The organism is uncultured Bacteroides sp., from assembly GCF_910585845.1.
Classification (GTDB): domain Bacteria; phylum Bacteroidota; class Bacteroidia; order Bacteroidales; family Bacteroidaceae; genus Bacteroides.
This window is the reverse complement of record NZ_CAJUHF010000022.1, coordinates 1-57,087: the sequence shown is the minus strand read 5'-3', so window position 1 is coordinate 57,087 and position 57,087 is coordinate 1. Positions and strand designations below refer to the sequence as shown.

Below are 57,087 nucleotides of genomic sequence, written 5' to 3'. Positions count from 1 at the left end.
TACTGCCCCAAAAGTGACGAAGAACCTATTTATCTTTAATTGTTATTTTAGTTCGGAGGAATGCATCATAACATATGAATGAAATGCATCATAACATTACTTGTTATACTTCATAACATTATTTGTTATGCTCCATTACATTACTTGTTATGAGACATAAGATATGATGTAATTTCAGTTTAATTCCGCCAACGGTTTTTTGTTGTAAATCAGTAATAATGATTTGCTGAATAGTTACATGTTTTCTATATGTAGCAAAATAATGTTAAAAACCGAGTGGGGCTTGCAGTATTCAGGTCAATCTCCCATTTACTCTTAAAAACAATGAAAAAATGAGGAGAGTACTATGTTACTCGATTCTTTTATCTAATTTTGCGAACTCTAATATTTATAGAACAATGAAAATGACTAATTTTAAAAATTGGATGGTTGCCCTGATTTTGATGATGGGTGTTTCTTTAACTTCATGCTTTAATAATGAAATTGATCCTACAGTAACGGGTTGGGCGGTAGCGAAGTGCGTGAATTACTATCCTCCTACTTTTCAATTAGAAAGTGGACAGAAACTGATTTTGTCAACCACTTCTACAACGTCTTTTACTCTGGGAGAACTTTATATGGTCTATTATTCGTTTAACTCAGAAGAACAACCGGTTGACTCACCGGAGTTGAAAGTTATGCCTTGGAATAATTTGGAACCCGATCCCCTGAATGCTTCGTCTGACGAGCAGCCTACGTCCGATCAAGTGGAAGAAAACGCCGCTTTATATGCTTTCAGTGGTGAGGTATACACTCCGAATGGTCGTGTGAATGTGGATCCGGCCGTAATGTTTAGTGAAGAATACCTGCTTATGTCTCCTGTTTATTGGTTCAAGCAAATAACCGGTAACGAGCAGCAACAGGAGGAACTTAAGAAGCATTCATTCGTGATTACTTATGATTTTTCGGAACTTAAGGAAGGAGACAAGGAACTTGTTCTGAGAATCAAGCATGTGATTGACGGGAAAAGCGAAGAAGAAAAGAATGAACGCGTGACGCTTGCTACTACTACCAAAGCATATGATTTGAAAATCGTAAAGAGTAAATTTGAAATGAAGACAGGAAATAAACCGTCCAAGCTTAAATTGGTAGGATATGTCAACACTTCAGATGATTCTTTGGAGGAGGGTAAAGCTACCGAAGAAGTGTGGGACTATACATTTAAATAAATTGGATTACAAAGCATTATTTCATATTGCAATGTTACTGATTTCCTCCCCTGCCAAGGCGTGGGAGGAAATCAGTTTGGAAAAGGATAGGCAAAAAGTGTTCGTCACTTTTGTCTATCCTATGATTGGTTTATGTGGGTTGTCCGTCTTCGCTGGTTCTTTGCTGGCGAAAGGTTGGAGTGGCCCTGAGAGTTTTCAATATGCCATGACGCGTTGTTGTGCGGTGGCAGTTTCCCTTTTCGGAGGATATTTTCTGGCGGCATATCTCATTAATGCGATGAGAGTCCGGATGCTGCTGATGCCAGGTGACATACCCTTGGTACAGCAGTTTGCAGGCTATTCGTTAGTAGTACCTTTCCTGCTCCAAATCATTATTGGCGTGTTGCCGGATTTCAGCATCATCGGATTGCTGTTGCAGTTCTACATCGTATATGTGGTGTGGGAAGGAGCTTCCACATTGATGAAAGTGGAAGAAAAAGATCGGTTGCGCTTCACTATTATTTCCTCTGTGTTGCTGATCGTCTGTCCGACGTTTATCCAGTGGATATTCAATAAACTGACGGTAGCACTTAATTAACGTTTGAAATCATGAAACAAGCTCCTATTAATATAAAGAACAAGCGCGCTACATTCGATTACGAATTGATAGACACTTACACGGCAGGCATCGTGCTTACGGGCACTGAGATAAAGTCCATCCGCTTGGGAAAGGCAAGTCTTGTCGACACATTCTGCTACTTTGCCAACGGCGAACTGTGGGTGAAGAACATGCATATCGCCGAATATTTCTACGGTTCCTACAATAACCATTCTGCACGCCGGGAGCGCAAACTTTTGCTCAACAAAAAAGAGTTGGACAAGCTGGCACGTGGATCAAAGGATCCCGGCTTTACTATCGTCCCCGTACGTATGTTCATCAACGAAAAGGGACTTGCCAAAGTGGTGGTGGCTCTTGCCAAAGGTAAAAAGCAATACGACAAGCGTGAAGCCCTGAAAGAGAAAGACGACAAACGCGATATGGCGCGTATGTTTAAAAGATAATTTTCAGATGAATAAACTTAGCAGTGTGGTGCGCGAGCGCATCCTCATTTTAGATGGTGCGATGGGCACCATGATACAGCAATACAACTTAACGGAAGAAGACTTCAGGGGAGAACGCTTTGCCGACATCCCCGGACAGATGAAAGGAAACAACGACCTGCTCTGCCTGACACGCCCCGACGTGATACAGGATATACACCACAAATATCTTACGGCAGGTGCCGACATCATCGAAACCAATACATTCAGTTCCACTCGCGTAAGCATGGCAGACTATCACGTGCAGCAATATGTGCGCGAGATCAATCTTGCCGCCGTCCGCTTGGCACGCCAAGTGGCAGACGAGTTCTCCACACCGGACAAACCGCGTTTCGTGGCGGGTTCCGTGGGACCTACCAACAAGACCTGCTCCATGAGTCCCGACGTGAACAATCCCGCCCTGCGTGCACTGACCTACGACGACCTTGCCGAGGCCTATGGCGAACAGATGGAAGCCCTGTTCGAAGGCGGGGTAGACGCCTTGCTGATAGAGACCATCTTCGACACGCTGAATGCCAAGGCCGCTATCAGGGCTGCGGAGAAGGCAATGGAGGCAACGGGCATACGTGTGCCCATTATGCTCTCCGTCACGGTGTCCGATACGGGTGGACGTACCCTCTCGGGACAGACGTTGGAAGCGTTTCTTGCTTCCGTGCAGCATGCCGACATCTTTTCGGTGGGTTTGAACTGTTCGTTCGGTGCCCGCCAATTGAAGCCCTTCCTGGAGCAACTTGCCGCCCGTGCCCCCTATTATATCAGTGCATATCCCAATGCCGGCCTGCCCAACAGCCTTGGGCTTTACGACCAGACCCCTGCCGACATGGCTCATGAGGTGAAAGAATACATCCGCGAAGGCTTGGTGAACATCATCGGCGGTTGCTGCGGTACTACCGATGCCTATATAGCCGAATATCCGGCGTTGGTGGCGGGGGCTGTCCCCCATGTTCCGGCTCCGAAGCCCGACTGTCTTTGGCTTTCCGGTCTGGAGCTGCTGGAAGTGACTCCGGAGAAGAATTTTATCAATGTGGGTGAGCGCTGCAACGTGGCAGGCTCGCGCAAGTTCTTGCGCCTGATTAATGAAAAGAAATACGAAGAGGCACTCAGCATAGCCCGTCAGCAAGTGGAAGACGGTGCACAGGTCATCGACGTGAATATGGATGACGGTCTGCTGGACGCGCAGGCAGAGATGACCACCTTCCTCAACCTGATCGCTTCCGAACCCGAGATAGCCCGCGTGCCCGTCATGATTGATTCCTCGAAGTGGGAAGTCATCATTGCCGGATTGAAATGCTTGCAGGGAAAGGCGGTCGTGAACTCCATTTCTTTGAAAGAAGGCGAAGAAAAGTTTCTGGAACACGCCCGTGCAATCAAGCAGTATGGGGCGGCTACCGTAGTGATGGCTTTCGACGAAAAGGGGCAGGCGGACACGTATGAGCGCAAGATAGAAGTGTGTGACCGCGCTTACCGGCTGTTGGTTGAGAAAGTCGGTTTCAATCCGCACGATATTATTTTCGATCCCAACGTCCTTGCCGTAGCTACGGGTATGGATGAACACAATAACTACGCCGTCGATTTTATCCGGGCTACAGGCTGGATACGTAGAAACCTGCCCGGTGCCCATGTCAGTGGCGGGGTGAGCAACCTCTCCTTCTCCTTCCGCGGAAACAATTACATCCGGGAGGCCATGCATGCGGTGTTCCTTTATCACGCCATCCGCGAGGGTATGGATATGGGCATTGTCAATCCTGCTACCGCCGTGCTCTATACAGATATTCCTGCCGATGTGCTGGAGTGCATAGAAGATGTGGTGTTGAACCGCCGTCCGGACGCCTCGGAACGTTTGATAGAGCTTGCCGCCCGGCTGAAGCCGGACGCAGGAGGGACAGGAGCTGCTTCTTCCGTTGCCTTGTCGCACGGCTCTCCGCTCTCTTGGCGCACGGGGACAACTGTGGAAGAGCGTTTGAAATACGCTTTGACCAAGGGGATAGGCGATTATTTGGAGGAAGACCTTGCTGAGGCGCTGAAACTCTATCCGAAGGCAGTGGATATCATAGAAGGTCCTTTGATGGCGGGGATGAACTACGTAGGTGAGTTGTTCGGCGCCGGAAAGATGTTCTTGCCGCAGGTGGTAAAGACGGCACGTACCATGAAGAAAGCTGTGGCTATCCTTCAGCCGGTCATCGAATCGGAGAAACAGGTGGGTTCCGCCTCTGCCGGCAAAGTTCTGTTGGCTACGGTGAAGGGAGACGTGCATGACATCGGAAAGAATATAGTTTCCGTGGTGATGGCATGCAACGGTTACGAGATTATAGACCTTGGCGTGATGGTGCCGGCCGAAACCATCGTGCAGCGTGCACTGGAAGAAAAGGTAGACATGATTGGGCTTAGCGGTCTGATTACTCCTTCGCTGGAAGAGATGGTGCATGTGGCTGCGGAGTTGGAGAAGGCAGGTGCCGACATTCCGTTGCTGATAGGAGGTGCCACGACTTCCAGGCTGCATACGGCGCTGAAGATCGCTCCGGTCTATCACGCTCCTGTGGTCCATCTGAAAGATGCTTCCCAAAACGCTACAATCGCTGCCCGTCTGATGAATCCGAAGATGAAAGAAGAGTTAGCCGGAAGTCTGGCTTCCGAATATGGGCAACTGCGTGAGAAAAACGCAGCCCAGCCCCGGAAAACGGTTTCTTTGGAAGAGGCGAGGAAAAATCAGTTGAAGTTGTTTTAAGGGAAGGGGGTAAAGGGAGGTATTTACCTATTTCTTTATCTTACTTTTGTAGGTTTCATACCTCCCCATGATATCCCTCACGAAATTGTATGTCTCTATTCCACGGAAATATCCGTTCTTGCAGACAGGATCGGTGAAGTACTCCTCATTGCTTTTCAGGAGGATGTATTTTTCTACGTTGTCTTTCCACACGTATTTGTCTTTGCCATATTTCTCGGCCAGCGCCATAGCATCCTGCACGTGACCGATACCGGAATTGTAAGAGGCAAGTACAAAGTTAAGCCGCTCTTCAGGCGGTACGGAAGAAAAACTTCTTGCTGTAGTGTTGATGTATTTCACGGCAGCTTTTATGCTCTCTTCCGGATTCTGTTCTTTTCCTTCGGGCACTCCCATGGCGCGTGCGGTGGCAGGCATCAGTTGCATCAGCCCTCTGGCACCTGCCCATGACACGGCGGTGGTGTCAAAGTTCGATTCCGTATAAGCCAGTGAGGCAAGCAGTCGCCAGTCCCAACCTATCTCGGAAGCATACTTCTTGAAGAGTTCGTCAAAGTGGGAGATTTTTCCTTCCCTGAGCGAGAGGATAGGCGAGTGGGGGGGAGACTTGCTGATTTCAAAGTATTTCTTCATACTGGCAGTATAGGCGGGAGAAGTCATGTTCTCCTTGTGCCATTTGTTGGCTGCTTCTGCCAGCTCCGGACTATCTTTGTGGACTGCCCACGAAGCCCTTTGGTCGAAACTGATAGACAGCTTGATGTTCAGGTTCGGGAAATAAGTTTTATTAAGCCTTGCCACATCGTTATCGGCAACCGTATAAGGGATTTTCCCTTGTGCTACTTGGGTGATCAGGTCCTCTGCCGAAATGCTGTCGTTGGTGACCTTATGGATGCGGATACCTCCACCGAGTTCCTTGTCCAGATTGGCCAGACGGTTATAATACTTTCCGGGCTTCACGTAGACATCTTTACCTATCAGTTCCGTGACGTCTGTCAGCGGCTTGTTCTTCCCACCTGAACGTTGGACAATGACCTGGTGTGTGATGACTTCTTCTCCACAGTATATCAGCCGTTCTTTCAACTCTTTTGTGATGGGTACATTGTATGCGATGATGTCTCCCTCGCCCGCCAGCAATTTATTTATGAGCCCTTGTACATTTTTGGCTACGACTACACGCAACTTCACGCCAAGGCTTTGGGCGAATTGTTCGCTAAGTTCGTACTGGAATCCCATCTCTTGCCCACGATAGTTGAAGTAGGAGATGGAACTATATAGGGTGAGCACGACGAGTTCACCGCTGTCCTTTATCTGTTGCAGGTCTGCTGCACCTTCATTCTCCGTCGGAGTGTGGCGTCTGTTGCCGCACCCCGGCAGGCAGAATATCCATAGCAGGGCTATCAGAAGAATCTTGGCGGGTACCTTCATTTAAGTTCCGGTTTGCAGGTGCTTCTTTATGTACATGGTAAGGATTTCTATTGCCACCTGATTGTTTCCTCCTTCAGGTACGATTAAATCGGCATACCGTTTGCATGGTTCGATGAATTGCTGGTGCATCGGCTTCAAAACGCGGGTATAGCGTTCCATAACCGCCTCTGCAGTACGTCCGCGCTCGACAACGTCCCGTTGGATCACGCGGATAAGCCGTTCGTCGGGGTCGGCATCCACAAATATCTTCAGATCCATCATGTTGCGCAGTTTCTTGTCGCATAGGGCAAGTATACCTTCGATAATAATCACTTCCCGTGGTTCGATGTGGATCGTCTCAGGTTGCCGTGTGCAGGTCAGGTAGGAGTAAGTGGGCTGCTCAATACTTTTCCCTTCGCGCAGCATGGCTACGTGTTTGGACAGAAGGCTCCATTCGAAGGCGTCGGGGTGATCGAAATTGATGCTCTGCCGTTCCTCCGCCGGCACGTGACTGTTGTCTTTGTAGTAAGAATCTTGAGGTAACAATACTACTTCGCCTGCCGGCAAACTTTCTATAATTTTACGTACAACGGTGGTCTTACCAGAGCCAGTTCCACCTGCAATTCCTATTATTAACATCCGTTTATAGTGTATATTTAAAACAAAACGAGTACTTTTGCGCTTGCATTCAGTCGCTTCAGTTGACAAATATATGGAGAAATCATTAAAATAGCAAAGATATGGTCAAACACATTGTATTATTTAAACTAAAAAATGAAGTGCCGGTCGATGTGAAACTGGCAGCTATGAACGCTTTCAAGAACGCTATCGAAGCTCTTCCGGCTCAAATATCCGTTATCCGAAAAATAGAGGTGGGGCTGAATATGAACCCTGCCGAAACCTGGGACATTGCGCTCTACAGTGAGTTTGATACGTTGGAGGATGTGAAATCCTATGCCGTTCATCCCGCCCATGTAGCTGCCGGCAAGCTGATAGCCGAGGTTAAAGAAAGCCGTGCATGTGTGGATTATGAGATAGCTGATAATTGATAATGGAATTATTTTTGGATTAATAATTGATTGTATGAGGAAGATATTGTCTATTTGTCTGTTGCTTTTTGCCGTTATGGCTCAAGCACAAATACAGGATCCCGTAAGATTTAAGTCGGAATTTAAGCATCTTTCGGTGGATAAGGCGGAAATCGTGTTTACAGCTACTATTGATGAAGGCTGGCATGTGTATTCTACCGATCTTGGCGATGGAGGCCCTATTTCGGCTACGTTCAACATTGATAAAATATCCGGTGCCATAGCTGTCGGTAAGTTGCAGGCGAAGGGTAAAGAAATAGCATCTTATGATAAATTGTTTGAGATGAACGTGCGCTATTTTGAAAAGGCAGCGCAGTTTGTTCAGGAACTGAAACTGTCCGGTGGCGATTATCAGGTGCAAGGTTATCTGGAGTATGGAGCCTGCAATGATGAAAACTGCCTGCCGCCTACGCAAGTGGAGTTCGACTTCAAGGGTAAGGCAGAAACAAAGGGTACGGATGCTGCGGCATCTGCCGATAAACCGGCGGCTCCTTTGGCAGGAACGGCATCTGCCGAACAGGCAGAAGTATCGGCGGATGCAGTCGCTTCGGATGGGGCTGATGAAGGGATAATCGGTAAGGCTGACGCTTCCACCTCGATAGCGGTAGGAGAAAGTTCAGACCTTTGGAAGCCGGTTGTTTCGGAACTGCGTGCTTTCGGCGAAAATGTCTCACAGGAGGACATGTCGTGGATTTATATCTTTATCACTGGTTTCCTTGGCGGATTGCTGGCACTGTTCACACCTTGCGTCTGGCCTATCATTCCGATGACAGTGAGCTTCTTCCTGAAACGTTCCAAGGATAAGAAGAAAGGTATCCGCGATGCCTGGACTTACGGTGCTTCTATCGTGGTGATCTATGTGACTTTAGGACTGGCTGTAACGCTGATGTTTGGGGCAAGTGCGCTGAATGCCTTGTCTACGAATGCCGTGTTCAATATCCTTTTCTGTCTGATGCTGGTGGTGTTTGCCGCTTCCTTTTTCGGAGCGTTTGAGCTGACGTTGCCTTCCAAATGGAGTAATGCGGTCGATAGCAAGGCCGAGGCAACCAGTGGTTTGCTCAGCATCTTCCTGATGGCATTTACGCTTTCGCTGGTATCTTTCTCTTGTACGGGACCGATTATCGGCTTCCTGCTGGTACAAGTCTCCATAACCGGCAGCGTGGTGGCTCCGGCTATCGGTATGTTTGGTTTTGCTCTCGCTTTGGCACTTCCGTTTACGCTGTTTGCCCTGTTCCCGTCCTGGCTGAAATCTATGCCTAAGTCGGGAGGATGGATGAACGTCATCAAGGTCACTCTCGGTTTTCTGGAGTTGGCTTTTGCTTTGAAGTTCCTTTCCGTGGCCGACCTGGCGTATGGCTGGCGTATTCTTGACCGTGAGACATTCTTGGCGTTATGGATTGTGTTGTTTGCCTTGTTAGGCTTTTATCTGTTGGGTAAAATCAAGTTCCCCCACGACGATGAAGATACGAAAGTGGGAGTGCCCCGCTTCTTCATGGCACTCTTTTCGCTGGCTTTTGCCGTATATATGCTTCCCGGTTTATGGGGTGCTCCTTTGAAAGCGGTGAGTGCTTTTGCGCCTCCCATGTATACGCAGGATTTCAATCTCTATAATAATGAGGTACATGCTAAGTTCGATGACTATGACCTCGGAATGGAATATGCCCGTCAGCATGGTAAACCTGTGATGCTTGATTTCACGGGCTACGGTTGTGTGAATTGCCGTAAGATGGAGCTTGCCGTATGGACAGATACGAAGGTGGGCGACATCATTAACAATGATTATGTGCTTATCACGCTCTATGTAGACAATAAGACGCCGTTGACAGAACCTATAAAGGTAGTGGAGAATGGCAAAGAACGTACCTTGCGTACTGTGGGTGATAAGTGGAGCTATCTGCAACGGGTTAAGTTTGGCGCCAATGTGCAGCCGTTCTATGTGCTGGTCGACAATAAAGGTTATCCGCTGAATAAATCATATTCGTATGATGAAGACATTCCGGAGTACGTTGAATTCTTGCAGACCGGACTGAAGAATTATAAGAAGCGTTGATGAATGAAATGAGAAAATGACAGTAAAACGAAAGTTTTTGTGATAATCATTTGGTTGTATCAGATGAATGCTTTATTTTTGTCGTATTAAAACAGAAAAATGTATGAAAAGTAATATTGCACATCGTTTCCATCATCATTACCTGGCGAATAATCGGTAGGCAGATGGTTGTATGTGCATAATGAAAGATACAGTGAACGACGAGGCTTACCGAATGAAGGTAAGTCTCGTCGTTTGTTTTTTAGGCGAATGGAGAATAAATCATAAATTAAAAATTATAAATCTTATGTTATTAAGAATTGCAGTACAAGCTAAAGGACGTCTATACGATGAGACAATGTCATTTCTGAGTGAATCGGATATAAAACTAAATGTGATGAAACGCTCGTTGTTGGTGCAGTCGTCCAACTTTCCTATTGAAGTGTTGTTCCTCCGCGACGATGACATTCCGCAGTCGGTGGCTACGGGAGTGGCGGATATAGGTATTGTGGGTGAGAACGAGTATGTGGAGAAGAATGAGAATGCAGAGATTGTCAAGAGGTTGGGATTCAGCAAGTGCCGCTTGTCGTTGGCTATTCCTAAAGATGTGGAATATCCCGGTGTGCAATGGTTTGAGGGGCGGAAGATTGCAACGTCCTATCCGGGCATTCTTACTTCTTACCTCAAATCGAAGGGGGTAAATTCGGAGATACACGTCATAACAGGTTCGGTGGAAGTGGCTCCGGGCATTGGGTTGGCAGATGCGATTTTTGATATTGTAAGCTCCGGTTCTACGTTGGTAAGCAACCGTCTGAAAGAGGTGGAGGTAGTGATGAATTCGGAAGCATTGCTGATTGGCAATTGCAATATGTGTGCCGAGAAGAGAGAGATTCTGAAGGAGCTGCTTTTCCGTATGGATGCCGTGAAGACAGCGGAAGACAAGAAATATGTGCTGATGAATGCGCCGAAAGACCGGCTGGATAAGATTATTCAGGTACTTCCCGGTATGAAAAGCCCTACAGTGATGCCGTTGGCACAAGAGGGCTGGTGTTCGGTACATACGGTATTGGATGAGAAGTGCTTTTGGGAGATTATCGGAAAACTGAAATCACTGGGAGCGGAAGGCATCTTGGTTCTGCCGATTGAGAAAATGATAATTTAAGTTACGAGTTACGAGCTACGAGTTACAAGCTACGAGTTATAAGTTACAAGCTACGAGGTATAAGTTACAAGCTACGAGGTATGAACTGTAAGTTACGAGCTACGAGTTACAAGTAATAAGTAACAGGCTATAAGTTATAAGCTATATTTATTATAAATAGAATAGGACAATCATGAAGTTAATAAATAATCCGGATAGGGCACAATGGGCAGAGATTCTGCGACGTCCGGTGATGAATACTGAAAATCTGTTCGATACGGTTCGGGAAATAATAGACCGTGTGAGGGCAGAGGGAGACCGTGCGGTATTGGAGATGGAAGTCAAGTTCGACAAAGTGGAGCTTGCCTCGCTCGCCGTGACGGAAGAAGAACTGAAAGAAGCGGCGGAGCAGGTAGATGAGAAGCTGAAAAACGCTATCCGTCTGGCCAAACAGAACATAGAGACGTTTCATGCTGCCCAGCGTTTTGAAGGCAGAAAGGTGGAGACCATGCCGGGGGTGACGTGCTGGCAGAAGGCGGTTGCCATCGAGAAGGTGGGACTGTATATTCCCGGTGGGACGGCACCCTTGTTCTCAACCGTACTCATGTTGGCCGTACCGGCTAAGATTGCGGGATGCAAGGAGATAGTACTCTGTACGCCGCCGAATAAAGAGGGTAAAGTACATCCTGCCATTCTTTTTGCTGCACAAGTTGCCGGCGTGAACCGTATCTTCAAGATAGGTGGTGTGCAGGCAATCGCCTCGATGGCATACGGGACGGAGAGCGTGCCGAAGGTTTACAAGATATTCGGTCCCGGAAACCAATATGTGACAGCAGCGAAACAACTGGTCAGCCTGCGTGATGTAGCGATTGACATGCCTGCCGGACCATCGGAAGTGGAAGTCTTGGCGGACGAAACTGCGAATCCGGTGTTCGTGGCTGCCGACCTGCTGAGCCAGGCTGAGCATGGCGTAGATAGCCAAGCGATGCTGGTTACTACTTCCGAAGCCCTGCAACAGGCAGTGAAACTGGAAGTGGAACGTCAACTGGAACTTCTTCCCCGGAAGGAAATTGCCGAGAAGTCTCTTGCCAACAGCAAGCTGATTGTAGTGAAAGATATGGAAGAGGCCTTGGAACTGACCAATGAATATGCCCCCGAACACTTGATAATAGAAACTGCTGACTACATGCAGGTTGCAGAACAGGTAGTGAATGCCGGCTCTGTCTTCTTAGGTTCATTCTCACCGGAGAGTGCCGGAGACTATGCGTCAGGAACGAATCATACCCTGCCCACCAATGGATATGCAAAAGCATACAGCGGAGTAAGCCTCGACAGCTTCATCCGTAAGGTGACATTCCAGGAAATCCGTCCGGAAGGAATAATGAACATCGGTCCCGCTATTGAAGAGATGGCATCGAACGAACACCTGGATGCTCATAAGAATGCAGTGACCGTAAGAATTGAGAAGTGGAAAATGGAAAGGTGAAAATAGTAGAATTTTAATCAGTTGGGAGTTGAAGATAGAGAGTTGAGAGTGAATTATAATCCAAGATTCATAACTCATAATCTATAACTCATCATTCATAACTTACAAATCATAAATCTTAAAATGAAACCGTTAGAAGAACTGACCCGTCCGAACATCTGGAGGCTGAAGCCTTACTCTTCGGCGCGCGATGAATATAAAGGCTTGTCGGCATCGGTGTTTCTCGATGCCAATGAGAATCCCTATAATCTGCCACACAATCGTTACCCCGATCCGATGCAGTGGGAACTGAAGGCGGAACTATCGAAAATCAAGAAAGTCGCTCCTGAAAACATCTTCTTGGGAAATGGCAGTGACGAGGCAATCGACCTTGTGTTCCGTGCATTTTGCGAACCGGGGCGGGATAATGTCGTGGCTATAGACCCTACTTACGGCATGTATCAGGTATGTGCCGATGTGAATGACGTGGAATATCGCAAAGTACTGCTCGATGAACATTTCCAGTTCTCGGCAGATAAGTTGCTGGCAGCTGCGGATGAGCGGACGAAACTGATATTCCTCTGTTCTCCCAACAACCCTACGGGGAATGACCTGCTGCGTGGAGAAATAGAAAAAGTATTGAATGCTTTTGCAGGACTGGTCATCTTGGATGAGGCATACAATGACTTTTCCGATGCTCCTTCGTTCTTGCAGCAGTTGGAGCAATATCCGAATCTGATTGTACTTCAAACCTTCTCGAAAGCTTGGGGATGCGCAGCTATCCGTTTGGGAATGGCATTTGCCTCTACGGATATCATCAGCATTCTGAGCAAGATAAAATATCCCTATAATGTGAACCAACTCACCCAGAAGCAGGCGATGGAAATGCTGCATAAATACTACGAGATAGAGCGTTGGGTGAAAAATCTGAAAGAAGAGAGAGATGAACTGGTCGGCAGGTTCTCGGAGTTGCCGCTGACGATAAAGGTCTTCCCATCGGATGCGAACTTCTTTCTTGCACGGGTGACGGATGCGGTGAGGATCTACAATTATCTGGTAGGCGAAGGAATCATTGTCCGCAACCGTCATACCGTTTCGCTTTGCGGCAATTGCTTACGGGTGACGGTAGGGACACGTGTGGAGAATGACAAACTGATGGAGGCATTGGGCAAGTACGAGGAGAAATGCTTTCATTCGTAGGAGAAAGCTGTTTCTCTCACGGAGGAAAACCGTTTCAGTTAGGGAGAAAAAGGGAATGACTCGTATTGAAAACTTGATCTCGCGGCGCGAGATGTGCATCTCGCCTGCTGGGATATACATCTTGGCTGCTGAGATATACATCTCGCGCCGCGAGATTAAGTTTTCTCCCTGTATGAATCGGCTTTTCTTACCGAAGGAATGCCTTTAACTCCCTGACTTAATCGCTAAAGAAAAAGAACAGACTATAATATTGTGATATCATGAAGAAAGTATTATTTATAGACCGTGACGGAACGTTAGTGATAGAACCGCCCGTCGATTACCAACTGGATTCATTGGATAAGTTGGAGTTTTATCCTAAGGCGATGCGTAATCTGGGGTTCATCCGCAGCAAACTGGATTTTGAGTTTGCTATGGTGACCAATCAGGATGGATTAGGAACGGCTTCTTTTCCGGAGGAGACATTCTGGCCTGCGCATAACCTGATGATGAAGACGCTGGAAGGCGAAGGAGTTACTTTCGATGAAGTATTTATCGATCCCAGTATGCCGGAAGACAATGCGCCCACAAGGAAACCGAGAACGGGGATGTTGGGCAAATATCTGAATAACCCCGACTACGACTTGGCAGGCAGCTTCGTGATAGGTGACCGCCCTACGGATGTGGAACTGGCAAAGAACCTGGGATGTCGTGCCATCTTCCTGCAAGATGACAAGTCGTTGCTGAAACCTGCAAGTGAAGGCGGAGCGACCTCCTGCGAAGGTTTGGAGCAAGTATGTGTTTTGGCTACGAGGGATTGGGATAAGGTTGCCGAATTCCTTTTTGCCGGAGAACGGACGGCGGAAGTACGGCGCACGACAAAGGAGACGGATATTTTTGTTTCGATGAACCTCGACGGGAACGGACTTTGTGATATCCGTACCGGTTTGGGATTTTTCGATCACATGCTGGAGCAGATAGGCAAACATGGCGGTCTGGACCTTACCGTCCGCGTGCAGGGTGATCTGGAAGTAGACGAACATCATACCATCGAAGACACTGCAATTGCTTTGGGAGAGTGTATCTATCAGGCATTGGGCAATAAACGCGGCATTGAGCGCTATGGGTATGCCCTGACTATGGATGATTGCCTTTGCCAAGTCTGCCTGGACTTCGGTGGCCGGCCGTGGCTGGTTTGGGATGCCGAATTCTATCGCGAGAAGATAGGAGAAATGCCGACCGAAATGTTCTTGCATTTCTTTAAGTCCCTGAGCGATGCGGCCAAGATGAACCTGAATGTAAAAGCAGAAGGACAGAACGAACATCACAAGATAGAAGGTATCTTTAAAGCTCTGGCACGTGCAGTGAAGATGGCGGTAAAGCGGGATATCTATCATTTTGAGTTGCCCAGCTCGAAAGGCGTGCTTTGACTGGAGTTAAGAACCTGTTTAAATTTTGTTCAGCCTTTTTTGAGACTTTCTGGAGGAAATTTAAACAGGTTCTAAGGTGTGAGGCGTAAAAGTATAGCGTTCATAAACGAACATCCCTACTGTTCGGAAACGGACACTTTCCCCTTTCCGGAAGGGTTCTGCTGCTTTGGCACACTCTTTGCTTTTCTGTTGGCAACTATTTTTTTTGATAAACATGAAAAGGAATATTTTATTAGCAGCCTGGATGCTGTTTCCGTTCGTTGCTTTTGCGCAGGACGATACATCGGCAAACGAACGTGAACGTCTCATCACTTTAAGTGAAGCGATAGCTTTGGCACGTACACAGTCAGTGGATGCGGCCGTAGCACTGAACGAACTGAAAACTGCCTACTGGGAATACCGTACTTTCCGTGCGGATCTGTTGCCGGAAGTGAACCTGAATGGTACGTTGCCCAATTACAATAAATCGTATAGCCGCTATCAGAATTCGGACGGTTCCTACTCCTTTGTGCGCAACAATACACTGGGGTTGTCCGGTACTCTTTCTGTCGACCAGAACTTATGGTTCACGGGCGGTAAACTGTCGCTTGCCTCTTCGCTGGAATACATCAAACAGTTGGGCTCCGGAGGAGACAAGCAGTTCATGTCCGTTCCCGTCAGCCTGGAGTTGACGCAACCTATCTTCGGAGTGAATGCGTTGAAGTGGAACCGCCGCATAGAGCCTGTGCGGTATGCCGAAGCGAAAGCCGCCTTCATCACAGCTACCGAAGAGGTGACAATGCGGACCATATCCTACTATTTCAATCTGTTGATAGCCAAAGAAATCCTGAAGACCGCCTATCAGAATAAGGAGAATGCCGACCGGCTTTACGAAGTGGCCATTGCCAAGCGCAAGATGGGGCAGATCTCAGAGAATGACCTGTTGCAGCTGAAACTGAATGTCTTGCAGAGTAAGGCGGACGTGACCGAAGCCGAAAGCAGCCTGAATGCGAATATGTTTCAGTTGCGTTCTTTCTTGGGATTGTCGGAAGAGGTGAACCTGATTCCCACCATACCCGGCCAGGCTCCCGCCATAGACATGGAGTATAACTTCGTGCTGAACAAGGCATTGGAGCGTAACTCGTTTGCGCAGAATATCCGTCGTCGTCAGTTGGAGGCGGACTATGAAGTGGCTATCGCCCGCGGAAACTTGCGTAGCATCGACCTTTTTGCAAGTGTGGGATATACGGGGCAGAATCATACCCTTTCGACTGCATATCAGGATTTGCTGGATAATCAGATTGTCCAGGTGGGCGTGAAGGTGCCTATTCTGGATTGGGGAAAACGTCGCGGCAAAGTGCGTGTGGCAAAGAGCAATCGTGAAGTTGTTCTCTCCCGAATCCGTCAGGAACAGATGAATTTCAATCAGAATATCTTTTTGCTGGTGTCCAACTTTAATAATCAGGCACAACAGCTGAATATAGCTCAAGAAGCTGACGATATAGCCGAAAAACGTTATAAGACCAGTGTGGAGACCTTTATGATCGGTCAGATAAGTACACTGGACCTGAACGATGCGCAAAATTCGAAAGACGCGGCAAGGCAGAAACATATCAATGAATTATACCATTATTGGTATTATTTCTATCAGATCCGCAGCCTGACCCTTTGGGACTTTGAACGCAATTGCGAACTGGAGGCGGACTTTGAGGAGATTGTGAGGAAGTAGGGTATTGGTTTTTGACTCTTAACGGAGCGCGGCGAAGTGATAAGCTCCTTTAATTCTCGAATAATGCTTTTTATGTGATGAAATCATTATTTTTGCAAACTGTAAAAAGATAAAAGATAGTATGATACTGATAATTGACGATGATAGTGCAGTACGTTCTTCTCTTAGTTTCATGTTGAAGCGGGCAGGATATATGGCGCAGGCTGTTCCCGGTCCTCGCGAAGCGATGGAGATAGTCCGTATGGAAGCTCCTTCCCTTATCTTGATGGATATGAATTTCACTCTTTCCACGACAGGAGAAGAAGGGCTGACCTTGTTGAAGCAAGTCAAGCTCTTTCGTCCCGATGTGCCCGTTATACTGATGACGGCATGGGGGAGCATCCAACTGGCGGTGCAAGGCATGCAGGCGGGGGCTTTCGATTTTATTACGAAACCTTGGAATAATGCCGCCCTGCTGCAACGTATTGAGACGGCTCTCGAACTGACGGCTGCCCCGAAGGAAGTGCCGGAAGAACAAAGTGAGACGCTGAATCGCAGTCATATCATAGGTAAGTCGCAGGGACTGATGCAGGTATTGAATACCGTGGCACGCATTGCACGTACCAATGCATCCGTACTGATAACCGGCGAGAGTGGAACGGGTAAGGAATTGATTGCCGAAGCCATTCATATCAATAGTCAGCGGGCGAAACAGCCGTTTGTGAAAGTCAATCTGGGAGGAATATCGCAAAGTCTTTTTGAGAGCGAGATGTTCGGTCATAAGAAAGGTGCATTCACGGATGCCACTGCCGATAGGGTAGGACGTTTTGAATTGGCAAACAAGGGTACTATCTTCTTGGATGAGATTGGCGAGCTTGACCTCTCTTGTCAGGTGAAGTTGCTTCGTGTGCTTCAAGATCAGACTTTTGAAGTGCTGGGCGACAGCCGTCCGCGCAAGACGGATATTCGTGTGGTTTCTGCTACCAATGCCGACCTGCGGAAGATGGTATCGGAAGGTACTTTCCGCGAAGATTTGTTCTACCGCATCAATCTGATAACCGTGCAACTGCCTGCACTGCGTGAGCGTCGTGAAGACATCCCTTTGTTGGCGCGCCATTTTGCCGACCGCCAGGCGGAAGTGAACGGGTTGCCACGTACCGAATTCTCGGCAGATGCCATCAACTTTCTTTCCCGCCTGCCTTATCCGGGAAATATACGTGAACTGAAGAATCTGGTGGAACGCACCATACTTGTCAGCGGAAAGCAGACATTGGAAGCCTCGGATTTTGATGCGCAGTATCTGCGGTATGATGAACCGGCAAAGGCTTTAGGAACTTCTTCATTAGCCGGTATGACGCTGGATGAAATAGAACGCCAGACCATCATGCAGGCAGTGGAACACTATAAGGGAAATCTCAGTCAAGTGGCTGTGGCACTCGGCATCAGTCGGGCTGCGCTTTATCGCCGATTGGAGAAATTTAATATAACGGTTAGCGAGAAGTGAGGTATCAATAGTTGAAGATGTGCGAATAAAGTTCTATTTTTCCATACTCGTATTTTTCCTTTTGGGGTTAGGCGGAATGCTGATCTATTTGTCGAAAGGAATACAGCCATTGCATCTTTATATGGTGGAGGGGGGCATTGTTTTTATTCTGATGTTTCTGATTGTCTTCTACCGTAAGATCGTGAAACCGATGAACATCATTGGCAGTGGTATGGAGTTGTTGCGCGAACAGGATTTCAGTAGCCGACTCAGTAAAGTGGGACAATATGAGACGGACCGTATCGTAAATGTCTTCAACCGTATGATGGAGCAACTGAAGAATGAACGCTTGCGTCTGCGTGAGCAGAATCACTTTTTGGACCTGCTGATTCAGGCTTCCCCTATGGGAGTGGTCATCACTACATTGGATGGCGAAGTGTCGCAGCTCAATCCGATGGGATTGAAAATGATGGGGGTGCAACTGGAAGAGGTGATGGGCAAGAGGATTGAGGAGATTGATTCTCCCTTGGCAGAAGAACTTGCTGCCATTCCCAAAGACCATACGTCAGTCGTGCAACTGAATGATGCCAATATTTATAAGTGCACTCATTCTTCTTTTATCGATAGGGGATTCCATCATCCCTTCTACCTGATAGAGAAGATGACGGACGAAGTGATGCGTGCCGAGAAGAAAGCGTATGAGAAGGTGATCCGGATGATTGCGCATGAGGTGAATAATACGACGGCTGGCATTACGTCCACGCTCGACACTGTCGAACAGGCACTCTCTACGGACAACGATATGGAGGATATTTGCGAAGTGATGCGGGTTTGTATGGAACGTTGCTTCTCCATGAGCCGTTTCATTACCCGTTTTGCCGATGTGGTGAAAATTCCCGAACCCACTTTGGCGCTGGTGAAGGTGAATGACCTGGTCGCTATGTGTAAACGCTTTATGGAAGGGATGTGTGCCGACCGCGACATTCTGCTGGTGGAAGAGTATGATCCGGACATGGAAGATGCCCGTTTGGATGCCATACTTTTCGAGCAGGTGCTGGTGAATATCATAAAGAATGCAGTAGAGAGTATAGAACATGCTCCCGAAGGCACCGTTACTGCCCAAGGGCGGATTGTGGTGCGTACGATTGCACCGGGTACGATTGAAGTGGTGGACAACGGTCCTGGTATGACGAAGGAAACGGAAGCGAAGATCTTCAGTCCTTTCTTCTCTACGAAACCGAACGGGCAGGGGATAGGATTGGTGTTTATCCGCGAGGTACTGACGCGCCACGGGTGCTCGTTCTCATTACGCACATACAGTGACGGGTTGACCCGATTCCGTATTATCGTGAAATAAGAGGATCTATCTTCTTACAAAAGGAATTCTCAAAAGAAGAGTGAACAAAATTTAAACAGCCTCTTCGCTTCTCCCGAACAAGAACTTCTTTCTGAAAACAATCGTGTCCGCCAGGAAGTAATTGAATAATCCGGAAATGAGCAAAGCCGCCCAATTGCATACAATTACGTCCCATTCAAATATCCGTTGGAACACCAGTAGGAAGAACATCTTTACCAAGAAACCGACAACGGAAGAGAGATTGAAAATGGAGAAGCGGATCCAGAAGTCACGTTTGCATCTGCCGCTTATACGGTTTTTCCATATCCAATAGTACGAGCACAGAAAGTTACTCATTACTGCAAATTCAAACGAAATAACGGGGGAGACGACATAAACTCCCCAATATCCGCTGAATAAGAAGCTTGAGCATATCCACAAAATGAACGTATCCACACCTGTACCCAACAGGCGGCTTATTACAAATTCTAAATAAGTACGCAAGGCTGTCAGTCTTTGTTTTCGGGGTTATAAGGTTTCAATGGGTCACGTTCTGATAAGATGCGTCGGTCGGTAACGAACTGGCTGAGCCATGCCACGAAGAGAAATACGGCAATCAGCAGACCGGCAATGTCGAATATTCCCAATGTCTGTCCGGAGATGGTGTAAGTCAGTTCCGGCAAGGCAGTGTACATAAAGATGGTATTGATAAGGATGATGACCAATCGGAATTCAGTAGGACCGAAGCTACCGTAGGTCAGTCGGAATTCATCTTTGATGATGGTGGAGATATAGGTGTAAATGGATAGAACCAGATAACCGGCCAAAACCAACATGGCAACATCCAGTCTGAACATCGGAGAAAGTCCTGCACCAATGCACATGATACAAATGGTAATGGCATCCAGCGTATGGTCTATGAAGAACCCGTAAATAGGGCGTTGGGCATGACGTACACGAGCCAATGTGCCGTCTAAGCTATCACCATACCAATTGATTAACAGTCCTAAAGATGAAATCCACAGATAATTCCTGTCTATATGTGCCAATATGAAACCTAAAGCACAGACTATTGCGCCGAATACTCCTATATAAGTCAGGATATCTGAAGTCATCCATTTTGGTTGTCTTTCTGCCAGCCATATCAAAAGTTTCTTTTCTGCTGCGTTCAGCAATGAAGTTTGAATCCTGTTTGATAATTCTTTTCCCATTTTTATTTTTTTTGCAAAAGTATATTTTATATTTGCAAATGGATGTACCGGAGGACGTCTTTTGAAACTATTTAACGATTATAAAAGAATGTTTCGGTTGATTATGGGGATATAGGAAGAAGGTATGGGCGATTATTGGGACATTTCTTGGGTCGGGGAGTCAAACGAAAGATGATATGTTTTTATTTGTCAGTGATTCGTTGTTCCGAACAAATCACTATTTTTGTGATGGATATCTAAGAGTCTGTTTAAATTTTGTTCAGCTTTCTTTTGAGAGTTATTTTTGAGGATGAATAAAAAACTTTTTGAAGGAAATTTAAACAGGCTCTAAAAGCTGAATAAAATGATTTAATAAAATAGATGGGGCATGAATGATTTTGTTTTTTACAGCCCTACCGAATTTGTTTTTGGCAAAGGAACAGAGAGTCGGGTGGGAGTGTTGGCACATAAATATGGTGCACGGAAAGTGATGATCGTGTATGGTGGTGGTTCGGTAGTGCGTAGCGGACTGTTGGACAGGGTAAAACATTCTTTGCAAGAGGCGGATATACAGTATTGTGAGATGGGGGGCGTACAGCCTAATCCTGTGGATACGAAAGTGTATGAAGGTATTGAGATTTGCCGTCGTGAGCAGGTCGACCTGTTGCTTCCCGTAGGTGGTGGTTCGGTCATAGATACAGCAAAGGCGATTGCTGCCGGTGTGCCATACGAGGGTGACTTTTGGGATTTCTTTATAGGCAAGGCCAAAGTGGCGAAGGCATTGAAGGTGGCCGTCGTATTGACCATTCCTGCTGCGGGCAGCGAAGGTTCGGGCAATTCGGTCATTACGAAAGTAGATACGCTTCAGAAGCTGAGTCTGCGTGTGCCGGAGTTGTTGCGTCCTGTCTTCTCCATCATGAATCCTGAGCTGACTTATACACTTCCGCCTTTCCAGACCGCCTGTGGCATTGTCGACATGATGGTGCATATCATGGAACGTTACTTCACCAATACGCAGGATGTGGAGATTGCCGACCGAGTATGTGAAGGTACGCTGACGGCTATCATCAAAGAGGCTTATCGCATCAAGCAGAACCCGGAAAATTATGGTGCGCGTGCCAATATCATGTGGTGCGGAACGATTGCCCATAACGGTACCTGTGGGGTGGGGTGTGAAGAGGATTGGGCGTCACACTTCTTAGAGCATGAAGTAAGTGCCATCTATAATGTAACGCATGGGGCTGGATTGGCTGTCATCGTGCCGGCATGGATGACTTTCATGGCTGAACGTCATCCCAGGAAGATAGCTCAATTTGCCAACCGCGTCTTCGGCATTCCCGAATCGGAAGACTTGGAAGAGATGTCTTTGGCAGGAGTGGCTCGTTTGAAACACTTCTTCCGCTTTATGGGGTTGCCGGTCAGCTTTAAAGAGTTGGGCATTGAGCATCCGGATATCGACCGTCTGGCAGATAGCCTGCATCGCAATAAGGGGGAACTGGTAGGTAACTATGTGAAATTGACTAAGGAGGATAGTAAGGAGATTTATCGCCTGGCGTTGTAAGCTGTTTCCGCTAAGCTTTTCCAGCTGTGCTTTCTTAGCAACTTTATATAAAGGATAGTCCATATAGACATATTTGCCAAACAATTGAAAATGAAAAATTTCAATACATACATAGATGTTATAGATATGACTTACTGGCGTGAACTTTGTTCACGAAAGGGTACATTGACATATTATCGGAAAGGAGAACCTTTTGTTTTGTGCGGTGACCTCATCAAATATTTTGGCTTTATCCGGAAAGGGTACTTCAAATATACCCTGACAGATGCAAAAGGGGACGAATCTATCACAGGGTTTGTGTTCGAAGGTTGCATAGTCGGTGATTTTCTGAGCACTATGCACGAGAAACCGATAAAGACAAACATAATTGCAGCTACGGATGCGGAAGTCATGCAGTGTCCGGCTTCCGAATTGAAATGCCAGCTTGAAAACTCACCGGTACAGTATCGGATGTTGGCTGAAGGTTTATTTAACCAAGCCTATACACAATATCTGAGTTTGCATACTCTGTCGCCCAAAACACGCTATCTTGCCTTACTGAACAGCTGTCCGGAACTTCTACAGAATATCACGCTTAAAGAGCTTGCCTCCTTTTTGCGAATTACGCCCACGCATCTGAGCCGCATTCGGAAAGAATTGACCTTTGCAGATTCTACTTCCCTGTAGATTCTACTCTCAACCTATGTTGAAGATTATTTGGTTGCCATGCCCTAATTTTGGGGCATCAACCAAATTTAACTATTATGAAACAGTTTAAAACATCCAACCTTCTACTGGCTGCTATGGCTGTATGGAGCGCACTGACACTTCATTCCTGTCAAATCGTAGAACTTGTAATCGGTGGTACAACCTACTACGATACGGAAATTACAACGAAAGACAATCAACTGATTACCGGACGAATAGGCGGACAACGCTCTTCCAACCTCGTTTCCGGTTCCAAGACCATCAGCATCAAAACGGACGAAGGAAGGAAGAAGGTCAAGAGCGAGAATATTCAATACATGACACTGGCACGCAAAGGACATCCGGAGAAACAGCAGACGCTTGTGTATACGGATTGCAAGATGCCATACACTAAAAAAGGCGAACAGCGTTTCCGTACATTCAAGAACTGGCAGGTCTTGAACAGCGTGGGAGACCATCTTCTCATCACGGCGTATGGTCATTCATACAGTCTTGCCAAAGATGGGGCTTTACTCATCACATATAGTAGGGACGAGGGGATAAAATATTGCATCCGGCGCCAGAACGACGACTGTCCGATACTTTTCGGCAGAAGCATATCCAGCCGTTCGTATATGCGCAAACAGTGGCAGGCATATCTTTCCGACGATCCTGTATTGTGTCAAAAGATAGCAAATAAAGAGATTGATGCATTCGATTTTACTACCATTGCAGAGCAATATAATCCTACAGGGAAATGACACGATCTTGGGTTTGTAGAACATCTAAAGTCAAGTTTGCCACACACTTTTGCATACGATACCCATATAAGTTCATCCGCGAACGGTTGTTCTTGCTTGTTGCCATACTCTTTATGTCGCACTGGTGTCATGATGTGTCGGCCCAAGAGAGTGGTATCAAGGATGGGGCGGCGCTTTATAGCATCGGATTCGGTTATGAATGGATGTCGGATGCCTATTCTTCAAAAGGATTTGCGCTTGATGTGCGTGCCCGTTTCTATATGTCGGAGCAGCTTTTCGGTGAACTGATGGGACATTGGGGAACCCATGACGGCGGGAAAAGTGTGATGCAAAAGGGTGTTCCTTTCAGTATCCACGATGAACGGAACGTGCTGTTGGGAGCTATCGGACCCGGCTATGAGATATTTCAGAGCGAGAACAAACTGTTTGACGTATATGTCAAGGGACTTGTAGGTTATGGCGTCAGGTCTTCCCGTTACGGTGATTACTATCCGGTCAGCGCTGACGATGGGAAGGTTACACTGGGATGTAAGAAGGATAAGAAAGGGATAGCGGTAGTTGCCGGATTGGGGATAGACACTCGTTTCAGACGTTGGACGCTTACTCCGTCTGTTGATGTATTCTATATCGGAAATGAGTGGAATGTGGCTACTATGATATCTTTCGGCTTCTTTCTATGAGGATTCGGTCTTCATGTCATCTCTTCTCTTTGCGGGGCGTAGAAGGTCTATTTCAGGAGTACTAATATTGTTTGGCATGCAAGAGATAAGATACGGTAATCTGGATAAGCAAGAAACATCCTGTTAGGGACATTTACTGAATATCCCTATCTAAAGATACAAAAAAACAGCCAACTAATTCACAATGCTTTTAGTATGAATTAGTTGGCCGTTTTTTTGCCATTTACTGAATGTCCCTTTTTAATGCCATTTTAATTTTTAGAACATTTATAGCGTATCCCTAAATTATGTCTCTTAATTTGTCAAGTTATTGTTGGACATTGTTTATGCTACGGAAAGCACGTACGCGAAATACGGTGGTTTTGGGTGCACGACCGCTATAGTATTCACCGTGATTACCTCCTTTTATTTCATTTCCACCACCGGTGTAATTATGACTTGGCCCTTTTGAACCACTTTGAATCCATGGATTAGTTTGATCTGAGGGGATTCGTTCAGGTGGGCAATACATTGTGGCACGTGCATATTCTGGATTTTCATTTTCTTGGAGAGTTGGTATTCCTAGTATTCCTGTTGTGTTTGGATCTTTTGCTGTCGCAGAGGACCAATAATAGTTTTGTTGAAATTCCTCAAAAGTGCTGAAATATATTTCTATCGCTTGTTCTAATTCGCTAATACCCGGCATATACCAGTTCTCTTCATAAGTCCCGTCTGGATTACGTCGATTCTTTGCACGACAATAATGAAGTGCAGAAGGGGGAATGTCATCTGGATATGTTTTCATTACATTTATAGGTGTAATCCTGTTTTGTAAGTTCTTAAAGATGTGCTTAGTCATTTCTTGTCCATTGTTATAAACCTCGCAAGGACTAAAAGGATGCCAATTTCCGCTAAGATTTGATTGTCCTATTACTGCATTTGTAGCAAGCCATGCCCCTTCTCGTGCCCACGGTAAACCTTTATAATAAACATTATCCTGCTCATGGTTATCCAACGGGTCACGATGGTCAATGTATTCTTCGTAGTATTCTATATAGCAATCAATATTCTTGTTGTTTTTTATTCCTTGTACCCGCAGCAATCCTCTCTGATCCAATTCAAGTGTACGCTCGCGCTTGTCGTTCTCCTTATTATTATAAGTAATATATACTATGGCGGAACGGTCGCGTACAGAAGCATTCTCATCCACATAAAAATAAATGCGGGAACGAGAACCGTGGTCCGGTCCTGATACCCTGATTTTGGTATTGTCTTTTAATGTCTCAGTAACAAGATTTGTATAGAAATACTCTCGTGCTCCTGTCCCAGCTGCAAAATTACCTCCTTGGATGAAACCTTCTTCTTTTTTACCTTCTTGCATAGTCTTAGAGTCAATCATTTCCATTCGTATCCAGTCGGGTGCCTCTCCGGTAACAGGGTCTTCAAGGCTGACATCTACGTATGATTCAAGGTCGGTTATGCCGGCTTCGCGGCGCAGGAAGTAAAGGTCCATGGGTACAATATTCCAATGGGCGTCGAGTTTGCGTTCATTGACAATGGAGATGTAAATCGGGTTGTCTGTGATGACATTCACACGTCCGTCGAATGTATATTTCTCTTCGTCGCTATTTCGTACGTAGTCCAGACCGCAAATAGTGATGTTGTTCTTGTAACAGCGGTTGCGGCGCACTTCAAAGTTATTGTAAGTATTACTACCCATATAGATGTTGAAATCGGCCGTGTAGGTCAGTCCCTGATGCGTGGTGTAGATACCTTTCAGTACAACGGCAGATGCATTCTTATCGGCAATGGTACGTTTCCAGCGTTGGGTAACAGACTCGTCGTTCGGATCGACACCCGTGGGGTATTGGGGTTCCTTGGTAGGTTTCTGTACATTCTCGTAAGTATAATAGCTGAAAGTCTCAGTTGCTTGTTGGTCGTGCAGAATACGTCCTTCATATTTCACGGTACGTTTGCGGGCAATGTTAGGGTTCTGGCTTTCATCGCCTTCGTACTCAGGAATTTCTGTTGTTTCGTCCGGAGTACCGTCTGCGTTGACGGCAGGCGGAGTGAAGGGAACGAAGTAAGGCATATTACGTACACCATACTCTATCAATTGTAGTTTGGGGAGTGAACGGTCGTGATTGGTTTGGTTGGCATCCAGTCTAACGGTTATGTCCACACGTGCCATGAGTGCTTGCATTTTGATTTGGATGGTTTGATTCTTTTGGCTTAAATCTACGCCTGTGGTAAGTCCTACCATTGGCATTCCCGGTTCGGGTAGCTTACTGATGTCTTCACGCGGTGTGGGGCGGTAAAGCCAGTTTTGTAGGTCGGAAAGCCGGGTTATAATTATCTCTTTATCGGGATCATCTTTATCTCCTTTTACGATGTCTCCACCTTCTGTCCATTGGGTGCGGAACTGATGTCCGTAAATGTTGGCTACAGAATAGACTTGTACGTTGGTTAGGGCATTCTGTCCTACGAATGCATCTTCCGGGATGGTAAGTGAAGCCTGTTGTCCTTCTTCTACTTCTATTCTGTAATAGGCACCGGTGGTATTATTGTTGTTAGGTTTGAGAAATTGCCCTTGGCTGTCGAAGAAGAAGAGATGTAATGTTTTTATCTTTTTTTCTTCGGTATCTTTAGGGGTAAGTTCGTTGGCACGTGTCAATGTTGTTTGCGGCAACATCTTGTCGCAGATGGCTGTCAGGGTAACTCCGTCTTGTGGGAGTACAGTATGGATGTCGTCTATCTCCTGCACGCAGGATGTGATGCCTGTCGTGAGACAGAGTAACGAGGCCAGGAATGTTATGTGAGCTATTTTCATACGCATGTTGTTGTTTTTTGAGTGTCATTTAGTTGATAATAATATCATTGTCGGAACCGTTTTCCCAGTATTCAATATCATCGGCTGTGAACATAAGCAGTAGTTGGTCGCCAATGAAATTCAGGTTGATGGTGTAGCACGTTCCTTGTTCGGGGATACGCCCGAGAGAGAAATTGCTAATCGTTTTTGTTTGTTCCGCTTGTCCGTGATAAGAATAGGTGATATGGATGTTCTTATTGGTACCGAGATATGGCACTGCCGATGTGGAACCATCGGCCTGTGCGTCAAGTTTGGGGAGCAATAGTAGTGTAGTACCTTGCGGCTTGCTCTCGCTAACTCCTACAATTGCAGCAGAGTTGGGTGAAATGCTGAGTGGTTGCCCATCGTTTTTTATAAAAGGGAATGTTCCAGAGTACTTGTCGTCTGTCACCGTCAGTGTAGGGTCAGCAGGAGTGAAGTCTACATTGCCTACACGATAGAAATTTCCATCAATGGACAGTGAACGGATAGTGACGGTATTGGCATTCGGATTATTGGCTACTGTCGGGTTGTAGTTATTGATTTGCAGGCGTAAACCTGTAAGCAAATGTCTGAAATCCAGTTGTATGGCTCCTTGCGTGGGGACATGATCAAATACGGCGGCTATCATGACGTCTTGGGCATCTTCCGTGTTTAGTTCGGTACGGATATCGGTACTCGCCGGATATGGCATGGTATATGTTAGGTTAGGGATGCCACGTGTCTTTTCATCGGCAGGAGTCATACTGAAACCGGAACCGGCAGCTTCGGAGTTATTATAAGGATGGTAAGCAATAAAGGTGTACTGGAACAGGTCGGTATTTGTTACTTTTGCTTCGTCTGATGTATACCAATGTTTCGGTTCATTGAAGGTGATACCATCCTTGCTATACACGCACTTTGCACCATCATAGAATATGGGTTCCTTATACATTACATCAGCATGCGACAGGCTCTTCTTGACCAACCAGTCGGATGTCCCTCCTTGGTAGTTGTCGATGTCTGACTCCAATTGATAGGGTACGCAATATCCCAATACGCCGAATACTGTATTTTGCGTGATGTTGTTCATCAGTGTAGCGCGTGTTTCGGGGGTATTCATCATTATGGTAGGGCTGGCAAACGTGATATCGTTATGACTGTATTCCGACCATTCCTTCTTCTCGCCGATGTTCTCCGGTAAACATGCCGTGTGCAGGAATAGCAGTGGCAATGTGTATGCAAGGCATTTATAGATACGTATGTTCATAGTTATATGGTATTGTTTTTGATATTCAAATTTTATGTTTTTCTAATCGACGTCAACATTGAAATCCGACCCGTTGACAGGAGCGTACTTCCATTCTTCCACAGTGGGGGTCTGGAAGAATATATGATTACTTATGGTGAAGGGATAGCGGTAACTTTTGCCTGGTTCCCATGTCGCAGTATAGTCGGATAAGTTGAACGTAATGGTGCGTTGCTCGGGAGCACCAATATTATAATGATACTTGATTTCAAAGATGGCATCCGTTAGAGATTGCGGAATAAATAGTATGTTGTCTCCGAAGATGCTGATGCCTTCTGTGGGCAACGGTTCCTCCGAAGAAAAGTTATATTCATCCGACCCGTTGGTAAGTGGGTCTCCAATAAGTGTCCACGAGCCGGAAGGGGGGGTATCATTTATCGTTTCACTGTTCCAGTTACCGATAGTTTTGATGCCATATAGGCGTGCTGAATCGATAATGATACGTCGCTCTGTACCTAAATATTTCTCATCGGAGCGGCCGACGAAAGAAACACGCGACAGTAGGTGTTTGAATGCTAAAGATACTCCGTATTGTGGAATATCATTTTCAGTAGTTATGTCGATATCAGTATGGTTGGCGTACAGTAAATCAACCTTTTCTTCTAAAGTGTTTCCGGATAGGGCATTGAAATTATTGATGGACAATTGGCCTGAGGGGGCTTGGTTATAATCGTATGCAACGGTGCCGGATATAAGGGCTTGGGGATGTGGGTAGAGCGCATGAAAATGATAAGTATTACCGGTGTACCAAAAACGTTCTTCGGTGGTGTAATCCCACTTATCCGTTCCTGCATTGTATATAATGGATTCTTGGTTGAACAGTTGTGTTGCTTGTCCGTTTTCTGTATTCGATGTAAATTGTCCCCATACGGCGTATGCGTTTCCGTCTTTCTTCAGATCCGTCAGACCGTTTATGATCGTACGTGTAAGTGTGGGGAGAGAGAACCGTATGGCCTTTCCATCTTCTTCCCATCCGTTCTCTATCTCGCTGGAACATCCTGTTAGCAGGAAGAGCAACATACATACCGGTAAGACCGGAAGTCTTCTTTTCATTAGCATATCTTTGTTTTTTAGTTATGTTTCTGTTCTTATGAGTCCGTTGTACATTGCTACGGCATCATACATCGTGTGTCGGTTTCCTCTTTTCTTCCGACGTAGTGGCCGAACGGGGACATTCAACCCCGAACGGCCTGTAGGTTATCTAATTTTTATCTTTATTCTTTGTTAGGATGAAAATTAGAAGATAAAATTAGGGGTTTTTAGGCGTTACAATATTTGTAACGCCATCAGTTATGTCTTGATCATCCAGTTCATTCCAATCACTTACTTCTGTAACATCAAACTGAATTGGTTTTAGACCAAAAGTAGTACCACTGATTGTCAATTTATAGTTGTAAGCATTTCCAGGAATCCATTCTGTTACAGTTCCAGTTGATAAAGGAACGGTGATAGTTTTTACAGTATTTTTCTCTTTGTCAAGTTCAATAAATGTATTGTTGGGATTTCTGACAGATACGGTAAACTCAAGTTCAATATCGTCAATTGTTTGAGGAATTATAAAATTGTCAAATAGGTGCTTACTATTAAGTACTTTCAATTCTATTCCTGTTTTATCTTCAAACTCAACTTTGTCATTTTGAATTTGCCAGTTATTTTTGCTAATGGCACCGGCTCCTTGTAAATTCCCAGGTGTAGTAAGTGTACCTTTAGATTTGACTTGTTTCAATTTTATTTGGGTAATACTTAATATAACGTCATTACGCCAGCCGTCAATAAAGGTAAAACGAACTTTGGATAAAGCATGTTTGAAAGTGAAATTTACGACACGTGGATTAGATCCTTTAATTCCATCTGCAGCAGCTTCTGCAACAAGTAAATCTGTTTTTCCATCTGTTACGAAATCGGGGAATGTCATTTGATTGTTAGCATAATTAAATGTAGGTGTAATGCTTAATTGAGGGGCATAGGCAGCAAACTTATATGTGCCTTTCTCTAACCAAAAGTTTATAGGGGAATAGCCCCAACTTTCTCCCCATGTTACGTGTGCACCTGTTGTTTTTCCATCAAATACTACGGTTTCCTCTTCTTTGTCTTCTTCTTTGTAAGTACCGAATACATAAAAACCATTACCTTCTTCTTTCAAGGTTTCCAATGTTTGGCCTTTTTGTTCTGTACGCGTTTGATTTCCTACAAAACTATTAAAACCAATAATTTTACTCTGTGATACTTCTACCACTTCACTTTCCGTACAACTGCTCATTGCTACAATGGCAGCTGCCAAATAAAATAAATGTTTTCTCATTTTAAAATGTAATTAAAATTAAAAAAATAAATACTAAACTCTCTTATGTCTGTTAGTCTGAAATCTCTATTCTTTTATTATTGAAAATCTGTTCTTGAGGAGATATTACAAATTCAACTCAATATCCTCATATTCTCCCCAGCCATCCACGCTTGCGTCAAAACCGGAGCCACCTTCTGTTCCGTCTTTATCGGAAATCTGTATGCCTCCCACTGTGATCACTCCACCGCGTGGCTGGTTCTTCATCTGCTCCGTAATGTCGAACTCGAAATTGAGTTTCTTGCCATTCTTTAACATCAATTCTAAATTGAGTGCATGATGCCGTTCGTATTCTAGTCCTCTGCTGTAGTAACTGTCTGGAAAACCGGGTACACCAAATGACGTTACGCGGGCTTCCGCTCCGTAGTCAGTCAGATTGCAGTCGAAGAGTAACGTAGCAGCTTCTTCTGCTGTCCTACCTTCTTTCAGATAGACACTTTCTGCCATGCCTGCCATTGCTCCACGTGCCAGTGCTACGTATTGTGCTCCTTTCTCGATTTGATAACGAACCAGATAGGTGAATACCAGCGGTCGCATCACTACGGGAAGTTTTTGTCCTCCTTCCACGGCTATGGGTTCGAAGTCGGGAACGAACGAACCGTAAAGCATATCGGGCATATTCACAGTGCGTTCATCAGTGTGTGGTTCGGCAAAGGAAGCCCCTGCACGGGTACGGGTACGCGTAGTTGCATTTGCCGTTGCTGAAGAACTTATATTATTGAAAACGATGTATTCGGTATCGTCATTGTAAAAAAGTATGGAATGTGTGTTGACTGTGGTATAGAGCAATCCGCCGGTTGCAGGCAAGTGGAACTCTTGCACATCTTCTACCTTGGTTTCCGTAGTCTCATATACTAGTGCTGCTATACCTTTGGCCGCGTCAGGTCGCAGGGCGTCATACGTTACTCCGTATGTGTCATCATTCCACGTCTCTTGCCATTGATGTCCGTATGGGCGTTCCCATTCCTGTTCCCAAGTCGCGTTTACATTAGTGCGATAGCCTATTGAATGCATGTCGTGGTCATAACACAGGTCTTTGCGGCAACTACTTAGTAACGGCAATAGCGAAATAGCAACTAATGATAATATGTTGAGTTTGCGATGCTTCATTTTCTTCCTCCTTTCTTTTCTTCATTCCACAAACGCCATACGAATGCGAATTTCAGCTTCAGCGGACCGAAGTAGTTCATTTGCTTGGTTTGCTGATATACATAATGCCCGTCTTTCGGCAAATATTCCTCATAACGTGTATGTAAGAATCCTACTCCTATGCCTGCTTCGAGTGACAGCCGTTTGCCGATGGGCCACATATATCCGTAGCTCAATCCTACCATTTCTGCTTCACCCTGATAACCTTTTTTCCCATTCTCCAGGTCATACCACGTGAAACCACCGAAGATGCCCACGTAGTGGCCGTGCCAAGGTTTACGGGTCTTGAACCAATAGCGTCCCTCCGGGCTGATTGTTGCAAGCTGGTAGTATTTATGTTTCCTGTCGTTCTTCCACCATGCCATGTCGCCCTCCAGGTTTACCGACCAGCGGTCATTGATACGATATTCTATTTCAAGCGAAGGCATCAGTACAGCATCATAAAGTAGGTTGGTCTTGAGGGCAAGACGTTGTGATGCTTCGCTGTTTTGTACCGGTTGCATGCTTTCACCTGATAGTGAAGACGATTCCGGTTGGGTATTTGTAAATTCTTTCGTTGCTACCACCTCTTTTGAAACCTCTTCCGAAGGGGGAAACATATCGTCCACATTCTTATCGGAGGATACATCCGCGTTCTCTACGATATGTTCCTTGCCGTCCGTCGTCTTCAAATAGAGTTGTATGGCTATGCTGCTCCGTAACTCCGGGAAGAGATGCTCGTACATATATCTGTAGGGAATGCCGCCACGCAAGTCCATCAACCGTTTTTTTCTTCCGTCTATGATACGGCGATTGTTGTCGTATATCCATATAGGTGTGTTGACAATGATGTCCGATACCTCGTTTCGCCAAGGTACGTCTAATGTTTCCACTATATGTCGCAATTCTTCCCATGCAATACCGACCACTTCTTCCTTTATCAGGCTGTCAGGTACTTCGGTGTGACTTAGTAGATAGTTGCGCATACACTCCGCCCGTCGGGCCGACAACCGTTCGTTAGCTATATTTGATCCATCGGGGGATGCATAAGATTTTATAACCAGCTGTTCTATGGTATTTGATGCGTGAGCTTCCCGTACCAATTGCAGGAAACGTGTCAGTTGTGCGCGGTTGTCCTTGTAGAGCGTGTCTACCTCGCGATGCCCCAACCGATAGTAGATGCGAATCGAATCGAAGGCTGTCTGTGCCCTACCGGTTCCGACGAACGCAAATGCGGTGAAGAATAATAGGAGTAATTTTTTCATCCGTATTGTATGTTTATTAAAAGTTATCAAAGTGCAAAAATCAACCTATCGGAACGTAAAAATCAACCTGATGGATGTTGAATTTTATGGTAAGTTGTTGAATTATAGATGATCAGCTATTTTTCTGCTGTTGGTATTCATACAATGCATCCATGATTCTGCTACAAATATACTAAAGATATTATTGCAAACAAGCGTGAAATACGAAAAATATTTTAAAAGTTTAGTTTTTGCCTTAAATTTATCTGTTTTATTAACAGGAAATCATCATGCATTTAGACAGGATGGGATACTGTCTCTTCTTTTCGGGATAGGGAATAATAAGGAATAGGGAAGATTGTCTTTCTTGGTGAGGCAAGATATAAAAAAGAGGCGAGTGCATCAAAAATCAGTATTTACTTTCGATTCCCCCGGATTATCGCAAATTTTGTGGACTGATTATTACTGTTTTCGATAAGAATCTGTCAATCTGCGTTATCTGTAGTAGGGTATGACACACACGCCTCTTCTTTATTTAATCTCAAATTCTTCCTTCATGTCAATCTCTTCCCCTTGCGGGTCGTAGAAGACATATTCCAGAAATGCTAATTTCTGGCTTGGAATAATCTTGATACCAAATCCGTATTTCATTTGCCACTTCCGTCTCAGGGAAACAAGCCCTTGATTGACGTAGGCGGCAACATACGGGTGCAGGTGTAACGAGAACTTCTTAATCTTCAGTTTATTGACCAAATAGTCAATTTTACTCTCTAAAGTATCCGTAAATAGGATGGAGGACTTGATCTTACCTTTTCCGAAGCATGTGGGGCAAATTTCTGTAGTATTGACATCCATTGCCGGGCGCACGCGTTGGCGGGTAATCTGCATCAGACCGAATTTGCTGAGCGGAAGGATGTTGTGTCTTGCCCTGTCTTTTTGCATGTTGGCACACATGCGTTCGTAAAGTTTTTGTCTATTTTCGGCTTCATTCATGTCTATGAAGTCCACCACAATGATGCCCCCCATATCTCTCAGCCTCAATTGGCGTGCCAGTTCGTCGGCTGCTCCCAGATTCACTTCGAGCGCGTTGGCCTCCTGCCCGTTGGCATTCTTGGTGCGGTTTCCGCTGTTCACGTCCACTACGTGAAGCGCCTCAGTATGCTCAATAATCAGGTAGGCACCGCTTTTGTATGAAACTGTCTTTCCGAAAGAGGACTTGATTTGCTTGGTGATGCCGAAATTGTCATAGATAGGGAGTTGCCCTTTATACTGCTTTACGATTCCCGCCCGCTCGGGGGCAATGAGAGCTACGTAATCTTTGATTTCGTGGAACACGGCTTCATCGTTGACGTAGATGTTTTCGAAAGAAGGGTTGAACAAGTCGCGCAGCAAGCCTACAGCACGGCTGGTTTCTTCGTAAATCAGTGTAGGATATTTGGTCGCTTTTTGTATTTTGACAACAGCGTCCTCCCAATGTTTCAGTAGTACTTTAAGCTCTCCATCAAGTTCGGCCACTCGCTTTCCTTCGGCAACAGTGCGGACGATGACGCCGAAGTTCTTCGGCTTGATGCTCATCAGCAGTTGTTTGAGGCGGGCGCGCTCTTCACTTGATTTAATCTTTTGTGATACGGAAACCTTGTCGTTGAAAGGAATCAGCACTAAATATCTTCCGGCAAATGAGATTTCGGAAGTCAGGCGCGGACCTTTGGTCGAGATAGGCTCTTTGACAATCTGTACCACTACTTCCTGACCCACCTTGAGTGTGTTGGCTACGGTGCCATCCTTTTCGAGATCGGGCAGTATGGTGGCTTTTGTTATCTGAGGTAGTTTCTTTTTATCGCTTAAAGTCTGCTTTACGTATTTCTCTAAAGAGTTGAATTGAGGACCTAAGTCCAAATAATGAAGAAAAGCATCTTTCTCGTAACCCACGTCCACGAAACAGGCATTCAGGCCGGGCATTAGTTTCTTGATCCGTCCTAAATACATGTTGCCCACAGAGAAGGAGAGGCTTCTTCCTTCGCTTTGCAGTTCCACCAGGCTCTTGTCTTCGAGCAGCGCGATGGAGACTTCTTTGGGCTGTACATCTACAACGAGTTCGCTTGTCACAATAATTGCTTCTTTTTAGCAGTTGACGAGGAAATAGTTGACGAGTTGACGAGAAGGAATGTGGATAAGTTGATGATTTTTGTTCACTATTCCTCTTGTTTCTTTGTTTTCTCGTTTCCTTGCTTCCTTGTTAACTATAGTTGATTACTTAAACAAAGAACAAACCCGCGAGACGAATGGTTTCACAAGTTTGTTCTTTATTTCTGTCTTTCAGACTAAAAAATTACTTTTTGCTTTTGTGTCTGTTCTTTCTTAGTCTTTTTTTGCGCTTATGCGTAGACATTTTATGTCTTTTTTTCTTTTTACCACTCGGCATAGCTTCAATGATTTAAATGGGTTAATACTTTTGTTTATTATTTCTTCACTGAGATGGTGAATGTTTTAGCAGGCTTAAATGCCGGAATGTTGTGTTCCGGAATGATTATAGTAGTATTCTTAGAGATGTTACGAGCTGTTTTTTGCGCTCTTTTCTTCACTACGAAGCTACCAAACCCGCGGAGATAAACATTTTCGTCCTTAGACAAGGATGCTTTCACTGTTTCCATGAATGCTTCAACGGTAGCAAGTACTGTTACTTTGTCAATCCCGGTGTTCTTTGTAATTTCGTTTACAATATCAGCTTTAGTCATTTTTCTTTAAAAAAAATATTATTACTATAGTTTCCTAATTTTTTGGACTGCAAATATATAGCTTTTTGCGCTCTCTAAAAAATATATTTTGGACATTTTTCTAAAAAAGTCTTCCGATTAAGTTTTGTTAGGGTGAAAATGAACTATTTTTGTGCTGTAAACCAGATGTTTCATTCGATATTATTCATATCGGGAGGGAAAAATGGCTTCACTTCGTTGGGAGTAAAGGAGTTAGGGCGCATGTTTGCGGTTGGCAGAAGCTGGGATGCGAACTTGTGCGGACTGCAATGTAGATTCTTATGGCTGTGTCAACTCGTTGATTGATAGCTTCTTTGTGAAACTGTTTCTTGCGTATGGATCATTCGGATGATAAATGATAATAAGAGATATGAAGGAATTTGCTGAAAAGATAGTGGCGTGGTATGCTGGAAACAAGCGTGAATTGCCCTGGAGGGATACTGCGGACCCCTATGTGATATGGATATCTGAAATTATATTACAGCAGACCCGCGTGGCGCAGGGGTATGCTTATTTTCTTCGTTTCATCCGTCGTTTTCCTGATGTGAAAACATTGGCGGAAGCAGACGAGGATGAAGTGATGCGATATTGGCAAGGGTTGGGATATTATTCACGTGCACGAAACCTGCATGAGGCTGCCAAAAGCATGAATGGTGCTTTTCCAACCACGTACGAGGGAGTGCGTGCCCTGAAAGGGGTAGGCGAATATACGGCTGCTGCCATTTGTTCATTTGCCTACGGGATGCCGTATGCTGTGGTGGACGGTAATGTCTATCGGCTATTGTCTCGCTACTTCGGTATAGAAATTCCGATAGACAGCACGGAGGGAAAGAAACTGTTTGCGGCTTTGGCGGAGGAGATGCTGGACAAGTCCCGCCCGGCTATCTACAACCAAGCAGTCATGGACTTTGGCGCCATGCAATGCACGCCTCGTTCGCCTGCTTGTCCGTCTTGTCCTTTAGCAGACGGATGTTCCGCATGGAGAAGCGGACTGGTGGAGAAGTTACCCGTCAAACGACATAAGATGAAAACGACAGACCGTTATTTCAATTATATATATGTACGCATGGGCGCGTGTACCTTTATACACAAAAGGACGGGCGATGATATCTGGAAAAACCTTTTCGAATTTCCATTAGTGGAGACGGCGGAGCCGGTGGTCGAAGAAGTATTCTGTCAGTTACCCGCAGTGCGAGCGTTATTTGCCGGAGATGAACTTTCCGCATTGCGTCTGGTGTGCGGTAATGTGAAACACGTGCTTTCTCATCGGGTGATTCATGCCAATTTTTATGAAGTTGTATTGCCGGAGGATTCAGCTTCCTTCTCGGTCTTCCAGCGGGTGAAGAGGGAAGACTTGGGAGAGTATGCAGTGCCCCGCCTGATTCAAGCCTTCTTAGAGAAACATGGTTAATACCGTTTTTCCAGGAAGTTTAGGAAACTGAGTAAATAAAAATTTCACTTATTCTTGCATGATGTGATTATTCTGTTTAATTTTGGCGCAAATTCAAATAAAAAGAGGAAAAAGCTTATGTCAGTAAATAAAGTGATATTGATAGGAAACGTAGGGCAAGAACCCAAGGTAACCTACTATGAGGGAGGAAATTGTGTTGCCCAGCTATCCTTGGCTACCACGGACAGGGCATATACGTTGCAGAACGGTACGCAGGTTCCCGAACGCACGGAGTGGCATAATCTGATTTTCCGAAACCGTTGGGGAGAGGTTGTTGACAAATATGTGCATAAGGGAGACAAACTTTATGTGGAAGGTAAGATACGTACGCGCTCATACGATGACCAAAGAGGCATCCAGCGCTATGTGACAGAAATCTTTGTCGATAACATGGAAATGCTCTCTTCGCGTGGGGCAGCGGCACCGCAACAGGGTGTGTCGCAAGGCACTGTCTCCGCGCAGTCGGCAGTACAACCGCAGGCCATGCCTGCTCAAGATAATGCAACGGACGATTTACCGTTCTAATTGTTTAACTAAAACCAATATCTTTGGACACAGACGCTTATTCATGCCAGTTGGCAGAAGTTTTTAACGGAATATCCGTACATACCCCTACTATTTCGGCCATTATAGCCATTGTGTTGGCAGGCTTGCTCTTGCTTGTATCCGGTTTTGCATCGGCTTCGGAGATTGCTTTCTTTTCGCTTTCCCCTTCCGATCTGAATGCTATCGGCGAAAGGAAACATCCTTCGGACGAGAAAATCAGCAGACTTCTGGACGATACAGAACGTTTGCTGGCTACCATTCTGATAACGAACAACTTTGTGAATGTGACTGTCATCATGCTCTGCAACTTTTTCTTTATGAGCGTCTTCGAGTTTCATTCCATTATTGCGGAGTTCCTTATACTCACCGTCATACTGACTTTCCTTCTTCTTCTGTTTGGTGAGATCATGCCGAAGATCTATTCGGCACAGAAGACGCTGGCATTCTGCCGTTTTTCGGCACCAGGAATTTGGATGTTCCGTTCGCTGTTCTATCCGTTGGCATCGGTGCTGGTCCGCTCTACTTCCTTCCTGAACAAACACTTCGCCCGCAAGAACCATAATATTTCCGTTGACGAACTTTCGCATGCATTGGAGCTGACAGACAAGGCGGAATTGAAAGAGGAAAATAACATCCTGGAAGGTATTATTCGTTTTGGTGGCGAAACGGCGAAGGAGGTGATGACTTCACGTCTGGATATGGTGGACCTGGACATCCGTACACCATTCAGGGATGTACTGAAGTGTATTGTGGACAATGCTTACTCGCGCATCCCGATTTATTCGGAAAACAGGGACAATATCAAGGGAATCCTGTACATCAAAGACCTGTTGCCGCATCTGAACAAGAACGATTTCCGTTGGCAGTCGTTGATACGTCCCGCTTATTTCGTGCCAGAGACGAAGATGATAGACGACCTTCTGCGCGATTTCCAGGCCAATAAGACTCACATAGCAGTTGTTGTCGATGAATTTGGAGGTACGTCGGGTATCGTAACGATGGAAGACATCATAGAAGAGATTGTGGGCGAGATAAACGATGAATATGACGATGAAGAGCGCACATACGCGGTGCTCAACGACCATACTTGGGTGTTTGAGGCCAAAACGCAGTTGACGGACTTCTATAAGATTACAAAGGTGGATGAAGAGACTTTTGAAGAGGTGGCGGGCGATGCCGACACGTTGGCAGGTCTGCTGCTGGAGCTGAAAGGCGAGTTCCCCGCCCTACATGAGAAGGTGACGTACAATCGGTATGAGTTTGAAGTGCTGGAGATGGACAATCGCCGCATCTTGAAGGTGAAGTTCACCATTCAGCCGTTTCCACAAGCTACAGACAAGGAAAGCTGACCGGGAATATGGCTCTTTTCATGCAGCATACAGAGCCTCGATGCAAGTGGGGCATTTGGAAGATGGATGAATCGCCGGACGAACTGCTGGCTATGCTTCCGCAGCAAGAATCCTACCGGCACGCCCTGCAACGCTTTTCCGCTGAGCATCGCCGCAGGGAATGGTTGGCGGTACGCGTGTTGTTGTATGCATTGCTGGGCGAAGAGAAGACGGTGGCTTATCATCCTAATGGGAAACCCTATTTGGCGGACGGTAGCGCTTCTATCAGCATTTCGCATACCCGTGGCTATGTGTCGGTCATCCTCGGAGAAGACGGTAAGGAAGTGGGGATTGACATCGAGCAATATGGCGAGCGGGTGCATAAGGTAGCTCATAAGTATATGCGTGCCGACGAAACTGCTGCTCTGTATCAGGGAACGGATACATGGGCTTTGCTGCTCCACTGGTCGGCAAAGGAGGTCATGTTCAAGTGTATGAATACAGAAGAAGTGGATTTTCGGGCGCATCTACGCATCTTCCCTTTCGTAGTCTCTCAGTGTGGCGATTTTCTTGCAGAAGAGTATCGGACGCTGGAGAAACTGAAGTTTCATATACATTACTTGTTGCATCCGGACTTTGTGTTGACTTGGCAAGCAAATTAGCCTTAATAAATAGATAATTATGAAATTACGTTGCAATTCTCTGCTTCCTATGCCGAAGGATCTGTTGTTCATGAAGCTTTCTCTTTTGCCAATGTAAATACGAGCTCCAGTCCACCTCCTTGGTTGTTTTTTGCCGAGATGGTTCCGCCGTGGATGATGACGGCGTTCTTTACGATGGCGAGTCCTAACCCTGTGCCTCCCAATTTGCGTGATCGCCCTTTGTCCACGCGATAGAAGCGCTCGAACAGGCGGTTCAGATGCTCCGGTGCGACGCCTACGCCCGTATCGGCAAAACTGAAATAGTAGAAATTCTCGTCTTCGCGGAAGCAGTTGATGCAGATGGTGATGTCCGTACCCGCATAGGCGATGGCATTGTCCATCAGATTACGGAAGATGGAGTACAGCAGCGAATAATTTCCACGCAACTGCATATTCGGTTTCAGAGAGTTGATGACGGTGATATGCTTCTCTTCCAGTTCCCGCGATGTCTCGTTTACGATGCTTTCCACCAGCAGGTTGATATCCACCTTCTCCATATCAATCAGGTTGGCGGCCTCGTCTATGCGTGTCAGTACGGAGATGTCGCGCAGTAGCCGGCTCAGTCGGTTACTCTGTGCATAACACTTCTCCAGGAAAACCTGCATTTTTTCTCGTGGAAGGTTTTCGTTGTTGACAATGGTTTCCAAATATCCCTGTATGCTGCTGACCGGTGTTTTCAGTTCATGTGATATGTTCTGCGTCAGTTGCCGTTTTAGCCGGATCTGCTCTTCTTCTTGTGTGATGTCATTGATGGAAATCTCAAAGCTCAGGTCCTGAAACAGGATGCATTCGATGATGAACATGCGCCCGTTCTTGTTGACTCGGACCGACATGCGCTTTTCTTCCTTGCCAGGACGTTTGGGAGCTTGGTTGATGAAGTCTGTGATCTTCTGAAATTCGCTGACGGAGAAAATCTCCTCCGTTGTTTGTAGGTTGGAATCGGATATGAGGTTGCTGTATTGCGTAAACAGATTGTTGACCAGTATCTCTTTCTTGTCCTTATTGAAGACACCCAATCCTTCGCGTGAAGTTTGCAGGTGGGTGATCAGCTTTTCGCGTTCGATGTACAGTGCTTCTTTCGTCTCGCGCAGACGTTTGTATATCTGTATGATGTGCTGTGAGATTTCTCCCAGCTCGTTGTGCGGAAAGGCGGACTGCACATCGGTATCTACAGGTTCGTTCTTGTCGGCACGTTTGGCAAACTCGCGCAGTTGACTGATGGCGGTTCCCAGTTTCGATGTAAACTTATAGAAGATGAACATCAGTAGCAGCGATATGATGGCTGTGAACCAGATATAGTGTTGGTCGGCTGCCAGATGGTTGCTCAGGTTCAGGTCGTAGGGGAGTGCGGAGCGAATGATGTAGTCCTTATAGTGCGTGGCAGAGTAGAAGTAAGGCATTCCCGTCGTTTCAGAGGTACGCCGCACGTCATATCCTTTTCCTTCTGCCAAGGCCTTTTGTACTTCCGGACGTCCGATGTGGTTACCCATTTCATGATTCTCGTAATTGTCGAACAGGACATTGCCCCGTGCGTTTACTATGGTGACGCGTAAGTCTTTTTTGAGATGTTTTTGTAGATATTGTTCCAAAGCCTTGCTCCACAGGCTGTCCGGGGTCTGCGAGAGTTCCTGATGTAAGCATTCGTTATAGTCCTGGAGCTGTATGTCCAGCAAGTCTATCTTATATCTCTTTTCGCGCTGATACTGGTAGGCGAGGAAGCATCCGGCAAACAACAGAAACAGCGAGATGACTGAGAGAAACAGCTTCCGGCTGAGCGACAGGAAGTGTGTAGTGTTATTCAGATTCGAAGCAGTATCCATATCCTAATCGGGTTACAATGCACTTTCCATAAATTCCTATCTTCTTGCGCAGGCGGGTGATGTTGACGTCAATCGTGCGGTCCAGCACATACACCTCGTCGCTCCAGACGCGCGCCAGTATATCCTCCCGCGAGAAGACACGTCCCTTGTTCTGTAGCAGTAGGAGCAGGATTTCAAACTCCTTTTTGGTGAGCGGTGTCTCATTGCCGTCGATGCTCACTTTCTTCTTGGCAATATCTATTGTTAGCGTTTTATAGACGAGCTGTTCCGGTTTTCGTTCTGTCTCTTCTTGTTGCGTGCGGCGCAGTACGGCCTTGACGCGTGCCACCACCTCGCGCAGCGAGAAAGGTTTGGAGATGTAGTCGTCCGCTCCCAGGTTGAATCCCGTCACCGTGTCGTTTTCCGTATCTTTTGCCGTGATGAAGATAATGGGAATCTGTGCGGTCTTCTTCTCCTTCTTCAGCAGGCTTGCCATTTTAAAACCGGAGATTTCCCCCATCATCACGTCCAACAGCAACAGATGGTAACTGCTGAGATCCATTCGCAGTGCCTCTTCGGCGGAATTGGCGGTATCTACCCTGTATCCCTCGTTCTCAAGATTGAATTTCAGGATCTCGCAAAGGTCTTCTTCATCATCCACCACTAAAATATGATAATCGTTCATAGTCTTTTCTAATTGAAGTGAGGTATATAAAACAAATTCTGTCCCCACAAAGTTATACTTTATTCTTATTTGCCGACAAAGATGGAGGAATTTTGTTACGGGAAAATGAAATTGGTGTTACAATATGGTTACATTTCTTTTTATCCTTATCTTTGTTTACTAATAAACAGTGTGTAGAATGAAAGAGTTGCATAAAATGAGATTTGGTCGGCGAAAGTGGGGGCTGCTTGCTTGCGCAATATTGTTCCTGGCTGTGGTGTCAGGCTCCTTTTGGTTGAACTCAGCCCCGTTTCGTAACGGATTCGAGATCACTGACGAACTGGGTGGTAATATTTTTCCCTCCGGTATCCTTTCCGTGGCTACAACGGACGCACAAGTCATTGTTCCGTCCGATTCGCTCTACTTGGGCAATCCAAAATCCTGCATCGCTGTCCGAGTACGTTCAGGCAAGGCATATAGCAGGGTGCGGATTGAGGTTGCCGAAACCCCCTTCTTCTCCCGTTCGGTATCTGAGTTTGTGCTGGCAAAGCCACGCACGGACTATATCATATATCCCGATATTATCTGGAACTATGAGGCATTGAGGAACAATAATCAGGCAGAACCTATCAGTGTGGTGGTCATGGTGGAGATGAATGGCAAGAGTATGGGACAGCGTGTCCGTACCTTTTCCGTTCGAAGCATCAACGAGTGCCTGTTGGGATACGTCACAAACGGGACCCAGTTCCATGATACGGGAATACTGTTTGCTGCATACGTCAACGAAGAAAACCCGATGATCGACCAGTTGTTGCGCGAAGCGCTCAATACACGTATCGTCAATCGTTTTCTGGGTTATCAGAGTGGCAATGCTGATGGAGTGGACAAGCAAGTCTATGCCTTGTGGAATGTACTTCAGAAGCGCAACTTCCGTTACAGTTCCGTTTCCAACACCAGTCTCTCCAGCAATATAGTTTTTTCGCAACGTGTCCGTACGTTCGACGATGCTTTGGAGTCTTCACAGATAAACTGTGTGGATGGCAGCGTATTGTTTGCTTCATTGCTCCGTGCCATTAACATAGTGCCTATTCTGGTACGCACTCCAGGACATATGTTTGTGGGTTATTATACAGATTCGGAGCACAAACACAAGAACTTTCTGGAGACCACAATGATTGGCGACATCGATCTGGATGATTTCTTTCCGGACGAGAAACTGGATTCCACGATGGCTGGTAAATCGCAGAATCAGATGTCTCGACTCACCTTCGACAAATCCAAGCAATATGCAAACAAGAAGTACAAGGAGAACGAAGAGAATATCCATTCCGGCAAGCTGAACTATATGTTTCTGGAAATCTCGAAGGAAGTAAGGCGCAAAATCCAGCCGATAGGGAAATAGGGAAACTCTTCTGTTAAGTCCCGACAACTCCTTTTTAAAAAAGACTATCTGTTTGTTTGCATATCAGCGGTGGTAGTGTTAATTTTGCCGTGCGGGGCGAAGTGGCCTCGAATTTAATCTTTGAATGATGATGGTACAAGGCAAGAAATTTATCTCTCCGGGAGCATGGTTCTCCATGATATATCCCGCAGACTGGAATGAGTTTGAAGACGGAGAAGGCTCTTTTCTCTTTTATAATCCCAGTGAGTGGACTGGAAACTTCCGTATCTCCGCATATAAGGGCGATGCCACGTATGGCAGTGAAGTGGTGTGTCAGGAATTGAAGGAAAACACTTCGGCAACTGCGGTGAAAGTAGGTAGCCTGGAATGTGCTTACAGCAAAGAAATGTTTCAGGAAAACGGAGCTTATTACACCACGCATCTTTGGATCGCAGGCATAGGAGATATTGCCTTTGAGTGCTCTTTCACTGTGGAAAAGGGAGTATCTGTTGCCGAAGCCGAGGCGGTAATTGCCTCGCTGGAAGTGCGTAAGGTGGGAGCGAAATATCCGGCAGAGATCATTCCGGTGCGCCTGTCCGAAATCTATCAGATCAACGAAGCTTATGAATGGGTGACTGCCACCATAAAAGAACAGCAGAAGAAAGACTTTCAGGGAGTGGAAGTGGATCTATCCAGCATGCAGCAGCTCATAGACAGCGGTTCGATAGCTCCGAAGAAGAAGGAAGCGTGGCTATCGTTAGGTATTGTACTATGCGTGATTTTGGCAAACGAAGTGGACGGACTGGAATGGATGACCCTGATAGACGGCAATCGTGAAGCCCCTGTCCTGCAAAACACGACTACGGGAGAGTACATCGACCCGATGAAGCTGGTGTGGAGCAAAGTACGGGCAGGCGAGGTGTGCAATCTGGCAGAGACTTACAAGGCTCTGCTTTAGTTTCTAATTTATAACTTTTATATTGTGGTAAGTTATCTTCAGATAGAGAATCTGACCAAGTCTTTTGGTGACTTGATATTGTTTGAGAACATCTCATTCGGTGTGGCGGAAGGACAGCGTATCGGTCTGATTGCCAAGAATGGCAGTGGCAAGACCACCCTGCTGGATATCATTGCCGGAAAAGAGGATTATGACAACGGGAAGATCTCCTTTCGTCGTGACCTCAGGGTAGGATATTTGGAGCAGAATCCTCAGTATCCCGAACAACTGACCGTACTGGAGGCGTGTTTCCATCACGGCAACTCTACGGTAGAGCTGATAAAGGAGTACGAACGTTGCATGGAGACGGAGGGACATCCGGGCTTGGACGAAATTCTGGTGCGCATGGACCATGAGAAAGCATGGGACTATGAGCAGAAGGCCAAACAAATCCTGTCTCAACTGAAGATAAGGAACTTCGACCAGCAGGTGAAGCATCTTTCCGGCGGACAGTTGAAACGCGTGGCACTTGCCAACACTCTGATCACTGAACCCGATCTGTTGATTTTGGACGAGCCGACCAACCACCTCGATCTTGACATGACCGAATGGCTGGAGGAATACTTGCGTAGGAACAACCTCAGTCTGCTCATGGTGACGCACGACCGTTATTTCCTCGATCGCGTGTGCGATGAAATCATCGAGATAGACAACCGGCAGATTTATCAATATAAAGGCAATTACAGCTACTATCTGGAGAAGCGGCAGGAGCGCATCGAAGCTAAGACCGTGGAGATAGAGCGAGCCAACAACCTCTACCGTACAGAGTTGGAATGGATGCGCCGTATGCCGCAGGCACGTGGGCATAAGGCGCGTTATCGCGAGGAGGCGTTCTACGAATTGGAGAAGGTGGCGAAGCAGCGTCTCCGCAACGACAATGTCAAACTGGATGTGAAAGCTTCCTACATAGGTAGCAAGATATTTGAGGCAGACCATGTGTACAAGTCATTCGGTGATCTGAAGATATTGGAAGACTTTTCTTACATTTTTGCCCGTTACGAGAAGATGGGTATTGTGGGAAATAACGGTACCGGCAAATCTACCTTTATCAAAATCCTGATGGGAGAGCAGAAGGCGGACAGTGGAACAATTGACATCGGTGAGACGGTGCGTTTCGGCTACTATTCGCAGGAAGGATTACAGTTTGACGAACAGATGAAAGTGATTGATGTGGTGCAGAACATTGCCGAGGTCATCGAATTGGGTAACGGCAAGAAGTTGACGGCATCTCAATTCCTGCAACATTTCCTATTTACTCCCGAAACCCAGCATAGCTATGTCTATAAGTTGAGTGGTGGCGAACGTCGTCGTCTCTATTTATGCACGGTGCTGATGCGCAATCCGAACTTCCTTGTGCTGGACGAACCTACCAACGATCTGGACATCATCACCCTGAATGTGTTGGAAGAATACTTGCAGAATTTCAAGGGGTGCGTCATTGTGGTAAGCCACGACCGCTATTTTATGGATAAGGTAGTGGATCATCTGTTGGTGTTCAATGGTCAGGCTGACATACGTGATTTTCCCGGAAATTACACCCAGTATCGCAGCTGGAAAGACGAGAAGGCACGTGTGGAGAAGGAGAAAGAAAAGGATACCGGAAAGGAAGACAAGACAGCCAAAGTCCGCCTGAATGATAAGCGGCGGATGTCTTTCAAAGAGAAGAGGGAATTTGAACAGTTGGAGGTGGAAATCGCAACGCTTGAAGAAGAGAAGAAAAATATCGAAGAAGCCTTGTGCAGCGGGACTTTGCCGATGGAAGAGATTGTGGAAAAGTCGAAACGCTTGCCCCAGCTGACGGACTTGATTGACGAGAAGACCATGCGCTGGCTTGAACTGAGCGAGATAGAAGGGTGATGTGTGGTGATGTTTTTTTTAATGGAACGACAAGTGAATCTGGTGATAAAACAATGAATCGTAGAACAGGAAACTTAACCAATTATCATAGCCACTGCCTGTATTGTGACGGGCGTGCCAATATGGAAGATTTTGTCCGTTTTGCCCTGAGCGAAGGGTTCACGTCATATGGATTTTCTTCACATGCTCCTCTTCCGTTTTCTACTGCCTGGACGATGGAGTGGGATCTGATGGACGACTACCTGTCGGAGTTCCATCGTCTGAAAGCGAAGTATGCCGGACAGATCGAACTGTATATCGGTTTGGAGATAGACTATTTGAATGAGGAGAGTAATCCCAGCATGATCCGTTTCCGTGAATTACCGTTGGATTATCGTATCGGGTCGGTGCACCTGCTCTACAACGACAAAGGGGAAGTGATAGACATTGATGTTCCTGCCGATAAGTTTCGCGACATTGTAGACCGGGAGTTTGGTGGTGATTTGGTGCGGGTAGTTCATCTCTATTATGAACGTTTGTTGAAGATGATCGGACTGGGTGGCTTCGACATCGTAGGACATGCCGATAAAATGCATTATAACGCCTCCTGTTATCGTCCGGGATTGCTGGACGAGCCTTGGTACGATGAACTGGTGCGGACGTACTTTGCAGAGATTGCCCGCCGTGGTTATCAAGTAGAGATCAACACCAAGGCTTATCACGAACTGGGTACTTTCTTTCCCAATGAACGTTATTTCTCTTATCTGTATGGACTGGGTGTGAAGGTGCAAGTGAATAGTGATTCCCACTATCCGGAACGGATAAACAACGGGCGGCGCGAAGCCTTGCAGGCTTTGAAGAAGGCGGGTTATACGTCAGTGATGGAATTGTACGGAGGAGAATGGAAGGAAATACCTATCTATTATTCAAGAAAGGAGTGTCAAAACTCCTTTCTTGAGTAATACTCTATACTTATGAAATAGATTTTGAGTTAGAGCTTGTTTAAATTTTGTTCAGCCTTCTTTTTAGAGTTCTTTTTGAGGATGTTTTCCTGTTTTTATGAGGATCATAGCGGGCTATGTGACGAATAAAAAGAGGAAAACAGACCGGAAAGAAGCTCAAAAGAAGCTGAATAAAAGACTTTTTGAAGAAAATATAAACAGGCTCTTATTCCGATGTAACCTCTTTCTTCAACAAGAACTCGTCAATAGCCTTTTTGTAGGTAGCCTTGTCGGCTGCTCCTCGGAATAGTTGAGGCTCTTCTTCCATCGGGATGAACACAAAAAGAGGAATACTGCTTGCATTGAACAGTGCGGCAAGTTCGCGCTCTTTGTCTACATTCACCTTATAGATCGTGATCTTATCGGCATATTCTTTTGCCAGTTCCTTCATGATGGGAGCTACCATGCGGCAGGGGCCACACCAGTCGGCATACAGGTCGATGATGGCGGGCTTGTCACCTTTATATTTCCATTGCTGGGATTTCTCGTAATCGAATATGTTCTTGATGAACATCTCTTTGTCCATTACGATCACTTCTCCGGCTTGGGTATTTTTCTGTTCAACCTCGTTGGGCTGGGCTTTGGTCCCGTCTTTGCAGGCAAATGTAAGCACGCTTGCAAAGAGCAGGACCGCCAATGTCATTGTTTTCCTCATCTTCTTTGTTTTTTATGAATGTTGTTCAATGACAGCTTTCAGTTCGCTGCCTTTGATTACTCCGGAATGGCGCCATACGGCTTCACCCTTTTTGAACAAGATGAATGTGGGGACAGCTTGTATGCGATATTGGGCAGCAAGTTCTTCATGCTGGTCTACATCGATTTTCACGATGCGTGCAGCATCACCTATTTGTCCTTTCAGCTCTTCCAGTACCGGATGCATGGCTTTGCACGGTCCGCACCAAGTGGCGAAGAAATCGACTAAAACGGGTTTCTCTGATTGTATCAGTTCTGTAAACTTTTCCATAATTCTATTTTTTCAGTTATACAATAATTAGGTTTTAAATCTCACTTTCTGCCATTAGAAACGCATAGCTGCACTATTTTGTTCACGCGGGCCGTATGGCTCCTTCCGATTGTCCGTTCCCTTATTCGGCAATTGTCAGCTCCTTGATGAGGTGTGTGGCTCCGGCATACTTTTCGATGATGAATAAGGTATAGCGGATATCCACGCACGCTGCCCGTTGCGAAGAGGGGCGGAAGGCAATGTCTCCCGTAAGTCCTTCATAGTTGCGGTCGAAGCCTGTACCTATCAGTTCGCCTTTGGCATTGAACACCGGGCTGCCTGAGTTTCCTCCGGTATTGTCGGTATTCACAATGAAGCAGACGGGCATTTCGCCGTTCGGCATGGCATAGCGTCCGAAGTCTTTGTTCTGATACAGTTGTTTCAACTTAGCAGGCACTAAAAATTCCCAGTTATTGGGATCTTCCTTTTCCATAGCACCTTTCAGAGTAGTGTAGTAGCCGTATTCCACGCCGTCTGCCGGTGCGTAGGGCAACACCTTTCCGTAGGTGAGACGCAGGGTGGAGTTGGCATCCGGATAAATGGGCGTCCCTGCACTAAGCTTCATGTCCATCATTCCTTTCACCCAAACTTTGTGTGCGGCGTTATAGTTCTTGTTGGCGTCTGTCATGGCTATGGCGGTTTGCAGCAGGCCGTCTGTGATGGAGTGTTTGAACAGGATCATCCAGTCGAAAGAGAGTTGATAGGAGTTCGGCTTACGGATAAACTTCTCGAAGTTCTCTTTCTTTCCGAAGATGGAGTGGTTGAAGCAGGCATCAACAAAGGCATCACTGTTGCCCTTGAAGCGTTTGTTTATCACTTCGAAGATACTGATGCGCTGTTCTGCCGGAATATATTGCATATAGGTCTGCAACATTTTCTTGGCAACGATGCGTTCCACTTCGGGGAAGGGGACGGAGGCAAAATACCTGTCGGCAACTGTCTTCAGGCTGTCTGCTGCCGACTGTATCCGCTCTTTGTCTTTGCTTTTCAGGGCAGCCAGCAGAGATGAAGTGTTGGGGAGGCGCATGAAGTCGAGTCCTGTCACCAAGGCTTCCTGGATGGCTTGCTGATGATAGAGGGCAGGGCGGCGTTGCTTCACAATGGCACGAATCTGGTCGAATGCCTTCTGATAGGAATCATCGTTCATCGAGCGGCCGCGTGCCAGAAGTGCTTCTTGCTGTTCGCGTTTGGTGTCGAGCACTTTCAGGCGGACAAGTCCCTCGTTCATGCCGATGGCATTTTTCCAGTAGTTGGCGGATGAAGCATACTTGCTGGCGTAGTGGATGCGTACGGCATCATCTTTCAGCATCTGCTCCATGAGTGCTTTCTGACGTACGTCGCGCACGTGGTGGCGCATGAAGTTAGTGGTCTGCATGCGTTCTTCCACTTCGTCGGAGATCATGTAGCGCCAATTGCGTCCGGGGAATCCCATGATGAAAGTGAAGTCGCCTTCGCGGTAGCCTGACAGGCTGATGGTGAGGTGCTTTTTCACTTTCAGGGGGACATTGTCTTTGCTGTATTCAGCCGGCTTTCCGTCTTTGTCGGCATAGATGCGGAAGATGGAGAAGTCGCCGGTATGCCGCGGCCACATCCAGTTGTCCGTATCGGCGCCGAACTTGCCGATGGAAGAGGGAGGAGCACCTACCATGCGGATATCCCTGTAGACAGTTTTTACGAACAAGTAGTAGCGGTTTCCGCCATAAAAAGCTTTCAGTTCCAACTTGCGGCCCGGAGTCAGTGCGATACCTTCGGATTCAACAAAGCGGTCGGCTACGGTAGCCAGATACTTGGGTGAGAGGTAATTCGTTCCGTTGGGGTCCGCATCAATTTTCAGTTGTTCGTTCACGTAGTCCGTCACGTCCAGAATCTCGTCGATGTAGGTGATGGTGAGTCCCTTGCAGGGAAGCTCTTCTTCACGGGACATCGCCCAGAAACCGTCGGTCAGGTAGTCGTGCTCTACACTACTGTGTTGCTGTATGGAACCGTAGCCACAGTGATGGTTGGTCAATACCAGTCCTTCGGCAGAGATGACTTCTCCGGTGCAGCCGCCGCCGAAGTGTACCACGGCATCTTTCAATGCGATGCCTTCCGGATTATAAATCTGGTTGACGGGGATGAGGAGGCCAAGCTCCGTCATGGCGACTTCGTTCTGCTTTTGCAGGTCGGTCAGCATCCACATGCCTTCGTCTGCGTGGGCGGACAGCATTGCGGATGTTAGGAATAATGATAATAAGGCTTTTCTCATAATAATGTGTGTTGGAAGATGTTCTGAGTAGGGGAGTATTCAGTACCATACTAAATACGATTCACTACCGTATTGAATGACCTTCAGACGGTACTGAATAGCCTTCGATACGGTAGTGTATCTTCCCAAGATTCTTATTTACTCAATAATGTTCATCTCTTTTATTAAGTGTCCGCAATCTCCCAGTTTGTCGAGGATGAAGAGTACATAGCGGATATCCAGCGCGATGCAGCGTTGCAGGTTGTTGTCGAAGTTGATGTCGCCACTCAGTGACTCCCAGTTGCCGTCGAAAGCTGTACCGATAAGCTGACCTTCTCCGTTGATGACAGGGCTACCGGAGTTACCGCCGGTGATGTCATTCGTTGTAAGGAAGCATACGGGCATGGTGCCATCCTTCATGGCATAGCGTCCGAAGTCTTTCTTCTGAATCAGCTCTTTCAGTTTGGCAGGTACCACGAATTCGCGGTCTTCGGGATTCTCTTTCTCGAGGATACCGTCGGTAGTGGTGTAGTAGTTGTAGTGTACGGCGTCGCGCGGGTTATACGACTTCACGTTACCGTAAGTCAGACGCATCGTGAAGTTAGCATCCGGATAAGAGGGGACAGGCTGTTTCATCTCGCCCAAGCCACGGATATAGGCTTTGTGTAACAGTTCCAGACCGCTTCCCAGCTCCATGTACTGTTTGCTGAGTTCTCTCATTTTCTCGTTCTTGGAACGTGAGTAGGCAGTAGCCGGGTCTTTCTCGATGGCTTTTACTGTCGGTTTCTTCAGGAACTTGTCCAGATTCTCGCGGTTGGAGAGGATGGAGTTGTCGTAGATGTTGTCGATGTATGCGTTGTAGTCACCCTTGAATGCACTGTTGATGGTTTGGTAGAAAGAGGGCAGTTCGTCAGCATTCAGTGCTTTGGCGAGGGCAGGCAGGATAGCCTTGGCAACGGCACGATCCACTTCGTGATCGTAATCCTTATTGTGTATGGCGTTGAAAGATTCCTCCAACTGTTTCTTGGAGGCTTGGAGCAGTGAGTCGTTCTTCTCTTCGATGGCCTGCTTGATCTTGTCCATAATCATGTAGGTACTGCCAAACTCAATAGCACCGCGCAACGCTTCGTTAACGTAGTAAAGCTGGCGCAGGGCAGGGGTGCTGCGTTCAATGATGGCGTCAATTTTCTCTACCACACCTTCGTATTCGGGTTTACCTTGTGCAAAAGCGGCATAGCGTTTCTCTATTTCCGCTTTGGTGCCCAACACATCGTTGTCGATGATGGCTTTGTTCATGCCGATAGAGTTCTTCCAGTAGTTGCTGCTACCGGCAAACTTGCTGGCATATTGGATGCGTGTCTTGTCGCTGGCTTCCATATACTTACGAAGCACTTCGAGGCGCACGCCACGCATGTCTATCATGGCTTGGTTCACGGCGTTCATGCGTTGCTTCACTTCGCTTTGGGTGAGGTAGCGTTCGGTGCTGCCGGGGAATCCCATAATCATGGCATAGTCGCCCTCATTCAGTCCTTTGATGGAGATGGGCAGGAACTTCGGAGTCTTCAGGGGCACATTGCTTGCGCTGTATTCTGCCGGTTCGCCGTTCGCGTCGGCATAGATACGGAACATGGAGAAGTCTCCCGTATGACGCGGCCACATCCAGTTGTCTGTTTCGCCACCGAACTTGCCTACTGAAGAGGGGGGAGCGGCTACCATGCGTACGTCGCTATAGACTTTGTAGTAGAAGAGATAGAATTTGTTGCCTGCATAGAAGGGGAGGGCGCGCACTTCGATGCCCGGTTTTCCCTTCAGGTCACTTTTCTCCAGTTCTTCCTTGGCGAGTTTGCTGAGGAAGGGATAGCTCATGGCATTCACTTCGTCCGTTTCGCCGGCTTTTACTTTGCTGTTCACCAGGTCGGTGATGTCTACAATGCGGTGTACGAAGCGGAACTTCAATCCCGGAGTGGGCAGTTCCTCGCCGCGGTTCTTTGCCCAGAAACCGTCGGTCAGGTAGTCGTGTTCCACGCTACTGTGCTGCTGTATGGCACCGTAGCCGCAGTGGTGGTTTGTCAGAATCAGACCTTCCGGAGAGATGATTTCACCGGTACAGCCGCCGCCAAAGATACCTACGGCATCTTTCAGCGATACACCGTCAGGATTGTAGAGGTCGTCTGCCTCCAATTTCAATCCCTGTTTCTTCATCATGTCGATGGAGTTCTGCTGTTTCATCAGTTGCAACAGCCACATTCCTTCGTCTGCACGTGCCGAGCAGACTGTCAGTGCGGCGATTGCCGCAAATAAACTTTTCTTTAATGTAATCTTCATATGTTTTTTAGTTTATGAGTTTTTTAGTTCATAGGTTTATGGGTTTATGTTTTTTAGTTCATGTTTTTTTTAGTTTTTCTTTTCTGATTGCTTCCATGATGTTGGCTGGCGGACGTTGGTTCATCAGTTCATTCTTCATGAAATCCATGTAGGGAGCTACGTGTTTGAAGAATCTCCGGTATCCGGCGCACAGATAGTTCAGCCCCGGTTCTCCATCGGTTGTATGTGCGAAACGGTTCTTGGGGCATTCGCCGTTGCAGGCAAACAGCCATTCGCATTCCCGGCATTGGGTGGGCAGCGATTGTTGTTTCATTTGTCCGAACGCCTGCTGTTTTTCGCTATACATCATCTCTACCAGTGTTTTCTGATAGATGTTTCCCAGTTTATATTCGGGAAAGACGAAATGGTCGCACGAGTACACGTCTCCGTTAAACTCCATCACTCCGGCATGTCCGCACGTTTTTGCCATAGAGCAGACGCCCGGTTGTTCACCTATCCAGTTGGCAAGTGTGGAGTCGAACAGTTGGATGTAATAAGTTCCCACATCTTTTTTTACCCATTCATCGAAGATCGTGCAGAGAAATTCTCCCCATTGTTCGGGAGTGACAGAGAAGTCTGCCAGTTGTGCCACTTCTTCCCGGTCGGCAAGCGAGGCAAGGTGTCTTCCATCCTGATGGGCGAACACCCGCTCCACGATGGGGGCGAACTGGATATAATGGCAACCTATCTCCTTAAAGAAATTGTAGAAGTCCAACGGATAATCGGCATTGAAGTCGTTCACTACAGCCATTCCGTTCCATTGCACTCCATGCTTTTTCAGCAGGTTGATGCCTTGCATGACCTTTATGAAAGAGGGCTTTCCCTGTTTGTTCTTCCGGTATTCGTCATGGAACTCTTGCGGGCCGTCGATGGAAACTCCCACCAGCCAATTGTTTTCACGGAAGAATTCGCACCACTCGTCCGTCAGCATGGTGCCGTTGGTCTGGATGCAGTTGTCTATGGTACGTCCTTGGGCATACTTTTTTTGTAGTTCCATCGCTTTTTTGTAGAAAGACAAAGGACGCATCAAGGTTTCTCCGCCATGCCATGTGAACAGGACTTGGGGCATCGTCTGCGAGTGGATATATTCTTCGATGAACTTCTCCAGCAGCTCTTCGCTCATGACGTGTTTTGGATTATTCTGGTATAATTTGCTTTTTTCCAAGTAGTAACAATAATCGCAAGCAAGGTTGCATACGGCACCTACAGGTTTCAGCATGACATACAGTGGTTTGGCAAAAGGGGCGTATGTTGACATGAGTTTTTTTTGATTTCAGTGAAATGATTTACATATTGTTAGTTACTTAAGTTTCGCAAGTTCTTGAACTTGTTTACTTGTTTATTGACAGCATATCAAAGATATGCGAAACTTAAATGAGTTATCACTGCAAAAATAAGTAAACTAAATGAAATATCCTTTCTTTTTTTTCTCCTTATAAGGATTATTAAAGGAAAAGCGAAACCAAAATTTAAATATTGATAAAAAACTTCTTTACAATCCGAAATAGATTGTACCTTTGTGCCGTATTTCGTACAAAAAATCGTTTCTTACATGGTTAGAATGAATATGAATCGTATTTTGCCTTTGTTGCTTTTGCTTGTGTTGTTTGCGTCATGCAGTCGTAAGTATAAAGTCGAAGGTGTGTCGTCGGTGACCAGTCTTGACGGTAAAATGTTGTATTTGAAAACGCTCCGCGACGGGCAGTGGGTTACAATAGATTCGACAGAAGTGGTACATGGCTTGTTTACTGCAAGTGGTCCTTCGGATTCTGTGGTGATGGTGACGCTCTATATGAACGATGAAGCTATCATGCCTTTGGTGCTCGAAAGCGGTAAGATAGAAGTCTCCATATCCAATTCCCAGCTGACGGCCAAGGGTACGCCACTCAATAATGCTTTGTATGAGTTTATCGACAAGCGCAATACGCTTGAACTGAAGATCGAGGAGCTGGAACGGAAGGAAGCCCGCATGGTGTTGGATGGTATTGCATTGGAAGACGTGCGCGAACAATTGGCTCAGGAGGGTGAGGCTTTAGTCAATGAGATGAATAGTTGTATCAAGGAATTTATCTCTGCCAATTATGAGAATGTTCTGGGACCTAATGTTTTCCTGATGATGTGCAGCACGTTGCCATACCCCGTAATGACCCCTCAGGTGGAAGATATTCTTAACACTGCCCCTCAATCTTTCAAGAGCAATCCTTCGGTGAGGGAATTTATTGACAAGGCGAAGGAAAACATGAAATTGCTTGAAGAGCACCGACGCTTGGAAGAAAGCAATGCGGGTAAGAAATAGGGTAACTTATTGGTCATCGTTCTTCACCATTCCTTTGTATTCTTCCGGTAAAGCACTCTCTACGGCGACGTAGGCTTCGGCCATCGTCGCTTTTATATTTTCTGTGCCTTGTCCTTTAGGGGGGATGGGGTCATGTATGGTCAGTATCATGCGGTGGCGGTGTATCCACTTGCCGGTACGTGGCAGGATCTGGAACGATCCGTCGATGGTGACAGGCACAACTTCCAGTTGTAATTCATCCGCCAGCTGGAATGCTCCTTTTTTGAAATATCCCATGTGTCCGGTGAAGGTGCGGGCACCTTCCGGGAATACCACTAACGAAACGCCGTCTTTCAGCGAAGCCTTTGCCTGACGAATGGTCTCCAACACTTTCTTGGGTCCGGAACGGTCTACAAAGATATGTCCTGCGCTTTCGCATGCTTTCCCTACGAAGGGGATTTTCCGCAGGCTTTTCTTCATCATCCACTTGAAGTTGCGTCCCAAGAAACCGTAGATCAGGAAAATGTCGAATGCTCCTTGATGGTTGGGGACGAAGACGTATGAGGTATGTTTATGAAGCTTTTCGCGTCCGTGCACTTTTACGGGAATGAGCAGGAGGATGCAAATGAGTTGTGACCATATTTTCCCAGGGTAATATCCCCAGATATGGGCTCCGCCTATCAGTGAACCGATGATGGTGACCAATGCTGTAAGAATGGTCAGTACTAACAGGATGGGCAATGCAAAGCATACCTGATAGATGTAATATAGTATCTTCATAGCTGTCGAACTTTTATTGTTGCAAAGATAATACTTTGATTTAAATATACCACTCAATGGTACTGAATATATCAATAAATGAAACTTTTCATAGAAGAAATAAATACTTCACTGTCGCATCCGTTTTTCGCGGGTCTTTCCGCGGAATCTTTTTGAATGGTACTCCCATAATTTGATAAATTTTAGAGCCTGTTTAAATTTTCTTCAAAAAGTTTTTTATTCAGCTTCTTTAGAGTTTCTTTTCGGTCTGTTTTCCTCTTTTTATTCGTCACATAGCCCGCTATGCTCCTCATAAAAACAGAAAAACATCCTCAAAAAGAACTCTCAAAGAAGGCTGAACAAAATTTAAACAGGCTCTTAAAAGGTTAAATAATAGTTTTTTCCTTGGTGGTGTGTCAAAAATACCTGTGCTAATCTGCGTAATCCTGTGGTGGCCTTTGGTACATCTCCTTCGGACACTGCAAATATATCCTCTTCCTTTTCCGTCCTCCTTCCGCTTGAAGTTATTTGTTTTTGTATGAAAAAAAAGAGATGATAAATGAGAGATAAAACTTTCTTTATTCCTTTCTTATGTCGCAATAAATCAGTATCTTTATGACATATAAATAACTAAAAAGATAATTTTATGAAAGAAGAAATTTTAGAAGAAAAAGTTCCCGTCCGCGCTTATACCAAGGTTGATCTTGCCTTGCTTTACAATCCGGGTGTCAGCTGTACCACAGCTTTGCAGTTGCTCCGCCGTTGGATCTATGCCAACAAGCAGTTGATGTCGGAGTTGTCCGCCGTAGGCTACAACAAGAACCGCCACACCTTTCTTCCCCTTGAGGTAAAACTTATCTTCAGGTACTTGGGGGAACCTTGATGAGGTTTTAAGTTTTTGAGTTGATGAGTTTGAGTTGACGAGTTTGTAAAGAAAATGCCAATATATGTAACGGGTGATAAGAATATATGTAATGCCGCATTACATTACTTCTTATCACCCGTTACATATATTGTTATTCTATATAATAGTTTATTCCTCAAATCTTAATTTTCCATTTTCCCCTTTCC

The 57,087-nt window shown here is 46.1% G+C and carries 46 protein-coding genes and 1 pseudogene; 27 read left to right on the top strand and 20 right to left on the bottom strand.

Annotation, left to right across the window (positions count from 1 at the left end; genetic code table 11):
• The first annotated feature begins 398 nt into the window (after positions 1-398).
• From QZ323_RS08190 to metH, 4 genes are read left to right on the top strand one after another with little or no spacing between them, the layout of a single operon-like run.
• Entirely contained in the window at positions 399-1,208 is an 810-nt protein-coding gene (locus tag QZ323_RS08190) for a hypothetical protein (protein WP_294634112.1), read from the top strand.
• 31 nt (positions 1,209-1,239) lie between these two features.
• Positions 1,240-1,785, top strand: coding sequence for a Yip1 family protein (locus tag QZ323_RS08185; protein WP_294634111.1), 546 nt, complete (start codon positions 1,240-1,242; stop codon positions 1,783-1,785).
• Between the two features lie 11 nt (positions 1,786-1,796).
• Complete coding sequence (gene smpB / locus QZ323_RS08180) at positions 1,797-2,249, top strand: SsrA-binding protein (RefSeq protein ID WP_294634110.1); 453 nt, start codon at positions 1,797-1,799, stop codon at positions 2,247-2,249.
• Positions 2,250-2,256: 7 nt separating this feature from the next.
• Positions 2,257-5,013 (top strand): methionine synthase, encoded by a 2,757-nt coding sequence (metH, locus tag QZ323_RS08175; RefSeq protein WP_294634109.1) that lies wholly within the window; start codon positions 2,257-2,259, stop codon positions 5,011-5,013.
• A gap of 27 nt (positions 5,014-5,040) precedes the next feature.
• On the opposite strand, the gene QZ323_RS08170 is transcribed toward metH, so the two are convergent.
• Together QZ323_RS08170 and udk are read right to left on the bottom strand one after the other, a co-directional pair.
• The gene (locus QZ323_RS08170) at positions 5,041-6,432 is read right to left on the bottom strand and encodes a transporter substrate-binding domain-containing protein (RefSeq protein WP_294634108.1); all 1,392 of its coding nucleotides are present in this window, start codon (positions 6,430-6,432) and stop codon (positions 5,041-5,043) included.
• The gene (udk, locus tag QZ323_RS08165; RefSeq protein WP_294634107.1) at positions 6,433-7,050 is read right to left on the bottom strand and encodes a uridine kinase; all 618 of its coding nucleotides are present in this window, start codon (positions 7,048-7,050) and stop codon (positions 6,433-6,435) included.
• Between the two features lie 101 nt (positions 7,051-7,151).
• On the opposite strand from udk, the gene QZ323_RS08160 reads away from it, so the two are divergent.
• From QZ323_RS08160 to QZ323_RS08120, 9 genes are all read left to right on the top strand, one after another.
• A complete protein-coding gene (locus QZ323_RS08160) occupies positions 7,152-7,460 on the top strand; it encodes a Dabb family protein (RefSeq protein WP_294634106.1) in 309 nt (102 codons plus the stop codon).
• 34 nt (positions 7,461-7,494) lie between these two features.
• Positions 7,495-9,549, top strand: a complete 2,055-nt coding sequence (locus QZ323_RS08155; RefSeq protein WP_294634105.1) for a cytochrome c biogenesis protein CcdA — start codon at positions 7,495-7,497, stop codon at positions 9,547-9,549.
• 286 nt (positions 9,550-9,835) lie between these two features.
• On the top strand, positions 9,836-10,690 hold the full coding sequence (hisG, locus tag QZ323_RS08150) for an ATP phosphoribosyltransferase (protein WP_294634104.1): 855 nt from the start codon (positions 9,836-9,838) through the stop codon (positions 10,688-10,690).
• 172 nt (positions 10,691-10,862) lie between these two features.
• Positions 10,863-12,155 (top strand): histidinol dehydrogenase, encoded by a 1,293-nt coding sequence (gene hisD / locus QZ323_RS08145; RefSeq protein WP_294634103.1) that lies wholly within the window; start codon positions 10,863-10,865, stop codon positions 12,153-12,155.
• Between the two features lie 123 nt (positions 12,156-12,278).
• Positions 12,279-13,334, top strand: coding sequence for a histidinol-phosphate transaminase (hisC, locus tag QZ323_RS08140; RefSeq protein WP_294634102.1), 1,056 nt, complete (start codon positions 12,279-12,281; stop codon positions 13,332-13,334).
• A 257-nt stretch (positions 13,335-13,591) separates the two neighbouring features.
• Positions 13,592-14,743 carry a bifunctional histidinol-phosphatase/imidazoleglycerol-phosphate dehydratase HisB gene (gene hisB, locus QZ323_RS08135; RefSeq protein WP_294634114.1) on the top strand — a complete coding sequence of 384 codons (1,152 nt, stop codon included), beginning with the start codon at positions 13,592-13,594 and terminating at the stop codon, positions 14,741-14,743.
• A gap of 214 nt (positions 14,744-14,957) precedes the next feature.
• Positions 14,958-16,451, top strand: a complete 1,494-nt coding sequence (locus QZ323_RS08130) for a TolC family protein (RefSeq protein ID WP_294634101.1) — start codon at positions 14,958-14,960, stop codon at positions 16,449-16,451.
• 121 nt (positions 16,452-16,572) lie between these two features.
• Positions 16,573-17,934: a sigma-54 dependent transcriptional regulator gene (locus QZ323_RS08125; protein WP_294634100.1), complete on the top strand. Its 1,362-nt coding sequence runs from the start codon at positions 16,573-16,575 to the stop codon at positions 17,932-17,934.
• A gap of 19 nt (positions 17,935-17,953) precedes the next feature.
• Entirely contained in the window at positions 17,954-19,270 is a 1,317-nt protein-coding gene (locus QZ323_RS08120) for an ATP-binding protein (protein WP_294634099.1), read from the top strand.
• 51 nt (positions 19,271-19,321) lie between these two features.
• Here the strand turns inward: QZ323_RS08120 and QZ323_RS08115 are convergent, their stop codons facing one another.
• Together QZ323_RS08115 and QZ323_RS08110 are read right to left on the bottom strand one after the other, a co-directional pair.
• The gene (locus tag QZ323_RS08115) at positions 19,322-19,753 is read right to left on the bottom strand and encodes a GtrA family protein (protein ID WP_294634098.1); all 432 of its coding nucleotides are present in this window, start codon (positions 19,751-19,753) and stop codon (positions 19,322-19,324) included.
• A 5-nt stretch (positions 19,754-19,758) separates the two neighbouring features.
• Entirely contained in the window at positions 19,759-20,460 is a 702-nt protein-coding gene (locus QZ323_RS08110; protein WP_294634097.1) for a CDP-alcohol phosphatidyltransferase family protein, read from the bottom strand.
• Between the two features lie 367 nt (positions 20,461-20,827).
• Here QZ323_RS08110 and QZ323_RS08105 point away from each other — a divergent pair, with 367 nt between their 5' ends.
• The 4 genes from QZ323_RS08105 (at position 20,828) to QZ323_RS08090 (ending at position 24,107) form a co-directional block, all read left to right on the top strand.
• A complete protein-coding gene (locus QZ323_RS08105; protein WP_294634096.1) occupies positions 20,828-22,000 on the top strand; it encodes an iron-containing alcohol dehydrogenase in 1,173 nt (390 codons plus the stop codon).
• A 126-nt stretch (positions 22,001-22,126) separates the two neighbouring features.
• Positions 22,127-22,666 carry a Crp/Fnr family transcriptional regulator gene (locus tag QZ323_RS08100; RefSeq protein WP_294634095.1) on the top strand — a complete coding sequence of 180 codons (540 nt, stop codon included), beginning with the start codon at positions 22,127-22,129 and terminating at the stop codon, positions 22,664-22,666.
• A 77-nt stretch (positions 22,667-22,743) separates the two neighbouring features.
• Complete coding sequence (locus QZ323_RS08095; RefSeq protein ID WP_294634094.1) at positions 22,744-23,427, top strand: hypothetical protein; 684 nt, start codon at positions 22,744-22,746, stop codon at positions 23,425-23,427.
• Complete coding sequence (locus QZ323_RS08090; RefSeq protein ID WP_294634093.1) at positions 23,424-24,107, top strand: hypothetical protein; 684 nt, start codon at positions 23,424-23,426, stop codon at positions 24,105-24,107. Before QZ323_RS08095 ends, QZ323_RS08090 begins: the two co-directional genes overlap by 4 nt.
• A gap of 307 nt (positions 24,108-24,414) precedes the next feature.
• On the opposite strand, the gene QZ323_RS08085 is transcribed toward QZ323_RS08090, so the two are convergent.
• The 8 genes from QZ323_RS08085 to QZ323_RS08050 form a co-directional block, all read right to left on the bottom strand.
• Positions 24,415-26,916, bottom strand: coding sequence for a hypothetical protein (locus tag QZ323_RS08085; protein ID WP_294634092.1), 2,502 nt, complete (start codon positions 26,914-26,916; stop codon positions 24,415-24,417).
• A 28-nt stretch (positions 26,917-26,944) separates the two neighbouring features.
• A complete protein-coding gene (locus QZ323_RS08080) occupies positions 26,945-28,183 on the bottom strand; it encodes a fimbrillin family protein (RefSeq protein ID WP_294634091.1) in 1,239 nt (412 codons plus the stop codon).
• A gap of 42 nt (positions 28,184-28,225) precedes the next feature.
• On the bottom strand, positions 28,226-29,275 hold the full coding sequence (locus tag QZ323_RS08075) for a fimbrillin family protein (RefSeq protein WP_294634090.1): 1,050 nt from the start codon (positions 29,273-29,275) through the stop codon (positions 28,226-28,228).
• A gap of 196 nt (positions 29,276-29,471) precedes the next feature.
• On the bottom strand, positions 29,472-30,524 hold the full coding sequence (locus QZ323_RS08070; RefSeq protein ID WP_294634089.1) for a fimbrillin family protein: 1,053 nt from the start codon (positions 30,522-30,524) through the stop codon (positions 29,472-29,474).
• Between the two features lie 105 nt (positions 30,525-30,629).
• Positions 30,630-31,673 (bottom strand): DUF5119 domain-containing protein, encoded by a 1,044-nt coding sequence (locus QZ323_RS08065; RefSeq protein WP_294634088.1) that lies wholly within the window; start codon positions 31,671-31,673, stop codon positions 30,630-30,632.
• Positions 31,670-32,956, bottom strand: a complete 1,287-nt coding sequence (locus QZ323_RS08060) for a DUF3575 domain-containing protein (RefSeq protein ID WP_294634087.1) — start codon at positions 32,954-32,956, stop codon at positions 31,670-31,672. Before QZ323_RS08060 ends, QZ323_RS08065 begins: the two co-directional genes overlap by 4 nt.
• 510 nt (positions 32,957-33,466) lie before the next feature.
• Positions 33,467-35,041 (bottom strand): Rne/Rng family ribonuclease, encoded by a 1,575-nt coding sequence (locus tag QZ323_RS08055; protein ID WP_294634086.1) that lies wholly within the window; start codon positions 35,039-35,041, stop codon positions 33,467-33,469.
• A 353-nt stretch (positions 35,042-35,394) separates the two neighbouring features.
• Entirely contained in the window at positions 35,395-35,670 is a 276-nt protein-coding gene (locus tag QZ323_RS08050) for an HU family DNA-binding protein (RefSeq protein WP_294634085.1), read from the bottom strand.
• 388 nt (positions 35,671-36,058) lie between these two features.
• Between QZ323_RS08050 and mutY the strand changes: the two genes are divergently transcribed.
• The 4 genes from mutY (at position 36,059) to QZ323_RS08030 (ending at position 39,674) form a co-directional block, all read left to right on the top strand.
• A complete protein-coding gene (gene mutY / locus QZ323_RS08045; RefSeq protein ID WP_294634084.1) occupies positions 36,059-37,099 on the top strand; it encodes an A/G-specific adenine glycosylase in 1,041 nt (346 codons plus the stop codon).
• 117 nt (positions 37,100-37,216) lie between these two features.
• Positions 37,217-37,663 carry a single-stranded DNA-binding protein gene (gene ssb / locus QZ323_RS08040; RefSeq protein WP_294634083.1) on the top strand — a complete coding sequence of 149 codons (447 nt, stop codon included), beginning with the start codon at positions 37,217-37,219 and terminating at the stop codon, positions 37,661-37,663.
• Positions 37,664-37,686: 23 nt separating this feature from the next.
• A complete protein-coding gene (locus tag QZ323_RS08035; RefSeq protein WP_294634082.1) occupies positions 37,687-39,033 on the top strand; it encodes a gliding motility-associated protein GldE in 1,347 nt (448 codons plus the stop codon).
• Positions 39,034-39,041: 8 nt separating this feature from the next.
• Positions 39,042-39,674, top strand: a complete 633-nt coding sequence (locus tag QZ323_RS08030; RefSeq protein WP_294634081.1) for a 4'-phosphopantetheinyl transferase family protein — start codon at positions 39,042-39,044, stop codon at positions 39,672-39,674.
• A gap of 68 nt (positions 39,675-39,742) precedes the next feature.
• Here QZ323_RS08030 and QZ323_RS08025 read toward each other — a convergent pair whose 3' ends face one another.
• Complete coding sequence (locus QZ323_RS08025) at positions 39,743-41,533, bottom strand: ATP-binding protein (RefSeq protein ID WP_294634080.1); 1,791 nt, start codon at positions 41,531-41,533, stop codon at positions 39,743-39,745.
• The gene (locus QZ323_RS08020) at positions 41,508-42,197 is read right to left on the bottom strand and encodes a response regulator transcription factor (RefSeq protein WP_294634079.1); all 690 of its coding nucleotides are present in this window, start codon (positions 42,195-42,197) and stop codon (positions 41,508-41,510) included. The genes QZ323_RS08025 and QZ323_RS08020 overlap by 26 nt, the downstream gene beginning before the upstream one ends.
• A 295-nt stretch (positions 42,198-42,492) precedes the next feature.
• On the opposite strand from QZ323_RS08020, the pseudogene QZ323_RS08015 reads away from it, so the two are divergent.
• The 4 genes and pseudogenes from QZ323_RS08015 to QZ323_RS08000 all read left to right on the top strand — a co-directional run.
• Positions 42,493-43,578: pseudogene (locus tag QZ323_RS08015) on the top strand (hypothetical protein); the annotation flags it as partial.
• 130 nt (positions 43,579-43,708) lie between these two features.
• Positions 43,709-44,515 carry a DUF3805 domain-containing protein gene (locus tag QZ323_RS08010; RefSeq protein WP_294634113.1) on the top strand — a complete coding sequence of 269 codons (807 nt, stop codon included), beginning with the start codon at positions 43,709-43,711 and terminating at the stop codon, positions 44,513-44,515.
• A gap of 24 nt (positions 44,516-44,539) precedes the next feature.
• A complete protein-coding gene (gene abc-f / locus QZ323_RS08005) occupies positions 44,540-46,411 on the top strand; it encodes a ribosomal protection-like ABC-F family protein (protein ID WP_294634077.1) in 1,872 nt (623 codons plus the stop codon).
• A gap of 53 nt (positions 46,412-46,464) precedes the next feature.
• Positions 46,465-47,352, top strand: coding sequence for a histidinol-phosphatase (locus QZ323_RS08000; RefSeq protein ID WP_294634076.1), 888 nt, complete (start codon positions 46,465-46,467; stop codon positions 47,350-47,352).
• Positions 47,353-47,557: 205 nt separating this feature from the next.
• Here the strand turns inward: QZ323_RS08000 and QZ323_RS07995 are convergent, their stop codons facing one another.
• From QZ323_RS07995 to QZ323_RS07975, 5 genes are all read right to left on the bottom strand, one after another.
• On the bottom strand, positions 47,558-48,046 hold the full coding sequence (locus QZ323_RS07995; protein ID WP_294634075.1) for a thioredoxin domain-containing protein: 489 nt from the start codon (positions 48,044-48,046) through the stop codon (positions 47,558-47,560).
• A gap of 12 nt (positions 48,047-48,058) precedes the next feature.
• Complete coding sequence (gene trxA / locus QZ323_RS07990; RefSeq protein ID WP_294634074.1) at positions 48,059-48,355, bottom strand: thioredoxin; 297 nt, start codon at positions 48,353-48,355, stop codon at positions 48,059-48,061.
• 121 nt (positions 48,356-48,476) lie between these two features.
• Positions 48,477-50,639 carry a S46 family peptidase gene (locus QZ323_RS07985; RefSeq protein ID WP_294634073.1) on the bottom strand — a complete coding sequence of 721 codons (2,163 nt, stop codon included), beginning with the start codon at positions 50,637-50,639 and terminating at the stop codon, positions 48,477-48,479.
• A 138-nt stretch (positions 50,640-50,777) separates the two neighbouring features.
• Complete coding sequence (locus QZ323_RS07980) at positions 50,778-52,943, bottom strand: S46 family peptidase (RefSeq protein ID WP_294634072.1); 2,166 nt, start codon at positions 52,941-52,943, stop codon at positions 50,778-50,780.
• A 58-nt stretch (positions 52,944-53,001) separates the two neighbouring features.
• On the bottom strand, positions 53,002-54,240 hold the full coding sequence (locus tag QZ323_RS07975; RefSeq protein ID WP_294634071.1) for an anaerobic sulfatase-maturation protein: 1,239 nt from the start codon (positions 54,238-54,240) through the stop codon (positions 53,002-53,004).
• Between the two features lie 294 nt (positions 54,241-54,534).
• Between QZ323_RS07975 and QZ323_RS07970 the strand changes: the two genes are divergently transcribed.
• Complete coding sequence (locus tag QZ323_RS07970; protein ID WP_294634070.1) at positions 54,535-55,278, top strand: DUF4369 domain-containing protein; 744 nt, start codon at positions 54,535-54,537, stop codon at positions 55,276-55,278.
• A gap of 6 nt (positions 55,279-55,284) precedes the next feature.
• Here QZ323_RS07970 and QZ323_RS07965 read toward each other — a convergent pair whose 3' ends face one another.
• A complete protein-coding gene (locus QZ323_RS07965) occupies positions 55,285-56,037 on the bottom strand; it encodes a lysophospholipid acyltransferase family protein (protein ID WP_294634069.1) in 753 nt (250 codons plus the stop codon).
• Between the two features lie 625 nt (positions 56,038-56,662).
• On the opposite strand from QZ323_RS07965, the gene QZ323_RS07960 reads away from it, so the two are divergent.
• A complete protein-coding gene (locus QZ323_RS07960; RefSeq protein WP_294634068.1) occupies positions 56,663-56,899 on the top strand; it encodes a DUF4248 domain-containing protein in 237 nt (78 codons plus the stop codon).
• Positions 56,900-57,087: the final 188 nt, after the last annotated feature.

Bases quoted from the DNA above. Each gene is read 5' to 3' on its own strand.
- QZ323_RS08110 (WP_294634097.1), bottom strand. From the start codon at position 20,460: ATGGGAAAAGAATTATCAAACAGGATTCAAACTTCATTGCTGAACGCA.
- QZ323_RS07980 (WP_294634072.1), bottom strand. From the start codon at position 52,943: ATGAAGATTACATTAAAGAAAAGTTTATTTGCGGCAATCGCCGCACTG.
- QZ323_RS08025 (WP_294634080.1), bottom strand. From the start codon at position 41,533: ATGGATACTGCTTCGAATCTGAATAACACTACACACTTCCTGTCGCTC.
- hisG (WP_294634104.1), top strand. From the start codon at position 9,836: ATGTTATTAAGAATTGCAGTACAAGCTAAAGGACGTCTATACGATGAG.
- QZ323_RS08075 (WP_294634090.1), bottom strand. From the start codon at position 29,275: ATGAAAAGAAGACTTCCGGTCTTACCGGTATGTATGTTGCTCTTCCTG.
- QZ323_RS07970 (WP_294634070.1), top strand. From the start codon at position 54,535: ATGGTTAGAATGAATATGAATCGTATTTTGCCTTTGTTGCTTTTGCTT.
- QZ323_RS08050 (WP_294634085.1), bottom strand. From the start codon at position 35,670: ATGACTAAAGCTGATATTGTAAACGAAATTACAAAGAACACCGGGATT.
- QZ323_RS08010 (WP_294634113.1), top strand. From the start codon at position 43,709: ATGGTACAAGGCAAGAAATTTATCTCTCCGGGAGCATGGTTCTCCATG.
- mutY (WP_294634084.1), top strand. From the start codon at position 36,059: ATGAAGGAATTTGCTGAAAAGATAGTGGCGTGGTATGCTGGAAACAAG.
- trxA (WP_294634074.1), bottom strand. From the start codon at position 48,355: ATGGAAAAGTTTACAGAACTGATACAATCAGAGAAACCCGTTTTAGTC.
- QZ323_RS08020 (WP_294634079.1), bottom strand. From the start codon at position 42,197: ATGAACGATTATCATATTTTAGTGGTGGATGATGAAGAAGACCTTTGC.
- QZ323_RS08085 (WP_294634092.1), bottom strand. From the start codon at position 26,916: ATGAAAATAGCTCACATAACATTCCTGGCCTCGTTACTCTGTCTCACG.
- QZ323_RS07965 (WP_294634069.1), bottom strand. From the start codon at position 56,037: ATGAAGATACTATATTACATCTATCAGGTATGCTTTGCATTGCCCATC.
- QZ323_RS07960 (WP_294634068.1), top strand. From the start codon at position 56,663: ATGAAAGAAGAAATTTTAGAAGAAAAAGTTCCCGTCCGCGCTTATACC.
- QZ323_RS08070 (WP_294634089.1), bottom strand. From the start codon at position 30,524: ATGAGAAAACATTTATTTTATTTGGCAGCTGCCATTGTAGCAATGAGC.
- QZ323_RS08100 (WP_294634095.1), top strand. From the start codon at position 22,127: ATGACTTACTGGCGTGAACTTTGTTCACGAAAGGGTACATTGACATAT.
- hisD (WP_294634103.1), top strand. From the start codon at position 10,863: ATGAAGTTAATAAATAATCCGGATAGGGCACAATGGGCAGAGATTCTG.
- hisC (WP_294634102.1), top strand. From the start codon at position 12,279: ATGAAACCGTTAGAAGAACTGACCCGTCCGAACATCTGGAGGCTGAAG.
- metH (WP_294634109.1), top strand. From the start codon at position 2,257: ATGAATAAACTTAGCAGTGTGGTGCGCGAGCGCATCCTCATTTTAGAT.
- QZ323_RS07975 (WP_294634071.1), bottom strand. From the start codon at position 54,240: ATGTCAACATACGCCCCTTTTGCCAAACCACTGTATGTCATGCTGAAA.
- QZ323_RS08170 (WP_294634108.1), bottom strand. From the start codon at position 6,432: ATGAAGGTACCCGCCAAGATTCTTCTGATAGCCCTGCTATGGATATTC.
- QZ323_RS08160 (WP_294634106.1), top strand. From the start codon at position 7,152: ATGGTCAAACACATTGTATTATTTAAACTAAAAAATGAAGTGCCGGTC.
- QZ323_RS08090 (WP_294634093.1), top strand. From the start codon at position 23,424: ATGACACGATCTTGGGTTTGTAGAACATCTAAAGTCAAGTTTGCCACA.
- smpB (WP_294634110.1), top strand. From the start codon at position 1,797: ATGAAACAAGCTCCTATTAATATAAAGAACAAGCGCGCTACATTCGAT.
- ssb (WP_294634083.1), top strand. From the start codon at position 37,217: ATGTCAGTAAATAAAGTGATATTGATAGGAAACGTAGGGCAAGAACCC.
- QZ323_RS08130 (WP_294634101.1), top strand. From the start codon at position 14,958: ATGAAAAGGAATATTTTATTAGCAGCCTGGATGCTGTTTCCGTTCGTT.
- QZ323_RS08155 (WP_294634105.1), top strand. From the start codon at position 7,495: ATGAGGAAGATATTGTCTATTTGTCTGTTGCTTTTTGCCGTTATGGCT.
- QZ323_RS08190 (WP_294634112.1), top strand. From the start codon at position 399: ATGAAAATGACTAATTTTAAAAATTGGATGGTTGCCCTGATTTTGATG.
- QZ323_RS08000 (WP_294634076.1), top strand. From the start codon at position 46,465: ATGAATCGTAGAACAGGAAACTTAACCAATTATCATAGCCACTGCCTG.
- QZ323_RS08080 (WP_294634091.1), bottom strand. From the start codon at position 28,183: ATGAACATACGTATCTATAAATGCCTTGCATACACATTGCCACTGCTA.
- QZ323_RS08185 (WP_294634111.1), top strand. From the start codon at position 1,240: ATGTTACTGATTTCCTCCCCTGCCAAGGCGTGGGAGGAAATCAGTTTG.
- QZ323_RS08125 (WP_294634100.1), top strand. From the start codon at position 16,573: ATGATACTGATAATTGACGATGATAGTGCAGTACGTTCTTCTCTTAGT.
- QZ323_RS08105 (WP_294634096.1), top strand. From the start codon at position 20,828: ATGAATGATTTTGTTTTTTACAGCCCTACCGAATTTGTTTTTGGCAAA.
- QZ323_RS07985 (WP_294634073.1), bottom strand. From the start codon at position 50,639: ATGAGAAAAGCCTTATTATCATTATTCCTAACATCCGCAATGCTGTCC.
- QZ323_RS08095 (WP_294634094.1), top strand. From the start codon at position 22,744: ATGAAACAGTTTAAAACATCCAACCTTCTACTGGCTGCTATGGCTGTA.
- QZ323_RS08060 (WP_294634087.1), bottom strand. From the start codon at position 32,956: ATGAAAAAATTACTCCTATTATTCTTCACCGCATTTGCGTTCGTCGGA.
- QZ323_RS08065 (WP_294634088.1), bottom strand. From the start codon at position 31,673: ATGAAGCATCGCAAACTCAACATATTATCATTAGTTGCTATTTCGCTA.
- QZ323_RS07995 (WP_294634075.1), bottom strand. From the start codon at position 48,046: ATGAGGAAAACAATGACATTGGCGGTCCTGCTCTTTGCAAGCGTGCTT.
- udk (WP_294634107.1), bottom strand. From the start codon at position 7,050: ATGTTAATAATAGGAATTGCAGGTGGAACTGGCTCTGGTAAGACCACC.
- QZ323_RS08030 (WP_294634081.1), top strand. From the start codon at position 39,042: ATGGCTCTTTTCATGCAGCATACAGAGCCTCGATGCAAGTGGGGCATT.